Consider the following 57,671-nt stretch of genomic DNA (forward strand, 5'->3'; position numbering starts at 1 on the left):
GCTCAGTGCCGACACATCCAGTGCCACAATGTCCTGGCCTTTCAGGTCCTCGAGAGCCGTTACGGCAATATCTTTTATCTCTGTCATAACACCTTAAATCTGGCCGGCACTACCGCCGGCTCCTGTATAGAGTTGCTTATCCTCAATGTACTGTAAGACCGCCGCCGGGAGCAGGAAGCGCGGTGAGCGCCCGTCCCTTACCAGCTGGCGGATCCGCGTCGCCGAAATCGGCAACATTGTCTGCTCGCGCACCACCAGGCGCCCGCCTGGTTCACTGAGCAGGTCATGTATGTCGCCGGCGTGACGTTCGAGCAGCCCTGCCACTTCCTCGCTTCCGGGCCCGGAGTGCCGGTGCGGCAGCTGCCAGCCGGGGCGCGTCACCACCACCAGGTGGGCCAGCTCCAGCAACCGCTCCCAACGGTGCCAGGACGGCAGGGTGAGCAGTGAATCCAGCCCCATACAGAAGCTCAGGGACACTCGCGGCCCCATCTCAGCCCGCAGCTCCTCCAGCGTATCCACGGTAAAGGTGTCGCCACCCCGCCGGAGTTCGCGCTCATCGAGCTGCAGTTCGCGGCACCCCTGCAGGGCGATGGCAAGCATTTCGCGCCGGTGCGCCCCGGAGACCCCGGGCGTTTCGCGATGTGCCGGGCGATGGCTCGGTAACATGCGCATTTCGTCGACCCCCAGCACCTCTTTCAGTTCCAGCGCCATGCGCAGGTGGCCGAAATGCACCGGGTCAAAGGTGCCTCCGAAAAGTGCGACAGCGTGCAATTTCCGCTTACCCTCCATGCCTGGTTCCCCGGTCACTGCCCGGCGGCTCCACCTGTGTGCTGGATCACTGGCGAACCTGCCCGTCGCCCAGCACGATCCATTTCTGCGAGGTCAGGCCCTCCAGCCCCACCGGGCCGCGGGCATGAATCTTATCCGTACTGATACCGATTTCAGCCCCCAGGCCGTATTCAAAGCCATCGGCGAACCGGGTCGAGGCATTCACGATCACGGAACTCGCATCCACCTCGGCGAGGAACCGCCGGGCGCGACTGTAGTCTTCGGTGACAATGGCCTCGGTATGGCCGGAACCGTAGCGGGCGATATGCTCCATGGCATCGTCCAGGTCCGCCACCACGCGGATCGCCAGCACCGGCGCCAGGTATTCCTCGTTCCAGTCGGAATCCCTTGCCTCGGCACAGTCGCCCAGCACCTGCCGGGTACGCGGGCAGCCGCGCAGCTCCACCCCCTTATCGCGATAGGCCGCCGCCAGCCGCGGCAGGACCTCGTCCGCTACGGCGTCGGCCACCAGCAGGGTCTCCATGGCGTTGCACACACCGTAACGGTGTGTCTTGGCATTGAGGGCGATATTGAATGCCTTGTCCCGGTCAGCCCGATCGTCGATGTACACGTGGCAGACCCCGTGCAGGTGCTTGATCACCGGCACCCGGGCATCCCGGCTGACACGTTCGATCAGGCCCTGGCCACCGCGGGGAACGATCACGTCCACGTATTCGGGCATGCTGATCAGCGCGCCCACCGCAGCGCGGTCCGCGGTATCCACCACCTGTACCGCAGTCTCCGGCAGGCCCGCCTCACTGAGGCCGGCTGCGATGCAGGCGGCGATGGCGCCATTGGAATGCAGGGCCTCACTGCCGCCCCGCAGGATGGTGGCATTACCGGACTTGAGGCACAGGCTGGCCGCGTCGATCGTCACATTGGGACGCGATTCATAGATGATGCCCACAACCCCGAGCGGCACCCGCATCTTCCCCACCTGGATACCGCTGGGGCGGTAGGACATGTCCTGGATTTCCCCCACCGGGTCCGGCAGCTCGGCAATCTGCTGCAGGCCGCGAATCATCGCATCGATGCGCTCGTCATTCAGCTCCAGCCGGTCGAGCAGTGCGGCGTCCAACCCGCTGTCGCGGCCGGCCTGCATATCCCGTGCATTGGCCTCCATGATCGCCTCTCGCTCACGATCCAGCCGGGCTGCAATGGCATGCAGGGCGCGATCCTTGGTGGCGGTGCCCGCCCGGGCCATCAAGCGGGACGCCGCACGGGCGGCGCGCCCCATCACGGCGATGCGTTCCTCGGCTGATTGCTGCCCGGTGGCTGGCGTACTGACACTGTTCACTGTGGTTCTCCGTGCTTATCGCTTCGTGACCGCTGATAAATAGGGCCGCGCAGTATAACGCACCGGCGGCAGAATGCGGCCAATCGGGGCGCGGGAGTTAAAACACGGCAGGCCCGGGGCTACTCCCGGGTCCAGCGATCCAGGTTGGAGGCGATGGTGGCAAGGCGCTCGAGGGGATCTTCTGTGGACAGTAACTCTATCCGGACGCTGTCCTCCAGTGGCAGCAATTGCGCAAGCTGCCAGGAAAGGGCATCGGCGGAGTCTACCGGGGAGAATTTCAACGACAGCATGGCGGCGTGCTCCTTCAGCTCCTCCAGCATCGCCAGCAGGCCATCGCATTCCGGGGGCACCGGCTGCTCCGGCCGATCGGGCAACCACTCCACATCCCCCAGCAGCAATTCATCCTCGTCGCGGCGGGTATCCAGCACCCGGAAACGGCGCTCACCGCGCACATCGACGTGCAGCAAGCCCTCATCCCCCTGGCTCCAGTCGACAATCTCCACCTGCACACCGACAGGCCAGATCTGGGCCCGCCCCACCTCGCCACCGGAGCGGATCAGCACAACGCCGAAGCCTCTGTCTGACTTCAGCGACTCAGTCACCAGGCGCAGGTAGCGCTGCTCAAAGATGCGCAGTGGCAGAGTCACGCCAGGGAACAGCGCAACGCGCAGGGGAAACAGGGGGATCTGCTGCAAAACGGGCTCTCACTCCGGTCCGTGGTCTCCTTCAAAGATAACACCTCGCAGACGCCAGCCCATACCTGAAAAAGAATTTTGTGCCACCTGGTCTAGACTCAAGGAAAAGTGGTTGTGGAGAGTCTGCATGCGTTGGCAGAAGGGTCGCAGAAGCAGCAACGTGGAGGATCGCCGCGGTGAATCCAGTGCTGGCAGCCCCGGCGGCCTCGGTAACCTGCTGGCCCTCGCGCCCCTGCTGCTCCGCAGCAAGACCGGCTGGGTGATCCTGGCGGTGCTGGCGTTGCTTTACTTTTTTGGCGGCAACCAGCTGTTCACTGGAGCCCCGCCGGGACAGGACAGCGGCCAGGGACAGTCCGGAGCGCCCGGGGGCACTGACACGGTAGCTGACTTCGTCTCGGTCGTACTCGCCGACACTGAGGATACCTGGGGGCAGCTGTTCCAGGCCGCGGGCTCCCGTTACGCTCCGCCCAAGCTGGTCCTGTACGACGACATGATCCGCTCCGCCTGCGGCACCAGCTCTTCCGCTGTAGGGCCCTTTTACTGCCCCGGCGACGGCAAGGTCTACCTGGATCTCGATTTCCTCGGTGCGCTCCGGCGCATGGGCGCCCCCGGTGATTTCGCCTTTGCCTATGTGATCGCCCACGAGGTGGGACACCATGTCCAGAACCTGCTGGGCACCTCGCAGAAGGTGCAGCAGCTACGTATGCGGGCAGACAACGCCACCGCCAACCGGCTATCCGTGATGCTGGAGTTACAGGCCGACTGCTTTGCCGGAGTGTGGGCCTTCTATGCCCATCGCGACCGCCAGATGCTGGAACCCGGGGATATCGAGGAGGGCCTGGCCGCAGCCGCGGCCGTAGGCGATGACGTGATCCAGCGTCGTTCCGGCCGGGCCGTAACACCGGATGCTTTCACCCACGGCAGTGCCAAACAGCGAATGTACTGGTTCAAGCGCGGCTTCACCTCCGGGGATGTCAACCAGTGCAATACTTTCGCCGCCATGTCCGGTCAGTAGGACAACTCCGCAGGTGATTTTGCAACAGCGGCTGCTAAGCTCCCATCGCGTCGGGTATCATCGTCAACCTTTCAGACCAAAACCGGAGACATACTCATGCCGAAAGCCACAGCGCGCCACATCCTGGTAGAGACGGAAGAAAAATGTGAGGAACTCAAGAAGAAAATCGAAGGAGGTGCCGACTTCGCCAGCATCGCCCAGGAGCAGTCCAAGTGCCCCTCCGGTCGCAATGGCGGTGACCTCGGTGAATTCAGCAAGGGCCAGATGGTGCCGGAATTCGATGAGGCCGTATTCACCGGTGAGCTGAACAAAGTGCTCGGCCCCATCAAGACGCAGTTTGGTTACCACCTGGTAGAGGTCACCAGTCGCACCGACTGATTGGCATTCCTGCCGGGGGCAACTATCCACTTCCCCCCAGGCAGCGAACCGGGACGGCATTGGTACTGGGCCAGTGCCGTCGCAAGCACCTCGCCACGCCCGCCATCTCTAAAGGCCGCTAACATTCCCCTCCGGGTCATCAAGCTGCCCGGAAACCTGCCATAAACACCGTCCCCAGCGTCATAGGACGGCACAGGCCCGGCCTGTGCCGGTGTTACTCGACGACCGCGCGGGCCTCACCTTCCCCCTCAGTCGCCGTTGCCGGCTTTCCCCGCGCCTCCGGCGCCGAGAACGGCTTGATCAGCAACAGCAGCAACGGCAGCAGGGTCAGGGACCCCAGCAGGGCAGCCGACATCGCCAGCGCCGTCAGCAGGCCGAAGTAGATCGAAGGCACGAACTTCGACAGCGCCAGGATAGAGAAACCGGCGATAATCGTGATGGCGGTATAGAACATGGCCCGGCCAATGGTCGCATGGCTGCGGTGCATGGTCGCCACGTAGTCCCCATCCTTGGCGAATTCGGCACGGAACCGGTACAGGTAGTGGATCGCGTGATCCACACCGATGCCCACCGTAATCGCGGCAATGGTGATGGTCATCATGTCCAGCGGGATACCCGCCAGGCCCATACCACCGAGCACCACGGTGGCCGCGAGCATATTCGGGATCAATGCAATGATTGCCAGCCACAGCGAGCGGAACAGCACCAGGAACATCAACAGGATACCGATAAAAACCGCTCCCAGCGTCAGGATCTGGGATTTGAACAGGCTCTGCAGCATGTTGTTATACAGCACCAGCAGGCCGGTCTGGCGGATATTCTCGGGGGCAATACCCAGGTCGTTGTGGGCATAGTCGTAGATGCGCTGGATCAACTCATCCCGGCGCAGGTTCGGGTCCGTCTCCATCACCCGCAGGGTGATCCGCGCCTGGTTATGCTCCAGGGACAGGTAAGGCTCCACCAGGACGTCGCTGATTTCCTCGGGCAGGCTAGTCCGGGCCACCGCCAGCTCGAAATCGTTCAGAGGGCCATTGTTCAGGTCGCGCGCCACCTTGTAGAGGGTCGCCAGTGACTGCACCTTGCCGATTTCGGGCTGGTTCTCCAGGTAATCGTGCAACTTCTCGATCTTGTTCAGACCGGCCACGCTAAACCAGTAGCTGTCCTGTACGCCCTGCCCTTCCGCTGCGAAGGGGTCGTCAGCGGCAAAGGGATCCTCTGTCTCAGCGTAATCATCGCCCCCCTCGACGGCGAAGGGATCTTCCTCCCCCTCAAAGGCGGGCTCTTGCTGCTCAGGCTTGTCGAGGATGATATCCAACGTCACCGTCCCGCCCAGGCGCCGGTCGATCACCAGCATCCCCTGGTAGATTTCGGTGGAACTGTCGAAGTAATCGATAAAGCGGTTCTCCACCCGCAGTTGGGTGACCCCCGCCACGCTGACGACGGCCGCTATTGCGGCAATACCCAGCACGATACCGCGGCGGTGCTCGGCAAAGCGTGAAAACAACAGGGTAAACGCATGGGAGTTATCCTGGCTGACCCCATCGCTGCGCTTGGCCAGCAGCATCAAGGCTGCAGGGATAATCAGGAACGACATCACCAGCGCCAGGGACACGCCAATCACCATCATCCAGCCAAAATCAATCACCGGCCGGATTCCGCTCACCACCAGCGACGCAAAGGCCACGATAGTAGTCAGGGCGGTATACAGGCAGGGCTTGGCCATAAACCGCACCGCCGCCAGCGCCAGCTCCTCCCGGGACCAGTCCGGGTTCTGCGCGACGAGCTCCCGGTAACGCACCGACAGGTGGATGGTGATGGCCAGGGTAATAATCAGCAGCAGCGCGACAAAATTGGCGGAAATCACTGTCAGGCGCCAGTCGAGCCAGCTGAGCAGGCCCAGCATGATCACAGCGGTGGTGATACAGGTTGCCAGGGGCAACAGCACCCAGCGCACCTGGCGGAATATGATCAATAGGGTAACGATGATGAACAGCAGGATACCCACCCCGAACACCACCAGGTCGCTTTTGATAAAGGCGATCATATCGGCAGTGATCATGGAAACACCGCCGAGGAACAGCTCCGCGTCTCCCCGGTAACCATCCAGGATCCCGCGAACCTCTTCCACCCGCTCCCGGGACTCCAGGTCTTCTTGGGTGCGGTGTTGCAGGTAGGTCTCGCTCACTTCCTCCAGCCGTGCCGCCTCGGCCTCGGTCAGGCCCTCCTCATTGCGCTTGCGCCGCAGGGCGTCCCGCTCGCGCACCAGTTCAATGCCGCGCTGGTCCAGTTCAAGGTTGACCAGCAATGCTGTGGTCTGGCCATCGGGGCTCAGGATAAGGTCGCGGTAAATCGGGCTCGACAGGAATTCCTCTCGCGCCTTGTCCTTATCGGTACCCGGCATGGACAGGGTGCGGATGCCATCGGAGAGCTCGGAGATGGCGGGCTTGGGGCTGTAGAGCAACGGAACGTCGAGAATGGTCTGCACACTCTCGACACCACTGACCTGTGCCAGCTCGTCACGCAGGCTGCGCAGGGTCGCCAGGGACTCATCCTGGAACAGGTCGCCGTGGCGATACTTGTATGTGACCACCAGGAAATCACCGGTGGCGTACCGCTTTGAGATCTTGCGGTAATAATCCAGCGCATCATCGGTTTCCAGGGTCAGGGAATCCGCCGAGGCATCGATTTTGAAGCGCGGCAGGCCCGCCGCCGCGGCCAGCGTCAGCAATACCACAAGCGCGAGCACCGTTTTTGGGCGCCCGGTTACCAGCTTCTCGTAAAAGGTCTTGAAAGCAGACAGCATAAGTTTTCGCTATGTAATCGTAGTAACAGGTTCCCACCCGCTGATATCAGTACGGAAACCGCCGGGCTGTGCACCACCTAGCGGTCCACGTGCCCCAGGTCCCGGCCCGGGAACAACAGATCCCGAACCCGACGTTTAAGTTCCTTTGGGGAGGGGAATCCCCCGTCCCGGACACGCTCCCAGATGGGCTGGCCTTCCACGGAAATCTCAAACACACCCCCGCTGCCCGGCTGCAGGGCTACCTGCTGCAGGTCGTCGGAGAAGGTATATAACAGCTCCTGCGCCATCCAGGTGGCACGCAACATCCAGTTACACTGGACGCAGTAATGAATGGTCACCGAGGGTTTCACTGCCCGCCTTCCTCGCCCCAGCGCGGCAGCAGGGCCTGATCCAGCCCCAGCTGGTCCAGCAGGCGCGCCACCACGAAATCAACAAGGTCCTCCACCGTAGCCGGCCGCTGGTAAAAGCCCGGGCTGGCGGGCAGGACCGTGGCGCCCATACGTGTCAGCTTGAGCATATTCTCCAGGTGGATTTCAGAGTACGGCGCCTCTCTGGGCACCAGCACCAGTTGGCGCCGCTCTTTCAGCGCGACATCCGCAGCCCGCTCGATCAGGTTATTGGACGCCCCACAGGCGATGGCCGACAGGGTGCCACCGCTCGCCGGGCAGATCACCATGCTGGCCGGGGCACCGGTTCCCGAGGCCACCGGTGAGAACCAGTCCCGCTTGCCGAACAGCTTCAGCTGGCCCTCCCGCGCACCGTAACGAGCGGCCAGGAAGGCTTCCACCTCGGCTTCGCCGCCTCCCGGCAGCTGGCAATCGGTCTCGGTATCGATGACCACCCGCGCCGCATCGGAAAGCAGCAGCCACACCCGGCAGTCCGCGGCCAGCAGGCACTGCAGCAGCCGCAGCCCGTATTGCGCCCCGGAGGCACCGGTCATCGCCAGGGTGACGGTTTTGCTGAACTGGTCCTGGGACAAAGCGGATTCCCTCAAGTTGCTGCGCCGCCGTGTTTCTGCTCCAGCGCCGCGAGCAGCCGCTGGTGTATGCCACCGAAGCCGCCATTACTCATGATCACGATGTGACTGCCCGGTTCGGCCAGATTTACGGCGGATTCTACCCCAGCCTCTATGTTGTCGAAAATCTTGGCTGGCACAGGGGAGTGGTGCACAACATCACCCAATGACCAGTCCATACCCTCGGGCTCGTACCAGAGCACCAGGTCGGCACCGGCACAGGCCTTGGCGAGCCTGCCCTGGTGGATTCCCATACGCATGGTGTTGGAGCGCGGTTCAATCAGGGCAATGATGCGGTCACTGCCCACTTTGGCCCGCAAGCCGTTTAGCGTGGTCTCGATCGCGCTGGGGTGGTGGGCAAAGTCATCGTAGACGCTGATATTACCGATACGTCCCAGGCACTCCATGCGCCGCTTGACCCCCTCGAACCGCTGCAATGCCTCCGCTGCGACGGCCGGGTCGACGCCCACATGGCGTGCCGCCGCCATCGCCGCCAGGCCATTGCGGACATTGTGCAGGCCGGTATAGGGCCACTCGACCCGGGCCACCTCGGCCCCGCGGAACTGTACCGCAAAGGCAGTTCCGTCAGCCGAGATATCCACTGCGCACCAGTCCCCCAGGCGCACACCATCCTCTCCCTCGCAGGTGAAACGCTGCACCTCGGTCCAGCAGCCCTGCTCCAGGACCTGTTCGACCGCCTCGTCCGGCGCCGACACGATCAGGCCATTGCCGGGCACAGTGCGGACCAGGTGGTGGAACTGGCGCTGGATGGCCGCCAGGTCGTCAAAGATGTCCGCGTGGTCGAACTCCAGGTTGTTGATCACCAGGGTCCGCGGCCGGTAATGGACAAACTTCGAGCGCTTGTCGAAGAAAGCCGTATCGTATTCATCCGCTTCCACCACGAAGAAGGAACTCTCGCCGAGGCGCGCAGACACATCAAAGTTGCGCGGCACTCCGCCGATCAGGAAGCCAGGCTTCATACCCGCGTGTTCCAGCACCCACGCCAGCATGCTGGCGGTGGTGGTCTTGCCGTGGGTGCCGGATACCGCCAGCACCCAGCGCCCGCCCAGGAAGTGGTCGCAGAGCCACTGCGCCCCGGAGGTATAAGGAAGGCCACGGTCCAGTACTGCCTCCACCGCCGGGTTACCCCGGGAGAGCGCATTGCCAATGATGACCAGGTCGGGCGCCGGCTCCAGCTGGGCCGGATCATAACCCTCGGTCAGGTGGATCCCCGCCCGCTCCAGCTGGGTGCTCATGGGCGGGTAGACGTTGGCATCGCTGCCGGTCACTTTGTGTCCCTCTGCCACCGCCAGCTGGGCCAGGCTGCCCATGAAGGTGCCGCAGATGCCTAGAATGTGAATATGCATACTGTAAAAGATGACTCGTGCTGGTCGCGAAAGCGGGCAAGCTTACCACGCCGTCCTGCGCCCGTGATTGTCAAATCCCCCGGATTCCTGTGCAAATGCAACCCCGTTCCAGTAGAATCCGCCCCGCAATTTGCCCGTCTCAGCCCGTTTGTAGGATGACCATGCCCAAGAAGAACGCTTTTTATGCCCAGTCTGGCGGTGTTACCGCCGTGATCAACGCCTCGGCCTGCGGGGTCATCGAGGCCGCCCGCGAGCACCACGACCAGATCGGCAAGGTTTACGCGGGCCTTAACGGTATTTTAGGCGCCCTGCGCGAGGAGCTGATCGACGTGAGCCTGGAGAGCGTGGATTCCATCACCGCCCTGCGCCACACGCCGTCCGGCGCCTTTGGCTCCTGCCGCTACAAGCTGAAGAGCCTGGAAGACAACCGGGCCGAATACGAGCGCCTGATCGAGGTATTCAGGGCCCACGACATCGGCTACTTCTTCTACAACGGCGGCGGCGACTCCGCGGATACCTGCCTGAAAATTTCCCAGCTGTCCGAGACCATGGGCTACCCCATCCAGGCCATCCATATTCCCAAGACCGTCGACAACGACCTGCCCCACACCGACAACTGCCCGGGCTTCGGCTCAGTGGCCAAGTACGTGGCGGTATCGACCAAGGAGGCGGCCCTGGACGTGGCCTCCATGTGTGACACCTCCACCAAGGTATTTATCCTCGAGGTGATGGGCCGCCACGCCGGCTGGATCGCCGCCGCCGGCGCCCTGGCCCAGGAACATGAGGGCGACGCCCCGCACATCATCCTGCTGCCGGAAGTGGCCTTCGACCGGGAGAAGTTCCTGACCAAGGTACAGCAGACCGTGGACGAGAAGGGCTTCTGCGTGGTGGTGGCCTCCGAGGGCGCCCAGTATGCCGATGGCACCTTCCTCGCCGATGCCGGCACCACTGACGCCTTCGGCCACAAGCAGCTGGGCGGCGTGGCGCCGACCCTTGCCACCATGATCAAGGACGAGCTGGGCCTGAAATACCACTGGGCCCTGGCCGACTACCTGCAGCGCGCTGCGCGCCACATCGCCTCCGCCACCGATGTGGCCCAGGCCTACGCCGTGGGCCACGCCGCAGTGGAGATGGCACTGAACGGCAAGAACGCCATTATGCCCTGTATCCTCCGCGACAGCGGCCCGGAATATGGCTGGTCCATCGGCGAGGCGCCGCTATCAGAGGTGGCCAACGTCGAGAAGATGATGCCCAGGGAGTACATCAGCGAGGACGGCTTCGGCATCACCCAGGCCGGGCGCGACTACCTGCTGCCGCTGATCCAGGGCGAGGACTACCCACCCTACAAGGACGGCGTGCCCCAGTATGCGCGCCTGAAGAAGCAACTGGTCGAGAAGAAGCTGGAAGAGACCTTCAAAGGCTGACGCCAGGGCTCTTTCGGCCCCTGGTAGAGAAAACCCCGCAACAGCGGGGTTTTTCCGTTTTGGGGTCTTCCTATGCCGGCGGGCGCACCCGCTCCGCCAGCAGCTCCCCGGCAATACGGAAAGACTCCAACCTCGCCTCATGGTCGTACATGGCCCCGGTGACGATCAGCTCATCCACCCCTGTACGCTCGAGGAAGCGGTCGATAAAGGCGGCCACGCCTTCCCGGCTCCCCACCGCGGTCTCCGCCAGTGCCTGCGCCACCTGGCGCCGCTCCGCCGCCGGGGCGATGGATTCCGGGTCTTCCACCGGCGGCTGCAGTGGCCCCGGCGTGCCACGGCGCAGGGCAATAAACTGTTGCTCAACCGACGTCATCAGCCGGCGCGCCTGCGCCCGGGAATCCGCCACGAACACGTTAACGGCCGCCGCGGCGTAGGGGGCATCCAGGTACGCCGACGGCTCGAACTGCTCCCGGTACAGGTGCAGCGCCCGGTCCAGCATGGCCGGGGCGAAATGGGAGGCGAAGGCAAACGGCAAACCCAGCGCCGCCGCCAGCTGCGCGCTGTACAGGCTGGAACCCAGCAGCCAGACCGGCACCCGCAGCCCGGCCCCGGGTACGGCCCGTACCTTCTGCCCCGGCTGCTCCGGTTCGAAATAGTGCAGCAGCTCCTGCACGTCCTCGGGAAAATGGTCAGCGGCAGTGCTCGGGTCGCGCCGTAGCGCCATCATGGTGGCGCCGTCGGTTCCCGGCGCCCGCCCCAGCCCCAGCTCCACCCGCTCAGGGTAGAGGGCAGCCAGGGTACCGAATTGCTCGGCGATCACCAGCGGCGCGTGGTTGGGCAGCATCACCCCGCCGGCGGCCACGCGGATCTTCTCTGTGCCCGCCGCCACATAACCCAGTGCCACCGCGGTGGCCGCACTGGCCACCCCGGGCATATTGTGGTGCTCGGCCATCCAGAAACGCCGGTAGCCCCACGCCTCCGCGTGTCGCGCCAGGTCGCGGGAATTGCGCAGCGCCCGGCCGGCGTCGCCGCCTGTGGTGATCGGGGACAGGTCGAGCAGGGAATAGGCTTGCACGGAGACTCCTGATAAACGAAAGGATAACGGTAGTCGCACAGAATAACGCCCCCGGCAGCCCCGGCTCAAAGCCAGTGCCCCGGGCGCTGCACACGCGTCAGGAACAGAACCAGCGACCGCTATGCCAGCAGCCTGCGATCCCCAGCCCTCTGGCCATGTAGCAACTCCGGCTCAGGTAAGGCCAGCCCTACCCGCACCCCAGGAGTAACAGGCCAGTTCAGCAGGTGACGCAGCCAGCCCCGCGCCGAGGGCATCGGCAGAGGGAAGCAGGAAAAAGAAAGACGTGGCCATCCGGCAGACAGCCACCAAGGCCTCACTTCACCCTCAGGAAACCGATGGCAAAACAGATAGCACCGCCGACCATACCCACCCAGGCTTCCGCGGGAGAATCGCCGGTGATCGCCCGGGTAAGCTCGGAACTGGCCGAATCGTAAATGTTGTACCCCCATATGACCGCCGCGACACCTACGACCATCAGTACGACACCGAGATATTTCTTGTTCATACAGCTCCCAAATTTATAAATGGCAAATGTGCTGGCAGGACTCTGGCAGAACTGTCACACACTACTCAAATCGGTCAGGTTACAGCCATAACGGCCATTAGGACGCTATGGGCCGCAACTTTGCCAGGCCGAAGCCTCACTATACAGGGTGTCTACTAAATGTGGGTAAGTCTTGCACCTAACACTCAGAACAGTGGCGAGCGTAGCGAGTCCCGTGGCCAAAGGCCACGACCTGCTTGTCCTTGTTATGCGCAAATAGGTGAGGTATAGCCAACCCGCTTCCAGCTCCATGCATACCACACGATAAACAAAAGAGTTGTAACTTCAACTAACACGAAAAATATATAGAATATCGCTGGATCTCCAACTAAGACCGATGCCAGTAAGCCAAGGGCATGTAATGTAGCTATTACAACATTTGCCCAACGATTTATTCCATGTTTTAAAACGCGCGAAAGAATCACCATAACCATCGCCAATTCAAGGAAAATGGCAGCACCAAGCAGCATTTCAGGAGAAGTTAAACTGTTAATCAACTCCGCGTCTTCGCCGCCTGTGCTCGCTTCGCCTCCCATCAGGTTTAATACATCAGCATAAATAATATTTAAAATATAAAACACCCACAAAGTGGACAAAATAACCCTTCTGTCAACCGAGCTGTTTTCACTTTCCATTTTTCTCACTCCGGTTTTTGTAATTTTATGAATTCCTCGTCGTCGAAAACATCAACTTCTGATCTACTCTGAGTTACTTTTTTACGCATGACGCCCACAGATCAGCAGTTTACTGCGTCCCTTACCTAAACTTGTTAGGGGCGGCTAGCCAGAACGCTAAAGCGCCCACAAGGCCGCACACCCCGAGAAAAAGAACACCCTGCGTGAACTGAAGCCAGCCAGCTAGCGTGGGTACACCATCCATCATTGTTTGCACGCCATTTACAGACGCGCTTGTTTTAAGCTCTGAATACTTTAGAGGCCAAGTCAAGACTGCCATTGGCATTGCGGCCAAACAAAAACCAGCACCCAAAGTCGACCACCAGCGAACCAACCGAAACTTGCGCAATACAAAATAGGCAGGCAAACCAAGCAACAACACAAATCCACCGGACACAAAAAAGCAAATCACAGCGAAATTTTTTGTGCGAACCCATATATATGGATCATCGGCCTCAAATATTTGAAATTGACCGTACAGATAACATACGACCATCAGCAAAGCTGGAAATGCTGCTGCTGATATGAACGCGAGCAATACTCTCATAGGCTACCTAACAGTTTATTCAATGGCGTGATCATACCTGCCCATATGCCTATATCTGGGCATGCGTGTCTATATCTAACCATTGGTGTCCATATCTAGCCATAAGTCAGTCCGACAGTCACTTTTATCGCTCTCCTGAGCGATTACACGCGATTACACCCTTATCTGACCCACTGCAAAAAAAACCCACAAACCCAGGTGCTCCATTGCCGGGCAATAAAAAGGACCCCGGAGGGCCCCTTTGTTATTCTGTTCTCTCTGAGATGCAATGGAATACTGGCTACCACCCCATATGGGGAATGGTGACCGGCCGGCTGGCCGAGAACTCGCGGCCGGTGTCGTCGGTGGCGACCAGGGTAATCCGGTAGCTGCCGCCCTGGCCATAGCGATGCCAGCCGCCGGTGCCTTGCTTTACAGTGCCGTCACCGAAATTCCACCTGTAGCCCCGCCCATGCGCCCCCTTAGTCCGGGCGCTGACCCACACCCAGCTCAGGAACCGGTGTAACCGGAAGGCCAGCGGTTGCGTGTCTTTGCCATCCGGCGCATCTACCTTACGGACAATGGTTGTGCTGGCACCGAGATTATCTTCCACCAGCAGGGTTACGGTGTATTCCCCAGGTACCGTGTAGCGGTGCCTGGGGTTCTGCTCGCTGCTGCTTGCACCGTCGCCGAACATCCACTGCCAGCGGACGATTTCACCATCCACGTCTGTGCTGCGGTCTGTGAACTGGACATGGCGCTTGCTGGTATCGAATGCGAAATCGGCCTGCGGCGCGCTGTTGGCGCGGGGCAGGTCCAGTTCCACGATTACCGGGTCGTGGTCGGAGGCGCGGTAGGGGTCGGCGCGATAGAAAGTGTTTATCTGCTCCGCACTTTTATGCTCGGTGTTGTAGTCCAGCGCCCGCGGTTCGTCGGCATTGACAGGCCATATGGTGGCCGCGGTAACCGATGACGCCAGGGCGGCGTTGGCAAGGGCGTGATCCAGGTAACCCGCCTGGCCGGCGAAGACATAGGAATAGGCCTCGCCGCCACCAGAACCGGCCAACAGATCGGTATAGCCCGCATCTTCCAGGGTGGTGATGGGGTTCTCCCTGGCGTAGCTGTTCAGGTCACCAATGACCAGCACGCCTTCCGTGCCCGTGCCCGAGGGATCTGCGGCAAGCCAGCTTGCCAGTGCATCGGCAGCCTGGGTGCGGACCAGGTTCCAGCAGCCCTGGCCATCCCCCTGGTCATCATTGAGGCTGCCGTCGTTGGGGCAACTGCCCTTGGACTTGAAGTGGTTGACGGCTACGGCGAGGGTTCCGCCGCTGGATAGCTCCTGAAATGCCTGCAGAAGCGGCTGCCGGTTGCTGTCATCGAACGGGTAGCTGTCCAGGGTAACGGCCGGGCCCAGGGGGTGGACCCGGTTACTGCGGTAGACGATGCCCACCGCAATCTGGTCGCCTCCCAGCTGCGCCGTGGCCGGGTCGACAAATGCATAAGTGTCCGCACCAGTGGCAGCATTCAGCCCGTCGACCAGGTCATGGATGGCGCTCCCGGGCCCGTAGCCATCGTTCTCGATTTCCATCAGGCCGATGATGTCCGCATCCATGGCGTGGATCGCGGCAATGATTTTTTCGCGCTGCCGCTGGAACTCTTCGAGGGTATCGGCACCGCGGTCGGTGGGAAAGCCACCACCCTTGCCGTCGCCATTGAAGTAATTCAGCACATTGAAGCTGGCCACCCGCAGACTGCCCTCCCCCGGCAGCTCAGGCGCCGGGCTTCGCGCATTGGTGTCACTGAACCGTGGCGCCTCTACCGGGTGGACACGATAGGCATCGAAACCGTAGCCGATCACCCCACGCAGGCCGCTCACCATTGTGCCGGCGCGAAGGCTGTTGTCCGCGCCCAGCTGCGGCGCCGGATAGGGAATCACTGCGGGATTCCGCACCGTGGAACCGTCATCCAGCAGGATACGGTTCAGGTCATTGGCGGCCTGCCGGGCAAGGGCGGCCGAACCGGGCTCGACGACATTGGTGGGAATAAACAGGCGGCCGGAGGAAAGCTCCACTTCACCGTAACGGGCCAGGTCGTAATTGCCGGTGACGGTCAGGTCCTGCGGAAACTCCACCAGCATGCCCTCGAAGCGCTCGGGCGCATCGCCGCTGGCGAACGGCAATACCGGCTGTGCAGCGGTGACACTGTGGCCGCTGCTACAGACTTTCACACCGTCGATTCCGGTCAGCTCGGTAAAGCCGTAATACTCGGTAATCACGCCACCGACCCGTACCAGGTCACCCAGTCGCACATCGGTACCAACCCCGTTGTCATAAACGAACAGGCCTTCAGAACTGGTATCGAGTCCGTCCTGGTCAGCGTCCTCTTCCTGCAGGAAAAAGCCACCCAGTGCAGTCGCGGTATTCTGGAACTCCCCAACCACTACAGCCTCTACCTCGATGCGCTCGCCGACGAGCGGGCTGGAGGCACCGGTACCCTGCACGGCGCTGATCAGGGTGGCGGACTCGCCGCACTGGCCCAATGCAATGCCTCCCCCGCCTGACCCCCCGTGCCCACCGAGACCACCAAAGCTGTCCAGCCCGGCGCTGGACCACTCGAGGGCCGGGTCAAAAGCGGTGTCGCCGTCGCTGCGGCCGCTGGCCACCCCTTCGTTGCGTCGCAGTGTCTGGTTCTGGGTACCCACCGCGCTGTCACCCCACTGGCTGCCAGGGTCCACACCAACCTGGCCGATCACGTCCACCGGTTGTCCCAGCCGGCTCAGCACCACGGCGTCGTCGCCATTGAACAGGCCACCGCCGTAGGTATGGTCCGCCTGCGCCAGTATGGCCGCATCCGCATCGCGATGGGCAAACACGAACACCTCCCCGTCGGCGAGGGTGCCGGCCAGCGGCACACTGGCGCCCGGGAGGGCGGAACCGTTGAAGTAGACCTTCACCGCATAGTCCGCCAGATCCACCGGTGAACCGGTGCCATTGAAGATTTCCAGTGCCTTGTTGTCACTGCTGCCCTCGATATATTCGGAAATCAGCAGGTCCGCGGAAGCCACACCGGGAAGGGTACTGGCGAGAAGTAAAGTGGGCAGCCATGCCCGTTTGAACTGTTTCATTAAGGTTATCCCTGTCGTTCTCGTACAGTGGAAGCTGGGCTCGCTGGATCGGGGTTGCCACCCTCACCTTCAGCTTCGAGCATGCAATTGATCGCTTCCCTGAAAGAATGGATTTCCGGAACGACCGTTTCCGGAAACGCGACAGGATGGCAGCAGATTTATAACAACAGATGAGAATAAGATGAAGAATTGCGGTACAGGAGGTTACCGTGCGGAGCAATTCCCACGATATGCGTGACCGGTGACTGACAATGTGAAAAAGCCCGCGGTATTGCGGGCTCTCCATCAACAAATCCAGGTTAACGGTCAGGACGCTTCCCACACCTCTTCCAGCCGCTGGTCACGTCCACAGCGGTAGCGATAAAACTTGTAGCGCACCGGGTTGCGCTGGTAATAGTTCTGGTGATACTCCTCGGCCGGGTAGAAGGTGGCCGCAGGAACGATCTCCGTAACAATTTTCTTGCCGAGTTTTTCCTCCAGAGCCTGCTTGCTTTCCTCCGCCTGGCGTTTCTCGCGCTCGTTGGCATAGAAAATGGCACTGCGGTACTGGTTGCCGCGATCACAGAACTGGCCACCGGCATCAAAGGGGTCCACGTTGCGCCAGAATACTGCCAGCAACTGTGGATAGCTGACCTTGCTCGCATCATATTTCACCTGCACCACCTCGGCGTGGCCGGTGCGACCGCTGGATACCTGCTCATAGGTTGGGTTTTCCACCTTGCCGCCGCTATAGCCGGAGGTGGTCTCCAGCACACCCTCGAGCTTGTCGTATGGAGGCTCCATACACCAGAAGCAGCCGCCGGCGAAGACCGCGGTGCGGATACTCTTGGTGTCGTCCTGGGCAAGCGGGGCAGCCGCGGTCACAAGCAGTAGCACAACCATTAACCAGCGCATTTTCACTTTTCCTTCTTCGTAAACTCTGTTGAGGGGATACGCATAAAAGCAGACCCCGGATTCCGATGCCACTATTGCTCAGACCAGGCCCCGCAAGGCCTGTCCCAATATTGCACTGTAACCTGCCGCATCGAGCGCCACCGGGTTCCCGGCCGATGCCGCATCGGCCACTGCCATCTGGCCCACCTGCTCCGCCTGCTCGCTACCAATCCCGATTTCCTCCAGGCTGTGAGGGATACCGATTTCAGCGCGCAGGGCCAGTATCCAGTTGAGCACCCCGGCAAAGCCTGGCTGGGGCAAGTCGAGGTAGCGGGCCAGGCGGATCATGCGCTCCTCCAGCGCGGCGCGATTCGCCTGGAGCACATAGGGCATCAGGACCGCATTCAGTAGACCGTGGTGGGCATCGTAAAGCGCCCCCAGTGGATGGGACAGCGCATGCATGGCCCCCAGTCCCCGCTGGAAGGCCGTGGCTCCCATGCTGGATGCCACCAGCATCTGCTGGCGGGCCTCGAGATCACGCCCATCCGCCACCGCACGGGGCAGGTACTCCTGGACCAGCCGCATCCCCTCCAGTGCGATGCCCTCCGCCATGGGGTGATAACCCCGGGCACAGAAAGCCTCCAGGTTGTGCGAGAGCGCATCCATGCCAGTGGCGGCGGTAATACTGTGGGGCAGCCCGACTGTCAGTTCCGGGTCCAGGATTACGGTTGCCGGCAGCATCTTCGGATGGAAAATGATGCGCTTAACCCGGGCCACCTCATCGGTGATTACGGATGAGCGCCCCACTTCCGAACCGGTGCCGGCAGTGGTGGGCACGGCAACCACCGGCACCATGCCGGCCTCGTCCACGCGGCGAAAATTATCGCCGACGTCCTCGAAATCCCACAGTGGCCGCCGCTGCCCCGCCATCAGTGCGATAGCCTTGGCCGCGTCCATGGCCGAACCGCCACCGAACGCTATCACCCCGTCGTGCCAGCCGGCGCGCAAAGCTGCCACACCGCTGTCCACGTTTGCGCCGTTGGGGTTGCTTTTCACATCGGCAAACACTGCGACATTGAGGCCTTCGTTGCGACAGATTCGCAGCGCGCTCTCCACCATGGGCAGGTCCGCCAGTCCCGGGTCCGTGACCATCATGGGGGAATGGATACCCAGCTCGAGGCAGGCACCGGGCAATTCCACCACGCGCCCGGGGCCGACACGCATGGCGGTGGGGTAGTTCCAGTCGACGGAGAGAGGGGGGGTTGTCATGGGACACCTCGGTGCTCAGGGCTGTCGCTTCAGGTGGAAGGATTTGGGACGGGTCAGGTGCTCATAGCCGATACCGGACAGGGTGCAGCCGCGACCGGAGTTCTTGACGCCGGTCCACGCCAGTGCCGGGTCGAGATAGTCGCAGCGGTTCATGAACACCGTTCCGCACTCCAGCCGCTCTCCCAGCGCCAGCGCCGCCTGTTCGTCCGTGGTGAATATCGCGGCGGTGAGCCCAAAATCACTGTCGTTCATCAATGCCAGCGCCTCGGCGTCGTCCCGTACCGGCATCACCCCCACGACCGGGCCGAAGGATTCCTCGCGCATGACACGCATCCCGTGGTCGACCCCGGTGAGCAGCTGCGGCGCCAGGTATGCGGTGCCGCGCCGGTCCTCGGCAAAGGAAGCGGGATTGACATGGGCGGTGGCGCCACCGGCGATGGCTTCATCCACCTGGGCGCGGACAAAGTCCGCTGCCTCGGCACGCACCAGCGGGCCCAGGGTGGTTTCGGGATCATCGGGCCGGCCCAGCCGGTAGGCACGCACTGTGGCCACGGCACGTTCGACAAAGGCGTCGTGCAGGGACTCGTGAACGTAAATGCGCTCGATGCCACAACAGGACTGGCCCGAATTGAAAAAAGCACCGTCTACGGCGGCCGCTACAGCGTGGTCCAGGTCTGCATCGGCGCGGACATAGGCCGGGTCCTTGCCGCCCAGTTCCAGGCCGAGCTGGATAAAGCGACCTGCAGCAGCATGCTCTACCACCCGGCCACCGGCTACCGAACCGGTAAAGGCTACATGGTCCACTTCCGGGGCGCGCACCAGGCTCTCGGTATCGGCGTGGGACAGGTGGAGGTACTGGAATACCCCCTGTGGCAATCCCGCTTCAGCAAACACTTCCACCATATGCTCTGCGCACAGCGGCGTTTGCGCGGAGTGCTTGAGAAGTACCGCGTTACCGGCCAGCAGCGCCGGCACCACCGCATTCACCGCTGTCAGGTAGGGATAGTTCCAGGGCGCCACCACCAGCGAGATGCCCAGGGGTTCGCGCCGGATCAGCCGCGTGAATCCGGGCTTCTCCGGCAGGCGGATTTCAGCCAGCCCAAGTTCCGCGATTCCCGCCATGTAGTTGGCCCGCTCTGCAAAGCCGAGGAGTTCGCCACTGGCAAAGCGGATGGGCCGCCCCATCATCCAGCACAGCTCCTCCCCAAGTTGCTCCCGGCGATCCTCCGTCAACATTACCGCCTGGCGCACAATGGCCACCCGCTCGGCCAGCGGCGTGCGGGCCCAGGCCGGTTGCGCCCCGCTGGCCAGCTCCAGCGCCGCGCCGATTTCCTGCGCCGCCGCCAGTGGGCGCTCGACATAAACGGCATTATCGACAGGGGATATACATTGCAGTTTTTGCATGGATTCCAGGGTCCGATCACTCTCAGGGACGGTCGGCAACGGCTTCAGTGCCCGGCCCGGTTCAGATAATTTCGAAGTAGCGCTCCAGCTCCCAGTCAGTCACGTGGCGCCGGTACTCCCGCTCCTCCCACTCACGGCTGGCGGCGAAATGGTCCACAAAGCTGTTGCCGAACAACTCCCGGGCGGCGGCGGACGCTCGCAGCCGCTGCGCGGATTCCCACAGGGTACGCGGCAGCGCCAGTTCGTCCGGCTGTTCGAGCGCGTAGGCGTTACCGGCCACGGGGTCACCGGGCTCCCAGCCCTGCAGGATGCCGTACAACCCGGACCCCAGCGCCGCCGCCAGTGCCAGGTAGGGATTGGCATCGGCGGCACCGAGGCGGTATTCCTGCCGCTGGGACTTGTCACTGCCGGGTATCACACGCAGGGCGGCAGTGCGATTTTCCACGCCCCAGGTGGCGCCGGTGGGCGCCCAGAAGCCGGGCACCAGCCGGCGGTAGCTGTTGACCGTGGGGGCCATCAGGGCGAGCAGCTCCGGCATCAGCCGCTGCTGCCCGGCGAGGAACTGCCGCTGCACGATGCTCATGCCCTGTGGCTTCTCCGGGTCAAAAAAAGCCGACTTGCCCGTGTCCCGCTCCCGTAACGACAGGTGGATGTGCCCGCTCTGGCCGGGGTAGTCACCGGACCAGCGGGCCATAAATGTCGCCATCAGGCTGTTGCGCTGGGCCAGCACTTTGAGGAAGGTCTTGAACAGTGCCGCCTTGTCCCCGGCAGCCTCCACCTCATCCACGGCGATCGCCGCCTCCAGCACCCCCGGCCCGGTCTCGGTGTGCAGGCCCTCGATGGGGAAATCCATTCGCTCGCCCAGCTCCAGTATCTGCCGGTGCAGTTCCGAATGGACTGAGTTGCGGATGACCGAATAGCCAAACCAGTCCGGGGTAAACGGCTTCAGGTTGCGGAAGCCCTTCTCGCGGGCTGAATTCGGAGTCTCGTCGAACAGGAAAAATTCGTACTCCAGCGCCCCGAACGGTTCAAAACCCGCCTCGCGACAACGCTCCACCACCCGGCGCAGAATGCCCCGGGGACAGACGGCCTCTGCCTGCCGGTCGAACTCCGCCAGGAACAGCAGCATACCGTCCTCGAAAGGAATCTCCCTGCAGGTGTGCGGGAGGATACGCACCGGGGCATCCGGGTAGCCCGTATGCCAGCCGGTATAACTGGCGTTGTCGTACAGCTGGTCCTTGACGTCCCAGCCCAGCACCACGTCGCAGAAGGCGAAGCCGTGTTCCAGGGCGGAGAAAAATTTGTCGCGACTCATATACTTGCCGCGCATCACCCCGTCGTTGTCGAACAACCCCACCTTGACGTGGGTCAGCTGGCGCTCTTCGACAATTTTCCGGGCCTGGGCGGCAGTCCGTACTTCTCGCGGCGAAAATCCGGGGGTCTGGCTCGGGTCGAGCATCGGGGGCCTCGCTATTGTTGTTATCCACCAGCGGGTATCTCGCTAACAGCATAGTCAATGCGGAGCCGTCCTGTGACTGCCGGGCCAGGTACGTCCCGGTGGCGCCGTGGCGCTTTCAGCGATGCCGCGCAGGGTTTATAATCCGCCCTCCCAATTTTTCGTCCACTTTTTAATCAGGAACAGCAATGAGCTTCGACAAGGTTTCCGCAGGTAAGGACCTGCCCAACGATATCAACGTCATCATCGAGATCCCGGCCAACCACGACCCGATCAAGTACGAAGTGGACAAGGATGCAGACGCGGTGTTCGTGGACCGTTTCGTAGCCACCCCGATGTTCTACCCGGCCAACTACGGCTACGTGCCGCAGACCCTGTCCGAGGACGGCGATCCCCTGGACGTGCTGGTTGTGGCACCCTACCCGGTAATGGTGGGTTCCGTGATCCGCTCCCGCGTGATTGGCGTGCTGAAGATGACCGACGAGTCCGGCGTCGACGCCAAGCTGCTGGCGGTGCCACACACCAAGCTGACCAAGCTGTACGATCACGTACAGGAAATCGGCGACCTGCCGGAACTGCTGCTTAAGCAGATCGAGCACTACTTCGAGAACTACAAGGCGCTGGAAGCCGGCAAGTGGGTGAAGGTAGACGGTTGGGACAACGCCGACGCCGCCCGCGCCGAGGTCATGTCCTCCCGCGAGCGCTACCTGAAAGAGGAAGGCTGAACACGCCACTCCGCCCAGGTATAAAAAAAACCGGCCAATCGGCCGGTTTTTTCGTTACTGGGGGCACCCGCGGAACAGTTCTATTTCAGCTGCCAGTCCGGCACGCTGACTCGCGTGGCGGGCGCGCGCCGGTGCTCGCCCTCTTCTACCAGGTTGCCCTGCTGGGGTTTGAGGCTCAGGTGCCCGGTTTCGACGGCGACTTCTTCGCTGCGCTGGCGCTCGCTGTCCCGTACCAGGTTGCCCTCCATCGGCGCGATACTGAGACTCCCCTGTCGCGCGGACGGCGCAGCGGACCGGGGCTGCGGTTCTTGTGCCGCGCCGGCACCCGGGGCCACACGGGACGTGGCGCTGGCAGCTTCCGGCTGGCCCTCGGCCTTCAGCGAGGCTTGTGCACCGGCCTTCTCCAGCGCCGCCAGCATCTGCCGGGCCTGGGTCTCGGACAGGTTCTTCTTGATCGCCAGCGGTCGGCCGCTGAACAGCTTCTCCACGGTTTCCGGTCCCGCCTTGAACAGGCGCGCCAGGTTGGCCCTGACGTCGGCGGCGGTAAAACCGGGCACCAGGTCGCCGCGGAATATCAAACTGTAGCGAGATTCTGACATGGCTTGCTAATCCCCTATGGTGCAGTGTTGCTTGTTCTTGTCGCTATTATCCCGGCCCGGGCGCAGTATTCTGGTGCTCAGTCGTCAGAATCCAGCGTCTGGTCCATGGTGTAGGCCGGATCGGCAGCAGACCTGCCCCCCACCTGGCGCGCTGGCACGCCCGCCACTGTGGAGTGGGCCGGCACATCGGCCAGGACCAGGCTCCCGGCGGCAATTTTTACCCCCTCCCCGACATGCACCGGGCCCAGCACCTTGGCGCCGGCACCGATCATGACCCCGCGGCCGATCTTGGGGTGGCGATCACCGCCACCACTGCCGCTCCCGCCCAGGGTCACCGAGTGGAGGATGGATACATCATCCCCGACTACCGAGGTCTCCCCCACCACCAGCCCGGTGGCATGGTCGATCATGATGCCGCGGCCAAACTGCGCCGCCGGATGGATATCTACCGCGAACTGTTCCGATACCCGGCTCTGGAAATAGAGCGCCAGCGTGCGGCGGTCCTGCTGCCAGAGCCAGTGCGACACCCGGTGCGATTGCAGGGCATGGAACCCCTTGAAATAGAGGAAGGGCGTGAGGTAGTGCTCGCAGGCCGGATCACGGTCGTACCAGGCACAGATATCCTCCTGCATGGCGCGGGATATCTGTTTGTCGTTCGCCAGGGCGCTGGCGATCACCTCCTGCAGCGCCGTGGCGGTCAGAGCGTTATGGTCGAGCACTGAGGCGAGCTGGTAGGCCAGGGCGTCATCCAGCGACTTGTGTCGCAATACGGTATTGTGGAAATAACTCGCCAGTACCGGCTCTCCCGCTGCCAGCTCCTGCGCCTCAGCCCGCATATGGCCCCAGACGTCACGCGCCTCCTCATCCTGCCTACCTGTTCCCTTGATAACGTTGCCCTCTCCCATATTTCTCTCACCCGGCGTCCGGATAGCAGTCCGGCGGTACACGGATAAACCGTCGGTAAATCTCATCGAGCTCCGCGCAAACAGTGTCGCACAGCTCAAGCTCAAGCTCATTTTGTTCCCACAGGCGTCGCAGGGCATCCGGTGTCAGCAGGTCATCCAGTTCGCGGGACCTGGGCGCGTAACTGAGGTGCCACCGCTCCGGGGCAATCCCCCCACGATCCTCGGCATAGGGCCGGAACAGGCCGTGGGCTTCCCCCTCCGCGATGCGCTCATCCAGCCACCGGTGGAAGGGCCCGAAAACGCCCCGGTCATCCACCTCGTCGGGTGTGAGCTGCGGGCGGTAGTCGTCCGGCACCGCCGCGGCATCAATCACATCAAAGTCGGTGCCCCAGTGGTGCCGCGAGGCTCCCGGTAGCGCCGACCAGCGCAGGATGGCGTAAACCCGCTCCCGCGGCGAGAGCGCGGCCGCGTCCAGCGGCTCCCCCCGACTGTCGAGCAGGGGGCGCAGGCCACCGGCCTTGCCGTTCCAGATGGTGCGCTGGCGCTCGAAATCGCGGAATCCGGATACCACCCGCGGTTCAAAGCCCGCCGCACGGGCATCTTCACGCAGGCGATCGAACGCCACCAGGGCCTCAGGGTGCAGCAGCTGCCCTGAGACCGGTTCAAGAATGACATGTTCGTCGGACAGCCCGAACAACATCCGCTCAATCGCGGCATCTAACATCACCTGCTCCGCGTTTATGGCCTGAATCCCGCTGAAATCCAGCTAAATTTACTACATTTCCAGCGGTCAACTGTATCAAAAGTCAGTAGAGGTCCAGAGGACAAGTTACGTGTTTCAAAAATGACACGTAATTGAAAAAAGTTGCTTACTCCTTTTACTGATTAACTTTCGGCTGTTTATCCACTTATGCTATTTTGCGTAACCCGGTTCAAGGAATGAGCCAATCCGTGCTTTACCGGTGCAGCAGTCCGGGCACCGCAATTAAAGTGGCGCATCTACTAGGGAAGATCAACATGCACCCGAGTCAGTCAGAGCTCCTCAAACTCAAGAACCTCGGACTCGCGTCAGTCAACATCCTTCATTCCATCGGTATCCGCACCTGTGATGACCTGCGCCGGGTCGGCCCAGTGGAGGCATTTACCAGTATTCGCGGCCGCGGCATCAATGCCTCCCGCGTACTCCTCTATGCACTGCAGGGAGCACTGCTGGACGTGCACTGGAACGACCTGGATCCCGACCTGAAACGGCGCCTGGCCGAAGAGGCGGATCGCGCCCTCTCCGCGCAGGGCCAGAACTGACCCCCGGTGCTTTAAACCGGGCGGTGGGCACGCTCCGGCACGGGTGAATCTTGCAATCACGTGCAGCGCCCCAATCTACACTGTTCCCAAGGATTACTACTGGAGCGTGAGCCGATGTTACGCATTGGTTTGTTTTTACTGACTAACCTGGCCGTGCTGATTCTGGCCGGGATCATTTTCAACCTGTTTGGCTTCCAGGGCATTCTCGCCGCCAACGGCGTCGACCTGAACCTGTCCGGCCTCCTCACCCTGTGCGCCGTATTCGGTTTCGGCGGCGCCCTGGTGTCCCTGCTGCTGTCCAAGACCATCGCGCGGATGAGCACCCGGACCCAGGTCATTACCCAGCCACAGACGGCAGACGAGCAGTGGCTGGTGGAAACCGTGCGGGAGCTGTCCGGGAAGGCCGGTATCGGCATGCCCGATGTGGGCATCTTCCCCATGCAGCAGGCCAACGCATTCGCCACCGGCTGGAACCGTAACAGCGCGCTGGTGGCGGTCAGCGCGGGGCTTATGCAGCGTTTCAGCCGTGACGAGGCCCGGGCTGTCATCGGGCATGAAATCGGCCATGTCGCCAACGGTGACATGGTGACCCTGGCCCTGATCCAGGGTGTGGTGAATACCTTCGTGATGTTCTTCGCCCGCCTGGTGGGCTTCTTTGTCGACCGTGTAGTGCTGAAAAACGAGCAGGGCCTGGGTATTGGTTACTTCGTGACATCCATCATCATGGATATCCTGTTCGGGTTCCTCGCCATGATGGTGGTGGCCTGGTTCAGCCGCCGCCGCGAATACCGCGCCGATGCCGCCGGTGCCAACCTGACCACGCGCGAGTCCATGGCTGCCGCCCTGATGCGCATCAAGTCCGAGTCAGAGTCAGGGCGAGAGCAACCGCTGCCCAGCAACATGAAGGCTTTTGGCATCTACGGCAATATGGGCGCCCTGATGGCCAGCCACCCGCCGCTTGAGGATCGAATCCTCGCCCTGCAAAATCGGTAACAATCCGGGCGGCACTATGCCGCCCTGGTAACAGCCGCCGCGGCGCAGGGGCGGTCTTTCCCGCGAATGCGCCGTATTCCGCTACCGGTCGCCGGGCGACCGGAACCACAGCAGATTGACAGTGATAGCCTGACCATGAAAAGACTGGTTGCCCTGTTCCTGGCCATTCCCCTGCTCGCCCTGCCCACCTTCGCAGGGGCGAAGACTGACCTGCCGCCCTTCTCCACCGATGATGAAAAAAACACCATGCAGGTGTTCAATTTCGCCAGTCCGTCGGTGGTCTACGTCACCAACGAGACCCTGGTGCGGGATCGCTGGAGCCTGCGCCTGCATACCGTGCCCAAAGGAGCGGGCAGCGGGTTCATCTGGGACCTGCAGGGCCACATTGTCACCAACTTCCACGTTATCGAAGGTGCCCGCAAGGTGACCATCACCCTGCAGGACCGCACCGAATGGCCAGCGGAACTGGTGGGCTCCGCGCCGGAAAAGGACCTGGCCGTACTCAGGATCAAAGCGCCTCCGGAACAGCTGGCACCACTGGTACCAGGTACTTCCAGTCACCTGTCGGTGGGTCGCAAGGTGCTGGCCATCGGCAATCCCTTCGGGCTCGACACCACGCTCACCACCGGCGTGGTCAGCGCACTGGGCCGCGAGATCCGCGCGGCCAACGACCGCACCATCCGCAACGTGATCCAGACAGATGCGGCGATCAACCCGGGGAATTCCGGCGGACCGCTGCTGAACTCCCGCGGTGAGTTGATCGGGGTAAATACCGCCATCTACAGCCCCAGCGGCACGAGTGTGGGAATCGGATTTGCCATCCCGGTGGACACGGTGAAGAAGATCGTCCCCGAGCTGATCGCCCACGGCCGCCTGGTGCGGCCGGTACTGGGCATCGAATCGGCCCCGGACCAGTGGGCCAGCCGTCTGGGTTTCGAGGGCGTGGCTGTCCTGCGTACCGCGCCCGGGATGCCGGCGGAACAGGCCGGGCTGCGCGGGGTATTCCGCACCGAGGGCGGCGGCTGGCAGCTGGGTGATGTCATCACCGGAATCGGTGACGAGCCGGTGCGCAATTACGATGACCTGCTGAATGCCCTGGAAAAGCACCGGGCCGGCGACCGTGTGCGCCTGGATTTCCTCCGCGACGGACAGGAGCGCCGGACTTCGATTACACTGGTGGCGCCTGAATAAGCCGGCACCAGCGGCTACTAGATAAAACCAGTGAACGGGTTATTGTGAAGAAATACTTTCTCTGTCGTTACGATGAACTGGGCGAGGGGCAGTCGAAGGGTTTTTCCCTGGGAGACACTGCCGCCGGCACCGACAATGTCTTTGCGGTGATGAAAGACGGCGAGGTCTACGCCTACAAAAATACCTGCCCCCACCAGGGCATTAATCTGGACTGGCAACCGGACCAGTTCCTGGACCCGGACGGCGCGCTGATCCAGTGCGCCTCCCACGGCGCTCTGTTCCTGATCGAGTCAGGCGAATGCATCGCTGGCCCATGCGCCGGGGATGCGCTGACGCCGGTGCCGATAGAGCACAGCCCTGAGGGGCTGTACGTTATCCTGGCGGACTGATCCCGCGGCCCCGTCGCCATCTTCTCACCCTGGCGAATTCAGCCCGGCAATGCCGGGCTCACATGCCTTTTAACTTTCCGTCGAAAAGGGAACCGGTTCAGCCAGGGCGATCTCTCCCGCTCCCAGGCATGCGCGATAGGCGACAACCTCGACCCCAGCGGTGATCGCCGCGTCCAGCGCCTCTGCGTAGGCCGGGTCTATTGCCCGCGCCGGGGCCACGCTCTCGATACCCGAGTGCTGGACGCAGTAGAAAAGCACCGCACGCGTACCATCCTCAACCAGCTTCTGCAGCTCCCGCAGGTGCTTTGTGCCCCTGGCACTGACTGCGTCAGGGAAAAACCCGCGGTTTCCCTCCGCCAGGGTGACGTTTTTTACCTCGACATAGCAGTCTCCCGGCTCGCCGGACAGCAGGATATCGATGCGGCTGTTCTCCGCGCCATAGCGTACCTCCCGCCGCACCTCCCGGTAGCCCTGCAATTCGGTGACGATCCCGGCGGCAATCGCCTCCTCGACCAGCCCGTTGGCGCGTCCGGTATTGACCCCCGCCAGGGCCTGCTCGGGCGTGGTGGTAATCTCAAGGGTGTGCCGGTACTTGCGCTTGGGATTACCCGAGTCGGAATACCAGCAGGGGCTGTTTTCCACCCAGCAATTCTTCATTGAGCCGGTGTTGGGACAGTGAATGGTCAAAAAATCACCAGACTCTGTTTCAATATCGGCGAGAAAACGCTTGTAGCGACGCAGCAGCGTGCCCCGTTCCAGTGGCGGATTAAACTTCACAGCAGGACCTTTGCGGATAATTCTTGCGCCACAAAATACCAGACAACATTTTGTGGCGCGAACTGCAGAGATTTGGTAGTTTCCTCGCTCTCGGTCGCCCGGGGTATGGCACCGAGACAGGAGCAGCCTGCCGCTCACCGGTCCGATGCACCTCCACGGATGGTTACCAAACCGCCAGCAAGGTCAAAAATGCATCAACCCGGTGAAATCCGGTCTAGGCTAGTGTCCAGCCTCACGCGAATTGCAGGCGCGGGACGGGACATATTGAATTTGGTGGTACAGCCCTCATATCAGGGGGCCCGTATAGAAAGAGAGGCAACGACTATGCCCAAAACTGCTGCGAGCACCGAATCTCTGCACGGCTTTGAGCCCTACAAGGAGAAAAAGGGCGAAGAGTACATGAACGAGAAGCAGCAGGAGCACTTCCGCAACTTGCTGCTGGCGTGGAAAGCCGAGCTGATGGCGGAAGTGGACCGCACCGTTTCCCACATGAAGGACGAGGCAGCCAATTTCCCGGACCCGGCGGACCGCGCCAGCCAGGAAGAGGAATTCAGCCTGGAACTACGTACCCGCGACCGCGAGCGCAAGCTGATCAAGAAAATCGACGCCACCCTGGAGCTGATTGACCAGGACGATTATGGCTTCTGCGAGGCCTGTGGCGTGGAAATCGGGATCCGTCGCCTCGAGGCGCGCCCAACCGCCACCCTCTGCGTCGATTGCAAGACCCTGGCGGAAATCAAGGAACGGCAGATCTCCGGCTGAGGCGTGCCGCCCAGCCCCTGAGGGCGATCCCGGTGATCGCCCCGTTGCCCGCGCCGGCGCTCCCGGCAACCGGCGCCGGCACCCCCTATCCTCTCCATGACGATTCCAACACGCCACATTGGCCGTTTCGCGCCCTCACCCACGGGACCACTGCACCTGGGATCACTGGTCTCCGCAGTGGGCAGCTACCTGGATGCCATCGCCCATGGCGGACACTGGCTGGTGCGGATGGAGGACCTGGACCCGCCCCGGGAAGAGCCCGGTGCCGCCGACCGGATCCTCAGGTCACTCGATGCCCACGGCCTGCACTGGCACGGTACCGTTACCTGGCAGAGCCGCCGCCACTCACGCTATGACGAGCGACTGGCGGAACTGGCCGGCCGGGGACTCACCTATGCCTGCCACTGCTCCAGGTCGCAGATCCGTCGCCGTGGCGGCCACGACAATACTGGCTGCCGTGCCTCTCGCGAGGAACAGGGCCCTGCCGCCGTGCGCCTCAAGTGCGCGGGCGGGGAGGAACGGTTCGAGGACCTCTGGCACGGCGTGCAGCACCAGGCGATTATCGATGACACCATCCTGCGCCGCCGCGACGGACTCTATGCCTACCAGCTGGCCGTGGTAGTGGATGATATCGACCAGGGTATCACCCATATCGTGCGCGGCGCCGACCTGCTGGAAACCACCGGTGCCCAGCAACGGCTGTTCCGCATACTGGGCGCGGCTGTGCCGCAATTTGGCCACCTGCCGCTGGTCATGAATCCGGGTGGGCAGAAACTCAGCAAACAGAATCACGCGCCAGCACTGGATGACCGTCGCCCATCGGCCAATCTGGTCCAGGCCCTTGGGTTTCTGGGCTTCCATGTGCCCCCGGACCTGCAGACTGAAACGCCTGTGGCCATCCTGCACTGGGCCTCCGCCCGCTGGCAGCGACACCAGGTGGACCGGCGCAACCGGGAACCGGCGCCGATTGCACAGACGGACACCGGCAATTAACATTCTGCCGCCAACTTCCACCGGATCCACCGCTGCCCGGGCGCAACCATGAGTAATCGCACACTGCTAATCCTGCTGGTACTGGTGGGCTACGTTTTCTCCCCCACGGTGTTCACCTGGATGATCAACCCTTCAGGGGCATGGTACCGCCCTTTCATCCTCTGGTTCGTACTGATCCTGCTGGCCCTGTTTATCCAGCTCAGGCGCGGCTCCAATGACATTTGAAATCGTCCACATCGCGCTGATCGGGGTGGCGTATATTGCCACCTTGTTTTTTGTCGCCTTCGCCACCTCCAAAGGCTGGCTGCCGACGCGCTGGGTCCGCCGGCCGCTGGTCTATGTGCTCTCACTGGGAGTCTCACTGAGCGCCTGGACCTTCTATGGGGTGGTGGATCTGGCCTGGCAGCACGGCTATGGGGTACTCGCCTACTACCTGGGGACTGGCGCTATGTTCCTGTTTGCGCCAGTGGCCCTGGAGCCCCTGGCCCGGCTGGCGCAGCGCTACCAGCTCACTTCGCCCGCCGACCTGTTGGTATTTCGCTATCACAGTCGCGGCGCCGGTACCCTGGCCACGCTCTTTATGTTGCTGGGCCTTCTTCCGCTGATCGCCCTGCAGATCCAGGCGGTGGCCGAAACCCTTGCGCTACTCTCCAGTGACAGCGTCGCTGCGCTGGCGCTGCCGGGCGCCGGCATCAGCGCCAAGAACCTGATCGCCTTTTTCTACTGTGTGCTGCTGGCGGTGTTCACCGCGCTCTATGGTGCCAACCGGGAACGTCGCACCGGCCTCGTGGCGGCAATGGCGGTCGAATCAACGGTAAAGCTGCTGGCATTGCTGGCGGTGGGCCTGTATGCCGTGTTCGGGGTGTTCGGCGGCATGGCTGGCTTGGACCAGTGGCTGGTGGAAAACAGCGACATGCAGCAGCTCCTTTACAGCCCGATCGAGCAGGGCTCGTCCCACACCCTGCTGCTGGTGTTCATTGCCACCGCGGTGGCCATGCCACACATCTTCTACCTGAGTATCGCCGAGCGCTCAGCGGAGAAAACCCTGCGCATCGCCAGCTGGGGATTCCCCCTGTTCCTGCTGCTGATGGCCCTGCCGATCTTCCCCATCATGTGGGCGGGTTTTGCGCTGGACGTCACCGAGCCGGTGCAATACTTCGCCCTGGCCGTGCCCCGGGCCAGCGGCTCGGCCCTCCTGACGGTGGCGGCATTCGTCGGTGGGCTCTCGGCCGCCACCGGCGCCCTGATCATGATTACCCTGGCCCTGTCCACCATGGTGATGAACCACTGGCTGCTGCCCGGCACGCGCTGGCATTCCGAGGACAATATGTACCGCCAGCTGGTATGGCTGCGCCGGGCGCTGGTAGGCGCACTGTTCCTGGCCGGCTTCGCGTTTTACCTGCTGCTGGATAACCGGCTCTCCCTCTCAGACCTGGCCCTGATGGCCTTCATCGCCTCCCTGCAGTTCCTGCCCGGCATATTCGCGGTAATGCACTGGCCGCGGGGCAATCGCCGCGGGTTTATTGCCGGCATGCTGGCCGGCATGCTGGTCTGGGGGGGCGGGCTGCTACTGCCGTCTATCTTCGGTATCGATGGATTCACCCTGCCGGGGACCGACCTGCAGCTGCCACTGGGGATGGCCATCTGGACCCAGGTAACCACCCTGTCGCTGGCGATCAATGTGCTGTTGTTTGTCGTACTCTCGCTGCTCGCTCCCGCAACCAACATGGAGCAGTACGCCGCCGACCTGTGCAGTGACGACACCCTGAGCCAGGCGCTGAGACTGGAACTGGACGTGCAGTCCGCCGCCGATTTCCGGCTGCGCCTGGCGGAGAGCCTCGGTTCCGCCACCGCGAACCACGAAGTCAACAAGGCCCTGCGACAGTTGCGCCTGCCCGCAGATGAGCGCCGCCCCTATGCCCTGCGCCGGCTGCGCAACAAGCTCGAGGCCAACCTGTCCGGGCTGCTGGGGCGAGTACTGGCCGGCCAGATCATCGACCGGCATATTCCGTTCAAGAACAGCGACCAGCCCGCCACCAGGGATATTCACCTGATCGAATCGCGCCTGGGTCGGTACAAGAACCAGCTCACCGGCCTCGCGGCCGAGCTGAACAACCTGCGCCTGTATCACCGGCAGATGCTGGAGGAACTACCGCTGGCAGCGTGCACACTGGGCAGTGACGGGGAAGTCCTATTGTGGAACTTCGCCATGCAGGATGTCACCGGGATCGCCGCCGGCGATGTTTTGGGCGCCAAACTGGACTACCTGCCGGAGCCCTGGCACAGCCTGCTGCGCGACTTTGCCGCCTCCGACGAGGGCAGCCGGTTCAAGCAACTGGTGGAAATTGACGGTAACAGCCACTGGCTGAACCTACACAAAACCCGCCTGCGGAGCAGCGCCAGCCCCCGCGGGCGCCGGGAGCGCAGTGACGCCCAGATGCTGCTGGTTGAGGACATTACCGAGACCCAGGTTCTGGAACAGGAGCTGATCCACAGCGAGCGCCTGGCCTCGGTCGGTCGCCTGGCAGCAGGCGTCGCCCACGAAGTGGGTAACCCCGTCACCGGTATCGCCTGCCTGGCGCAGAACCTGCAGTTCGAGTCTGACAACGACGAGGTCAGGGATACTGCTGACCAGATACTCAGCCAGACCCAGCGCATCAGCCGGATCGTTCAGTCCCTGGTCAACTTCTCCCACAGTGGCAAGCAGGAGAGTGAGCGCGCCCCGGTGGATCTCTATGCCACCGTACAGGAAGCCGTGCAGCTGCTGTCACTACAGCGGGACAAGACCCAGGTGACGTTCACCAACACAGTACCGGAAGACCTGGTGGCCCCGGGCGACAACCAGCGGCTGATCCAGGTCTTTATCAACCTGCTCAGCAATGCCCGCGACGCCAGCCCGGATGGTGGCAATGTTCGCATCCAGGGGTATATCGAACGCGGCTACGCCTGTGTATCGGTTACCGACGACGGGCCGGGAATCCCGCCGCGCCATCGCGAGCGTATCCTGGAGCCGTTTTTCACCACCAAGGAACCCGGCGAGGGGACGGGGCTGGGTCTGGCCATGGTCTACAGCATTGTCGAGGAGCACGAGGGGCAGATGGAACTGGTGAGCCCCGCCGACCCGGAGTCCGGTCGCGGAGCAAAGTTCATCGTCCAGTTGCCGCTGGCAAGATAAATGTCGCCGGGGCATGAATCTGGGCAAAATTCGTGCAAACTTGGTCCAAACAGCCCCATTTGAGTTGCATCGAAACGCTTCGCGGGTAAAACTAGGCCTTTACCTGAGCACTTTGTAACCAGGCGTAACAAATGAGCCACATCCTGATCGTCGAAGACGAAGCCATCATCCGGACCGCGCTGCGCAAGCTGCTGGAGCGCCACAAGTACCGGGTGAGTGAAGCGGGCTCCGTGCGTGAGGCGACCAGCAAGTACCGCCTCGGGGAAGTCGACCTGATCATCTCCGACCTGCGCCTGCCCGGCGCCCCCGGAACCGACCTGCTCAAGCTGGCGGGTGATGTCCCGGTACTGATCATGACGAGCTATGCCAGCCTGCGCTCGGCCGTGGACTCGATGCGCATGGGTGCCGCGGACTATATCGCCAAACCCTTCGATCATGACGAGATGATCGCCACTGTCCGCCGCGTCATCGGCAAGGCAGAGCAGAGCCGCGCAGTCGGTAACGGCCAGCAGGCCCCCAGCAGGACCATCTCGGGCATGATCGGCACCAGTCCGGTCATGCGCGAGCTCTATGCCCGCATCCACAAAGTGGCCCCAACCGATGCCACGGTACTGGTCCACGGTGAGACCGGTACCGGCAAGGAACTGGTGGCCCGCGCTATCCACGAGGAGAGCCGCCGGGCGGACAAAGCCCTGATCTCGGTCAACTGTGCTGCAATCCCCGACACCCTGATCGAGGCGGAGCTGTTCGGCCACGAAAAAGGGGCCTTTACCGGTGCCCAGACCGCCCGCGAGGGGCTGGTGGCCGCCGCTGACGGTGGCACACTGTTCCTCGACGAGATCGGTGAGCTGCCACTGGAAGCCCAGGCACGCCTGTTGCGCGTACTGCAGGAGGGCGAGGTACGCCCGATCGGTGCCATCGAATCGCGCAAGGTGGATGTCCGCCTGGTGGCGGCAACCCACCGCAACCTGCGCCAGCTCGCCACCGAGCGCAAATTCCGCGAGGACCTCTACTACCGCATCAATGTTGTGCAGATGACCCTCGCGCCGCTGCGGGAGCGCGGCAAGGACGTCCTGGCCATCGCAGAGCACCTGCTGCAGAAGTTCTGCACCAAGGTGGGGCGGGCAACCCTGAAGCTCTCCCCGGAGGCGGTGCAGGCGGTAACCACCTATACCTGGCCGGGCAACGTCCGGGAACTGGAGAACGCGATCCAGCGCGCCGTGATCCTCACCGAGGACAACAGCACCGAGATCGACCACAAGACCCTGGATATCGACCTGGACCTGGTCCCGGTGGACGAGGCAGACCCGGAGCGCCGGCCCCGCAGCCTGCACTCCGATCCCCGCGAGGACCTGTCACTGGAGGATTACTTCGCCCGCTTCGTCCTTGAGCACCAGGACACCATGAGCGAGACCGAGCTGGCCAAGAAGCTGGGCGTCAGTCGCAAATGCCTGTGGGAGCGCCGGCAGAAACTGGGCATCCCGCGCAAGAAGACCCGCCGCGCGGCCGCCGAAGCCTGACGAGCCACCTCGCCGCCCCCGCTTTACGGGCCGCAGCAGCGGCCCTGCCCCCGCCGCACAGACCAGGCAGTCTGCGCACCGCCAATCCTGACTTTCCTGCCACCCCGCATGCCCTGGCGTCGCCGCCGAAGATCACTCCCTGGCCGGAAAGTTCCCACCGGCAGCACGAAAAGTGTTACCGCGTTCTCACCCTCCGTAACAACTACGGCGACTTACGTAACGTTGCCCACGGCCTTTCTGACGTACCATTCAACCACAAAAAACATAAGTTATTGATATTAAAGGGTTTTTAAAAGTTGGCACGCTAAATGCTTTATTGCTAGTACAACAATGAAGAACAGCCAAGAATAAAAATAAATGACTGTTTAAGCCCTAAGAACAACTGACAATAAGTGGGCGAAACACAATAAGAATAAAGGGGCGGTCGACAATAAAAGCAAAGAGTGACCAAAACCTGAACAACAATAACAACAAACAATAAAAATAACGAAAGCAGAACAAAAATAACCACAAGCGCGTTACAAACTGACTGATTGTACCTGGGAGAGGGTGTTTGCTAGATAGCAAATTGATAGCGCAAGGAAGCCGCTGCCTTCATAGCCATAACAATAAATCCCTTTACTCCTTTCTCACTTGGAAAAGAGTTGCCTGTAAGGGGGCGGTTGCACCCAGCACCGCCACCACCCTGTATCCTCACTGATACCCCCTGCTTAAGTTAGCTCCGGGCCGGTCTGCGGCTGTGGTAGAATTCGCGCGTCAATCCAGACGGGATCTATCGCCAACCAGTTGGCAGCAGTCAAGACAGACAGCCGTATGCTCAATTCCCTGATCAGCAGTATCAAGCGCTGGCGTAAGCCGGCCAGCAACAACACCCTGCGCATTATCCAGCGCAGCGACCATAATCTGTCCCGGCGCGATATCAGCCGCGCAGCCCTGACAGTGCTGAAGCGCCTGCAGGATGCGGGCTTTGAAGCCTATATCGTTGGCGGCGGCGTGCGCGACCTGCTGCTAGGCGGCCACCCCAAGGATTTTGATGTGGCCACCGATGCGACACCGGAGGAAGCGAAAAAGCTCTTCCGCGGCTCCCGAATCGTCGGCCGCCGGTTCCGTATCCTGCATGCCCGGATCGGTCGCGAGATCATCGAGGTAACCACTTTCCGCGGCCACCACAGTGAGGGCGAGGATCACGAGGCACAGCAATCCGAACACGGCATGCTGCTGCGGGACAACGTCTACGGTGACCTGAAGAGCGACGCCGTGCGGCGTGACTTCACCGTAAACGCCCTCTACTACACCACCAACGGGTTCGAGATCCACGATTACACAGGCGGGGTCCGCGATATCGAGGACCGCCTGATCCGGATGATCGGTGACCCGGAAACCCGCTACAAGGAAGATCCGGTGCGGATGTTGCGGGCTATCCGCTTCGCCGCCAAACTGGGTTTCCAGATCGAGCCCGATACCGCTGCCCCGCTCCGCGAACTGGCCCCGCTGCTGCGCAATATTGCACCTGCGCGACTGTTCGACGAAGTACTCAAGCTGCTGATGAGCGGCCACGGGGAGCAGACATTTGAGCTGTTGCGTGACTATGGCCTGTGGCAGCACCTGTTCCCGGAGAACGACATCATGCTCGGGGATGCTACAGCCCTGGAGCTGACCCGCATCGCCTTGCGCAACACCGATGACCGTATTCGCGCCGACAAGCGCGTTACCCCTGCCTTCCTATACGCAGCCCTGCTCTGGCCCGCAGTCAATCGGGAGCAGCAACGCCTGGTCGACAAGGGAACACCGCCGGTCCCCGCGCTGGCCGGTGCCGCACAGAAGGTGATCGGTGCCCAGCTTGCGCATACAGCCATTCCCAAGCGGTTCTCCCTGCCGATGCGGGAGATCTGGGAGATGCAATCACGCCTGCCCCGTCGGAACGGCGCCCGCGCGCAGCGACTGAGCGAACATCCACGCTTCCGTGCCGCGTACGATTTCCTTCTGCTGCGGGAGGAGTCCGGAGAGATCCCTCCGGGACTGGGCCAGTGGTGGACCGATTTCCAGCAGGCCGATGCTGAAGGGCGCGAACAGATGGTGCGCAAGGTGCAGCGCCCCGGAGGTGGTCGCAAAAGCCGTGGTGGGCGTCGCCGCCGGAAGCCACGCTCTTCCGAGCCACGCCAGGACTGAATACGATGCCGCGTTGTTATATCGGGCTCGGCAGCAACCTGTCAGATCCGCAGCGGCAGCTAAATGCCGCCCTTACCGCTATCGATAGCATATCTGGCACGCGCCTGCTGCGTTGCTCCAGTTTTTATTGCAGCGCACCGGTCGGGCCGGGAGAGCAGCCGGATTACATCAATGCGGTCGCGGAGATCGAAACCGTCCTGCCACCGCACGGCTTACTCGACCAGTTGCAGGCAATCGAGGCAGGACAGGGGCGGGAGCGCGAAATACGCTGGGGGGCACGCACGCTCGACCTGGATATCCTGCTGTTTGGCGAGAAGATACTTGATACCGAGCGCCTGCACGTGCCACATCCGCGTATGGCCGAAAGGAATTTTGTACTGTTGCCGCTGGCAGAGCTGGCCCCGGCACTGGTATTGCCTACAGGTGAATCACTGGCCGCACTGTTGCAACGGTGCCCGCCAAACCGCCTGGAAAAACTCTGAAGGCGCAACCCGGCCGGACCCGGTTGCGCTGACGAGGACGGAATAACAGAAAAAGGAGTAGAGCACGGTGTCTACTGAAACTGAGACCCCGCCACCGATGGAACCCGATATCTCCGGCACCGCCCCGCCCCGCTTTATCGCTGTCGAGGGCAATATCGGCGTGGGCAAGACCACCCTGGCGAAAAAACTCGCCGCCACCTTCAATTACGATACATTGCTGGAACTGCCCGAGGAAAACCCGTTCCTGGAACGCTTTTACCGGGATCCTAAGAGTGCCGCGCTGCCCACCCAGCTGCATTTCCTGCTGCAGCGTTCGCAGCAGATCCAGTCCCTGCGCCAGGACGATATCTTCAATCCGGTGCGCGTCTCCGACTTCCTGATCGAGAAAGACCAGCTGTTTGCCGAGGTCACCCTGGATGCCGATGAACTGGAGATCTACCAACAGGTCTACCGGCACCTGACCCTGCAGGCCCCCAAACCGGACCTGGTTATCTACCTGCAGGCACCCCTCAACGTTCTGCAGGAACGCATCCGCACCCGCGGTGTGGCCGCCGAAAAGTCCATCAGTAATGAATACCTGGCCACCCTCAATGAGGCCTACACCCAGTTCTTCCACTACTACGACGAGGCGCCGTTGCTGATCGTCAACAGCGAGGATATCGACATCGTCAGTCGGCAGGATGACTACTGCCGGCTTGTGGAATACATGCTGAATATCACCAGTGGCCGTCACTACTACAACCCGGGGAACTGATCACATGCCTTACGGACTCTCAGAGCTGGCCAAGCCGGTTACGGTTCAGACACTGCGCCGGATGAAAACAGAACGCGAGAAATTCATCACGGTAGCCCTCTACGACGCGCCCATGGCGGCCATGGCCCAGAAAACCGGGGTCGAGGTGTTACTGGTTGGCGACTCCCTCGGCATGACCGTACTGGGCTACGACAGCACCATCCCGGTGACAATGGACCATATGATCTATCACGTGGAAGCGGTGGCCCGCGGCAACAAAAAATCGCTGATCATGGGGGATATGCCCTTCATGACCTATGCGACCCCGGAACAGGCACTCACCAATGCCACCCGTATCATGCAGGCCGGCGCCCATATGGTGAAAATCGAGGGAGGTGCCTGGCTGGCGGAGACCGTGCGCATGCTGACAGACCGCGGCATTCCCGTCTGCGCCCACCTCGGCCTGACACCCCAGTCAGTGCACAAGCTGGGCGGATTCCGGGTACAGGGCCGAGATGAGGACACGGCCGGCACCATGCTCAGTGATGCCGCGCTGCTGGACGAAGCCGGTGCCGACCTGCTGGTACTGGAATGCGTGCCCTCCGCGCTGGCTCGGCGCATTACTGACGCCGTCTCGATGCCCACCATCGGTATTGGCGCGGGCCGGGATACCGATGCGCAGGTGCTGGTGATCAACGATATCCTTGGCCTGACAGAGAAGCCGCCCAAGTTCTCGAAGAACTTCCTGGTGGAAGCGGGGGATATTCCTGGCGCACTGCACAAGTATGCCGAGGACGTGAAGGCGGGTACCTTTCCCGATGACAGCCACACCTTTGGTTAAACGGATGTAAAGCCGATGGAATTCGATGTATTGATGTCCCAGTGTCGCGAAGCCGGCACCACAGCGGAAATCCCCGCGGGCTGGGCCCAGGGACGCGCCACTTTTGGTGGCCTGGTGGCAGCCATGTTGTACGAGCAGATGGCCGCTCAGGTCGATGCCGACAGTACGCTGCGCTCGATCACCTTTTCCTTCGTCGCGCCTGTGGCCGCGGGCCCGGTTTCAATGAAGGGCGAAATACTGCGCGCCGGGCGATCGGTCAGCCAGGTGGAAGCGAGAATGGAGCAGGACGGCGCCGTGGTACTGGCGGCATTTGCCAGCTTTGGCAGCGGCCGCGATTCCAGCATCCATGTGCCCGCAGACACGGCCCCGCATTTTGTCGCCCCCGACGAGCTCCAGTCCCTGCCGTATATCGAGGGCCTGGTTCCGGAATTCACGCAAAAATTCGACTACCGGATTTCCGCAGGGGATATGCCCTTCAGCGGCAGCGCGAGCAACCGGTTTGGCGGCTGGGTCCGCTTCCGCGGGGAAGAGGCAACCAACCAAAAGGTCGACATCGGGCACCTCCTTGCCCTGATCGACGCCTGGCCACCGGCCATCCTGCCCATGCTCAAGCAGCCGGCCCCGGCCAGCTCACTGACCTGGACACTGGAATTTATGGAGCCACTGCCGGCAGCCACCTGCGGAGGGTGGTGGCAATACCTGGCCGATGTGGAGCAGGCCGCTGACGGCTATGGCGTCGCCCAGGCTCGCCTCTGGAGCCCGGATGGCAAGCCCGTCGCCTTCTCTCGGCAGACTGTCACAGTGTTCGGCTGACCGATTTCAGCCCCGGGGACGTAGTTCAGCAGCTCAATCGCCCCTTCGTTTTACAGCCATTTTTTCCAGCGAAAAATGACAAGCTGGACGATTACTGCCACGACCAGCAGGCCGCTGAACAGGTAAAATGCCGACGGGTTTTCCACTCCGGGAACACCGCCCACGTTCACCCCCAGCAGCCCGGTCAGGAACCCCAGCGGCAGGAAGATGGCGGCAACGACGGAAAGTACGTACATACGGCTGTTGAGCTGCTCAGAGATCCGGCTCATCAACTCTTCCTGTGTGACCGCGGCGCGCTCGCGCACAGCATCGATATCCTCGATATGCCGGAGCAGGCGGTCACTCACCTCGCGCAGTTGCAGCCGGCAGCTCTCCCGCATCCATGGGGCTTTCTCCTGAACCAACCTGGCGAGCGCTTCCCGCTGTGGTGACAGGTAACGACGCAGGGTGATGGTCTGCTTGCGCAGCTGGGCCAGGTCCACCCGCAGGGCCGCACTGCTGTCACTGAGCACCCGGTCCTCAAGGCTGTCGATGGTATCCTCGAAGGATTCCACCGTCGCACCCATGCGCCATACCAGCAGGTCCGCCAGTTCTACCAACAGGCCGGCGCTGTCGCGGGGACCCCGCCCACTGTGGAGCTGCTCCTGCAGCTCGGTTACCGACAGCAGGCGCCTCCTGCGGGTACTGACCACCCGGTGCTCTTCCACCCACAGGCGAATTGATACCATGTCCTCCGGCTGTGACTCCGGATTGAGGTTCACCCCGCGCAATGCCACCATCAATCCATTATCGATTGAAGTGGTGCGCGGGCGGGTCTCCTCGGTCAACAGGGCCTCGGCCACCAGCGAAGGCACATCGTCCCGGGAGCGCAACCATCCGGCTGCGCCCCGGTCGGTGTAGTCCAGGTGCAGCCACAGGCAGCCCTGGTCCGGGGTCCACTGCTCGACTTCAGCCCAATCCAGGGCACGGCCGCCGCCGCGCCCGTCCAGTAACAGGGCGTGCAGCAACCCCGCCTGCTCCCGTTCTTCAGCCCTTGCAGTCGCAGTAACCATTTACTCGCGCTCCAGTTCCAGCCATGCGGTACGACGCTCGCCGATGCCCAGCTGCCAGCTGTTGGCAAAGGCATTACCGTGCTCCACGCACACGAATTGCGCGTAGTGCTCACCCACGTCTGCAAGCGTGGCCGCCAGCCCGGCGCCGGGGTTCCAGGCAATAACAGACCGACATTCGCCACTGTGCGCCTGAATGGGCGCGCGCGCCTCAATCCGCTGGGTATCGCCTGCATGTTCATAGACCCGGTCGACCTCGCCGGGAAAGCCGACGGCGCCTTCCTGCCTGGCCCGCTGCAGCCCGCGGGTATTATCCAGGTAATCTGTTTCTTCGAGCCCGAGCACCCGGATATCGTGCACGTTGTCGACCGGAAAATAGCTATGCCAGGCCCAGCTGAACCTGGCCGCCTCATCGGCGGTATTCTCCAGCTCCAGGACCAATCTCAGCTTCTTGCCCAACTCCATGGTGACACTGCACAGGAAGGGAGTGAAATCGGCATCGCCGTCATGGCGGTAGGTAAACACCAACTCCCGCGTGCCATCTGGCCGCTCTCTGGAAGCCTCCAGCCTCCACGGCCTGGTACGCACCAGTCCATGCTTGGGCCTGGCGGGTTCCGGGTGAACGCCAAACCACGGCAGGCACAGGGGAATCCCACCCCGCACCGCCTTGCCCGGCTCAAACACCGCCGCGGGGCTCAGCCACAACAGCGGTTCGTGCCCCAGTGCCTGGAATTCCAGTAGCTGTGCTCCCTGCACGGCAATCACCGCGCGGCAGCGATCGGTTTCCACCAGCACAAGATCCAGGCCCGGCTTGCCATAGAGGGCAGCGCTGTCGGTATAGGTGATACCACCGGTTTGTACCTGCTCACTCACTGCGCACTCACCTCCTCTCTATCCTCGCGGGACACAGGAACTGTCCCGGTTAATCTGTCCGGCCGGTTATCTCAGTCCCTGCTGAGATGTGCCAGGGCGCCGGCGTTTCGCTCCCAGTTCCGGCCATCAAACGGCTCCACCTTTACGCCCTCGGGCTGTTTATCCAGGCAGCGCAGGTTGATGCTGTAACCGTCGGGATTGGATCGCGGAATATAGAACGACTTCACCCCGCAGTGGCGGCAGAAATAGTGTCTGGCCACACCGGAATTGAATATGTAACAGGTGAGGTCGCCCTCTCCCTGCAGCAGCTCGAACGCCGCAGCGGGCACGATCAGGTGCTGGAAACCCACCATTTCACACATGGAGCAATTACATGCGTGGGCGACCAGCACCTCCCCCGGACGGCGCGGTATTCGCGCTTGGAACCTGACAGCACCGCAGTGACACCCTCCTTCCAGTTCCCAGTGTGCTTTATCCATTACCAAGCCTCCTTTCCTCGAACAGTGGCCGTGCGCAGAGCAGCGTCAGCGCTGCCAGCGCCAGCAACAGGTGGAACCAGTTGAGCCGGGGCATTCCCAGCAGTTTTACATGACTGGTACCCACCAGCTGGCTTGCCATCACCACCAGCAGCGGGCCACAGGCCAGCAGGCACAATGGCAGTTTCTGTAGCCGCCCGTGCCGACGAACAATCAGTGTTGCGGCCAACCAGGCCACCAGCCCCAGCAGGCTCAACAGACGGCGGGCGGGAGCGGCTTCGGTCATCAGCAATACTGCGATCGCTGTCGCCAGGGTAAGCACGGCATAGGCTGGTGGCCGGCTCCGGTAGCCGAGATCAGGCTTCAGGGCGACCCACAGCAGCGCCAGCCCGCACAGCAGGAAAGTCAGTTGCCCGGAAAGCCCGGACAAGACCCGGTGCAACCCGGTGACACCGGGATCTATGCTGTAGCGATAGGCGCCAACCAGCGCCGCCATCGCCAGCAGGGACATTCCCGCCACCACCAGCAGGGACGGCGACTGGCAACGATCGCGCGCGATATACCAGTACTGGCTGGCAACCAGCAGTGCTGCCAGCGCCAGAAGGACTTCCAGCAGCCAGAAACTCACCAAGGGCTGATTCTCCCGTTATTGTTTACCGGAATTCTAACGGACTGGAGCCGGGATTGCTCTGGGACAAACGAAAATGCCCCGGCGAGCCGGGGCATTGGGTTCAAGCATTCCCGCTCAAAGCGGAAAACTGGGGCTTAGAAATCCATTCCAAGCGATAACTGCAGGCGGCGCGGGTCATAGTAGCTACGCGGCTCGCCAAACGCGAAGTAGCCCACCTCGGGATCAATGTTGTAACCGGTCTGGCGGTTGAACACGTTGAACAGGTCTGCACGGAATTTCAGGGTGTAATCAGCGAACACATTGAAATTCTGGGTGTAGTTCAGGTCCATTTGCCAGTGGCTGTCAGTGCGGCGACTACCCGCCGGTTCGGCGTAACGGTTTGTGGAGCTGGAATACCCATAGACGCTACCATCCCAGGCCTCCCAGGGCTCACCAGACTGATACACAAAGTAGGCACCGACATTAGCCTTCCAATCCAGGGTGTACTGGCCAAAGAACTTCAGCAGGTTTGGCTTGTCACCACGGAGTGTACCGTCTTTGTTATCCCAGATCTGACGACCAGCACCATCCGCAAGGTACGAGGAGCCAATAAAGGTATTGGCATCGTTGGTCCAGGTAGTGTTGTCCTGGTCGAAGTTGCCACGATAACGGCTGCGGGTGTAGGAGGCGTTCAGGTAAGTACGTTCCCCCATCCAGGAGGCTTCAAGACTGAACTCCAGGTACTTGGTATAAGCATCATCCAGCTCGGCGATCACGTAACTTGAACCACTGCCGATCTGCTCGAGCTTCTCATCCAGGTCAGGGATGTAGAAACCTTTTGCGGCAATGTCATCCGGCACACAGGTCTGGTTGCCTTCGGGACCGTAGCAACCATAGGTACGCGAGCCATTCCATGTATCCTCCCAGAAGTGTGAGCCCTCGCGGTAGCGCACATGTGAACGCAGGCTGATGCCATTGTCGAACTCTTTGGTTGTACCGATGGTCAGCTCGTCAACCCTGCGGGGATCCAGGTCATCTGCAAACAGCTTGCCGGATGAACCTGCACGGGGGGTGGAGCTGATGTAATTGCCGCTCTCATCCCAGTAAACCTCCACTGTCGCGCGGCTGTTGCGATCCCATGAAGCTGCACGGGCAAGGGAGGAGGCCGCCGGGTTGTACTGGGCGAAACTGGCGAACACAGTATCGACACCATTGTAGGCCCAGGTAACACCCAGTCGCGGCTGGATCATATCCTTCCAATCAACCTTGTACATTTCGTACTTGTTACCCGGCGCGGCCTCGTAACCTGAAATGGTATTCGCCTCGCGCAGTCCCTGACCATACAGGGTGTCCTGGCTGATCAGGAAACCTACGTCGAAGGTGAAATCCCCCCAGGCAATCGAGTCGTTAACCTCGAAGTTCTGGGTCTCTGTGAAGGAGTCGATGGGTGGCACTCTTCCACCGTCCTCACCGATAAAGCTCATTTGCTCGGTATAAGCACGGAAACGCGCATTGTCCGGGGCATTAACATCCTCTGTTCCATCTATCACGCTGATCGAACCCCAGCCATTAGACAGGCGGGCCAGCTCCTCGTGCCCTTCTGCCCACTGGTACCCAACATGGATCTCGTGAGAGGTGGAGCCAATCTCAAGGGTATGGTCCAGTGCGATTTCAAAGCTTTCACGATAGAAGTTCTGCACGTTGGACTGGTAGTAAGCACCAACACCGCCACCACCAACACGCATACCGCTCTCCTCATAACCATATTGGTTGATATAAGGTGCTACGGCGGCGTTCCAGCCAGAGTCGCTATCACGAAAATCAGGCACATTGAAATAGCCCGACTGGTCCAGGCTGGCAATATCAAGCATCTGCCCAATCGCGGGCTGTAAACCCAGGCGGGTATCGGGAACTCCAGCAGTTTCAAGCGCGTAATCACTGTACTGGAAGCTTACCGTGGTCGCGTCGTTGATAATCCAGGAGCCATCAAGGGAAAGGATATCCTGGCCGGATTCCTCACCTACCGATACCGAATCCGCTTCATCGAATGAGATAGAGGCGCCTTCATTGACGCGGTCTGAAGTCCGGTAAGCCGCGTTAAGCAATACATCCTCAATCGGCGCCCATGTCAGCTTACCGTAATACTCATCACGCTCACTGGAGTAGTCTTTGGTCGGTCCGTAGGCGGTTTCTTTATTGTCACGGGATTCGCGCGGGCCATAATACGAACCATAGAAAAACAGCTGGTCTTCGATAATGGGTCCGCCCACGTTCGCAGTCATCCAGCTGTAGTCGGTCTCGGCCTTGGTGCCCTCCTCCGTCTTTTCGCGCATATCGGCGGTCTGGAACTTGTATTCCACACTGCCTTTGTATTCGTTAGTACCGGACTTGGTCTTGGTGTTGACAGTGATACCACCTGAGCGGTTAAAACCTATCGCTCGCGCACCACCCCGCTCAACGGACAGTTGCTCCACATCCTGGCTGGAGGGCTCCGCCGACAGGGTGCCGAACATGGGCAATGTCACGTTCACACCGTCAAAATTGTAGACATTGTCCTGACCACTGCCCCCGGCGCTGGGACCGCGAACAGAGTTCTGGGTGTACTGTACACCGGGGGCCAGCTTGATCAGGTCTCTCAGGTCCTGGCCGACGGGCAGGCCCTTGATGACATCCGCCCCAATGGCATCTGACAGCGAGGAGTTACCACCGACAGTAATTGCCTCACCGGTGACCACCACCTGTTCGAGGTCCCCTTCTACCTGGGGCGTCAGGCTCATGTCTACCATCGTCATCTGGTCAAGCAATACCTCCGCTTGCACAGTGCGCGTTGTCCCGTCTGCAGAAGTGAAGGTCAGCTGGTAAATACCGGGAATCAGCATAGGCAGCCGGAACTCACCATCCTCGTCAGTGGTCGCTGTCCGGCCGCGCGGCATTACACTACTGGTGGCCTTGACGGTAACCCCTTCGGCCTCAACGCCTTCATCGAGGAAAACCTGGCCCTCGATGCTGCCGACCTGCTGCGCCATCGCAGTAGCGGAAAACATAACCCCCGCAGTGATGGCAGCGGCACGCGCGAGATTGGAGGCACCTTTCAGCGACTCCAGGCTGCTACTGAGCTTTTTCTTGTGGAACATGAGTGAGTCTCCCAGACTGTCTTATCTTTATTTCCTGGAACGGTCTTCCGCCCTGATCATTCGCACCGCCTCCCCGGGCTATCCTTCCCGGATCACAACCAGTGCGATCACCCCGCCTGCGTACCACAACCCCACTCGCAGTGTCGGGGACAACCAAATACTTTATGTACGCTCAATTAAAACTGAGGAATATCTTATTCCTCGATGCATTCTGCGGATTTTTTTAAGAGATCGCGACAGAAAAATGATAAAAAATTCGGAAAAATATTCTATTTGATTCGAAATGGCAGGTTAGACAGGCAATTATTCCCGGTTTATTCCTGCCAGCGGGCCCGCAGAGCCAGACCGGATCTTTCTTTTTGATACGTACGATCGTACAAGACTTCAAGGGAGAGACTTTGTTGATCGGGGACATCATAGACAAGGCGTGTCCCGGATCCACAATCAGGCAGACGCTGAAAATCGACAGGCATTAAAAAACCCCGACCATGGCCTGGCCGGGGTTTCGCTCGACGGTGGCGGCCGGGGCCGCACCGCTCAATGCTCAGGGCTGGGCATCAGCCCTCTTCTGAAGCAGAACCTTCCGCTTCGGCACGATCCGCATTTGCTTCCTTGATGGACAGCTTGATACGGCCGCGCTGGTCCACGTCCAGTACCTTGACGAATACCTTCTGGCCTTCGCTCAGGTAGTCGGTGACCGCGTTGACGCGCTCTTCAGCGATCTGGGAGATATGCACCAGACCGTCCTTACCCGGCAGGAAGTTGACGAAAGCGCCGAAGTCCACGATCCGTACCACGGTACCTTCGTAGATAGCACCGATCTCGGCTTCCGCGGTGATTTCCTCGATGCGGGTCACCGCCGCTTCCAGGCTCTCGCCATCTTCACCGAACACCTTCACGGAACCGTCGTCCTCGATATCGATGGAGGCACCGGTTTCCTCGGTGATGGAGCGGATGGTGGCACCGCCCTTGCCGATCACGTCACGGATCTTGTCCGGGTGGATCTTCAGGGTCGCGTAGCGCGGCGCATTCTCGTTCACGGTTGCACGGGATTCGCCAATCACCTTGTTCATTTCCGCGAGGATGTGCAGGCGCGCGTGCAGAGCCTGTTCCAGGGCGGTCTCCATGATCTCTTCGGTAATGCCCTCGATCTTGATGTCCATCTGGAGGGCAGTCACGCCGGAAGCGGTACCGGCCACCTTGAAGTCCATGTCACCGAGGTGGTCCTCGTCACCGAGGATATCGGTCAGTACCGCGTAGCCCTCGTCTTCCTTCACCAGGCCCATGGCGATACCGGCCACCGGTGCCTTCAGCGGTACACCGGCGTCCATCAGTGCCAGGCTGGAGCCACATACGGAAGCCATGGAGCTGGAGCCGTTGGATTCGGTGATCTCGGAAACCACACGCAGGGTGTAGGGGAACTCTTCCGGGTTCGGCAGTACTGCGGCAATACCGCGGCGCGCCAGTCGGCCATGGCCGATCTCGCGGCGACCGGTAGCGCCGACACGACCCGCCTCACCTACGGAATAGGGCGGGAAGTTGTAATGCAGCATGAAGTAGTCTTTGCGCTCACCTTCCAGCGCGTCGATGATCTGCGCATCGCGGGTCGCACCGAGGGTGGAGACCACCAGGGCCTGGGTTTCACCGCGGGTGAACAGGGCCGAGCCATGGCCCTTGGGCAGGACGCCCACCTCGACGCTGATCGGGCGCACAGTCTTGGTGTCACGGCCGTCGATCCGGGGCTCGCCACGTACCACGGCACCGCGGACAGTCTTTTTCTCAAGCTTGCCGAAGTAGCTCTTCACCGTGCCCTCGTCCACCTCTTCGGTAGCCAGGGTTTCGGCGGCTTCGTTGCGCAGCTCGCCCAGGCGGGTGGTACGGGCCTGCTTGTCGGTAATGCGGTAGGCCTCGGCCACTTTTTCGCCAAACTGGCTTTCCAGGGCGGCTTTCAGCTCGGTGTTCTCCGGCTCGGGCTGCCAGTCCCACTCGGGCTTGCCGGCCTCGGCCTTCAGCTCCTCGCAGACCTTGATGATGGCCTGCATCTCCTGGTGAGCAAAGAGCACTGCGCCCAGCATGATGTCTTCCGGAAGCTCTTTCGCCTCGGACTCGACCATCAGCACGGCGTCCTTGGTACCGGCAACTACCATATCCAGCTCTGAAGCGGCCAGGGCCTTATAGCCCGGGTTCAGCAGGTAACCGTCTTCCTGGGTATAACCCACGCGCGCGGCACCAATCGGGCCACCGAAGGGGATGCCTGATACGGACAGTGCCGCAGAGGTACCAATCATACCGGCGATATCCGGATCCACGTCCTTCTCGGCGGACAGGACGGTGATCATCACCTGGACTTCGTTCATGAAGCCGTTCGGGAACAGCGGACGGATCGGGCGGTCGATCAGGCGGGATGTGAGGGTCTCTTTTTCGGACGGGCGGCCTTCACGCTTGAAGAAGCCACCGGGAATCTTGCCGGCCGCATAGGCCTTTTCCTGGTAGTGCACGGACAGCGGGAAGAAAGCCTGGTCCGGCTTGGCTTCCTTGGCACCTACCACGGTACACAGCACCACGGTCTCACCCATGGTGACCAGCGCCGCACCGGTAGCCTGGCGCGCAACGCGGCCGGTCTCGATGGTGACCTGGTGTTGTCCGTACTGGAATGTCTTGCTTACTGGATTCACGTTTTTTTCCTATTTCCTGTCGGTTACTGGCCCATTCCAGTAACCCCTACATGTGGCTCGAATATTGCCATCGAGCCTCGGACACTGCGGCACAGCTTGCGCCGCGCTACCGGCCTGGGGCCGGTAAAACGCTGAAAAGCCCAGCCAGTCATTCTTGCAGGCCAGGCTTCCCAACGCGACTGTTGAAAGGTGACAAAAATGTCTCCCTCCAGCAAGAGGGTAAAAAAAGAATGCCCGCCAGGTGGCGGGCATTCCAGGGTCTTAGCGACGCAGGCCGAGCTTGGCGATCAGCTGTGCGTAACGGCTCAGATCCTTCTTCTTCAGGTAGTCCAGCAGCTTGCGGCGCTGGTTTACCATGCGGATCAGGCCACGACGGGAGTGGTGATCCTGCTTGTGCTCAGAAAAATGAGACTGAAGCTTGTTGATGTTGGCGGTCAGCAGGGCCACCTGGACTTCCGGGGAACCGGTATCGCCTTCGGATTGGCCGTGCTCTTTCAGGATTGCGGTTTTTTCTTCGGCTGACAGTGCCATAACGAAATACCTCGTCGTAATATGCTTTGATGATTCGGCTGGCCCGTGCATATTTACAGACCAGCTAGTCGGTTTTGTGGCTACTTGCCACTTACCAGTCGACGCGGTGCCACGCACCCGTCGTCGGTAATCTCTCCAACGCCCAGAAATTCGCCAGTTTCCAGGAAGAGGCGCACCATATCACCTTCTTGGCCGATACGGTAGACCTGCAGGTCCATGACAGGTTGTCCCTGGCGCACATAGTAGCCGGTGTTCTCCGGCAGCGTGAGACTGGGTAGCCCGGAAGCGGGCGCATCAACCGGCAGCAGGTGGTGGTCGAGCTCTTCGGCGCGGCCTTCACCGCGCTCTTCGGCCAGCTCATCCAGGGTCAGGGCATCGGCCTCATCGAAGGGGCCGGCGGCGCTGCGATGCAGCTTCTCCACGTAAGCACCCACGTCCAGGGCCTCTCCCAGATCCTCCGCCAGGCTGCGGACATAGGTGCCCTTGGAGCAGTGGATTTCCACTTCGGCCCGGGGTTGCGGACCGGGAGTGAACGCGAGCAACTCATACTCGAAGATCTCCACCTCTCGCGGTTCACGCTCCACTTCCACGCCCTGGCGGGCGAGCTTGTAGAGGGGCTGCCCCTTGTGCTTCAAGGCAGAGTACATCGAGGGCACCTGCTGGATACGGCCGCGGAACGACACCATTGCCTCGCGCACATCGGCCTCTGTAAGTCCTGAGGCGTCTGCCGTGGCAATCACTTCGCCGTCAGCATCACCGCTGGCGGTACGCATCCCGAAAACAAAGGTGCTCCGGTAGCGCTTATCGGCATCGAGCAGGTACTGGGAAAACTTGGTAGCTTCACCAAAGCATACTGGCAGCACGCCGGTGGCGAGCGGGTCCAGCGCACCGGTATGCCCGGCACGATTGGCAAAAAACAGTCGCTTGGCTTTCTGGAGAGCGTCGTTGGCGGTGATTCCGGCAGGCTTGTTCAGCAGCAGGACGCCGTTAACCGCACGGCCCCATTTTGGTCTGCGGCCCATGATTACTCTTTGCCGTCCCCTTCGTCATCGCCACCGTCATCGGCGTGATGGCTGCGGTCGGATTTTACCGCCTTCTCGATCAATGCCGACAACTCCTGGCCGCGGACGGAAGTCTCGTCATAGCGGAACTGCAGCCGCGGGATTGTCCGCATCTGGATTTCGCGGGCCAGCTGGCTGCGCAGGAAACCCGCGGCCTTGTTCAGCACCTGCATGGAGGTGTTGATCTTGCTCCTGTCGTCCTCACCGACAAAGGTGACAAAGACCTTGGCCGACGCCAGGTCACGGCTTACCTCTACATCGTTGACATTTACCATGCCCAGGCGCGGGTCGCGCACTTCACGCTGGATCAGCTGCGCCAGCTCGCGACGCATGGCGTCAGCGACTCGATCGGCGCGGTGGAATTCTCTTGCCATTGGTTACCTGTAAAAATGGCTGGCATAAAACGTCATCCCGGCAGCAGCCGGGATGACAGGGTGGAGTCGTATCGGTGCTGCCGGCCGGCGAAAGGCGGGTAGCAGCCCGACTGCCACGGCATTAGAGCTCGCGGGCAACCTTGACGATATCGTAGACCTCGATCTGGTCGCCGGCCTTGACGTCATTGTAGTCTTTCACGCCAATACCACACTCCATACCGTTGCGGACTTCCTGAACGTCGTCCTTGAAGCGGCGTAGTGATTCCAGCTCGCCCTGGTAGATCACGACGTTATCCCGCAGGACACGGATCGGCTTGTTGCGGTAAACCGTACCCTCGGTGACCATGCAACCGGCAATAGCACCGAACTTGGGCGAACGGAAGACATCGCGCACCTGGGCAATGCCAACGATCTCTTCGCGTACTTCCGGCTCCAGCATCCCCGACAGGGCCTGCTTGACCTCGTCCAGCAGATTGTAGATCACGCTGTAGTAACGGATCTCCACATTCTCGGTCTCCGCCACTTTGCGGGCCGCAACGTCGGCACGGGTGTTAAAGCCGATAATGATCGCACCAGAGGTGAGCGCCAGGTTGACGTCGTTTTCGGCAATACCGCCGACGCCGCTGGATACCACGTTGACCGAAACTTCCTCGTTACCGATTTCCGCCAGTGCGGACAGGATCGCTTCCAGAGAGCCGCGCACGTCAGCCTTGATGACCACCGGCAGGACTTTTTTCTCCCCCGCTTCCATGTCGGCAAACATGTTTTCAAGCTTGGCTGCCTGCTGGCGCTGCATACGCTCGCGGCGCTCTTTCTCTGCACGCTGCTCGGCCACTTCGCGGGCCTTGCGCTCGTCTGCAACAACCATGAACTCGTCACCGGCATTGGGTGTACTGTCGAGACCCAGCAGCTCCACCGGGGTGGAGGGGCCCGCCTCTTTCACGCTCTTGCCCAGCTCGTTGGTCATGGCGCGTACCCGGCCGTAGCTCTGGCCGGCGAGGACAATGTCACCGCGCTTCAGCTCGCCGCTCTGTACCAGCAGGGTAGCGACGACACCACGCCCCTTCTCCAGGCGCGACTCGATCACCACGCCGCGGGCGGGCACACCTACCTCGGCCTTGAGTTCCAGCATCTCTGCCTGCAGGGAAACTGCCTCCAGGAGGTCGTCGATGCCCTGGCCGGTATGCGCGGACACCTCGATAAACTGGGTATCACCACCCCAGTCCTCGGGAATCACATCCTTGGCCGCCAGTTCATTCTTGACCCGGTCGGGGTCGGCCCCCTCCTTGTCACACTTGTTGATGGCAACCACAAGCGGAACACCCGCCGCCTTGGCGTGCTGGATGGCCTCCTCGGTCTGCGGCATGACGCCGTCGTCCGCTGCAACCACCAGGATCACCACGTCAGTGGCCTGGGCGCCGCGGGCTCGCATCGCGGTAAATGCGGCGTGACCCGGGGTATCCAGGAAGGCGACCTCGCCCTGGCTGGTTTGCACCCGGTAGGCACCGATATGCTGGGTAATACCACCGGCCTCGCCGGAGGCCACCTTGGTCTTACGGATATAGTCCAGCAAGGAAGTCTTGCCGTGGTCGACGTGGCCCATCACGGTCACCACTGGCGCACGGGAGACTTCCTCACCCTTCACCTGCTCGACCTGGGCCACCAGGCTCTCCTCGAGCTCGTTCTCGGAGCGCAGTACCACCTTGTGGCCAAGCTCCTCAACAATCAGTGTGGCGGTCTCGCGGTCCAGCGCCTGGTTGATCGTAACCATCTCACCCATCTTCATCAGGCGCTTGATAAGTTCACCGGCCTTCATGTTCAACTGCTTGGCCAGCTCGCCGACGGTGATGGTTTCGCCTAACTGTACTTCGTACACCTGTTTTCCCGTGGGCTTCTTGAACCCATGTGTGTTCTTGATCTTGAGCGTCGGGCGGGACAGGGAGCGCGTGCTGCGCTTCTCGCTTTCCGAATCCTCAAACGCTTCCAGTGCCTGCTCGTAGAGCGCGGTCTTGCTGGACTTCTTCGGGCCACCCTTGGCACCGCGACGACCGCGGCGCTTGCGCGGCTCGTCTTCCTCTTTCTCGGTGACGGTGGGGGTCGCCTCCAGCTTGCGACGCAGGGACGGCTTGACCGTTTCGGTCTTGGCCTTGCGCTCGCGCTCCTGCTTTTCCTGCTCGGCGCGCTGGCGCTCCTCCTCGACGCGTGCCTTCTTCTCTTCAAGCTCCTCGGCTTCCCGCGCGGCCTGCTCCTTGCGACGCTCCATCGCGGCAATACGCATCGCCTCGATATCATCAACGTACGTCGAGCGGGCCGGGGCCGGCTTGGCTTCCTCTGCTGGCTGGGGCTTTTCCTCGGCGGGCTCCGCGGCCTGCTCGGGCTCAGCTTCGGCCTCGGCGGCAGGAGCCTCGGCCTCGGCCGCCTCCTGCTCGGCCGCTGCAGCTGCAGCCGCCTCCTCGGCTTCGATGCGGGCCTTCTCGGCTTCGGCCTCCGCCTGCTCGGCGCGCGCACGTTCCTGCTCCGCCTGCTCCGCCAGTGCCTTCTCCAGCTCTGCCCGCTGGGCTTCACGTTCCGCCTCAGCGGCCTGCTCGGCCTCCGGGCGTTTCACATAAGTACGCTTCTTGCGCACCTCCACATTCACGGTCTTGCGGCCGGTGCCAGAGCCGGTTTTGAGCGTGGTGGTGGTCTTGCGCTTCAGGGTAATCTTGCGTGGTGCAGAAGCCTTCTGCTCCCCGTGACTGCTTTTCAGGAAGTTGAGCAGGACCTGCTTTTCCTCATCCGACACCACGGCGTCGGCAGAGGTCTGGGGCAAACCCGCGTCCTTCATCTGCTTCAGCAGACGGTCCTCGGTGGCACCAACCGATTTCGCGAGTTCGCTAACTGTTACTTCGGCCATTCTCTCTCCTAAAATTCGCTTGGTCGGAGGGGTTCTATCTGAATTACCCGCAATTGTTACATGACAGCATTCCATAGGGCCCGCCAAACGGACCCGGCTATTCTACTACCGTCTGGCGCTGTTACGCCTGCTCGCCGCTGTCGTCGGCAAACCAGGGCTCACGCGCCTTCATGATCAGCGCAGCAGCGCGCTCCTGGTCGACACCCTCGAAGTCAAGGAGGTCGTCCACTGCCTGCTCGGCCAGGTCTTCCATGCTGGCGATGCCACGGCTCGCCAACTGGTAAGCCAGCTGGCGGTCCATACCATCCATGTTCAGCAGGTCTTCCTGCGGCTCGGCCGCGTCCAGCTGCTCTTCGGAGGCCAGGGCCTGGGTCAGCAATGCGTCCTTGGCACGGGCGCGCAGCTCCTCGGCGATTTCCTCGTCGAAGCCTTCAATGCCCAGCATCTCCTCGATGGGCACGTAGGCCACCTCTTCCAGGGTGGTGAAACCTTCTTCCACCAGCACGCCGGCGACATCTTCATCGATATCCAGGCGTTCCATAAAGGTTTCCATGATACTGCCGGACTCGGCTTCCTGCTTGGCCTGCCACTCCTCAACGCTCATCACGTTGATCTGCCACTCGGTCAGGTCCGAGGCCAGGCGTACATTCTGGCCACTGCGGCCAATGGCCATGGCCAGGTTTTCCTCTGCCACCGCCACGTCCATGGAGCCGGCATCCTCGTCCACCACAATGGACTCGATCTCGGCAGGGGCCATGGCATTGATCACAAACTGGGCCGGATTCTCGTCCCAGAGGACAATATCCACACGCTCACCGGAAAGCTCGTTGGAAACCGCCTGTACACGCGCACCGCGCATGCCGACACAGGCACCCACGGGGTCGATACGGCCATCATTGGTATTGACCGCAATCTTGGCGCGCAGACCGGGATCCCGGGCTGCACCCTTGATTTCAATCACCTCTTCAGCGATCTCCGGGACCTCGATGCGGAACAGCTCGATCAGCATCTCCGGGCAGGAACGGCTCAGCATCAGCTGCGGGCCGCGGGCTTCCGGCTGGATTTCCAGCAGGATCGCACGCACCCGATCACCGAGGCGGAAAATCTCGCGCCCCACCAACTGGTCGCGCGGCAGGCGGGCCTCGGCATTACTGCCCAGGTCCACAGCGATAAAGTCGCGGGTGACTTTCTTGACCGTGCCGCTGACCAGCTCGCCTACCCGGTCGCGGTACTCTTCCACAACCTTGGCGCGCTCAGCTTCACGGACCTTCTGCACAATCACCTGCTTGGCGGTCTGCGCGGCAATCCGGCCGAACTCCACGTTTTCCACCTGCTCGCGGTACACATCCCCGGCCTTGAGCTCCGGGTCCTTTTCGTGTGCTTCCTCCAGCGTGAACTGGGTTCCAAGCTCTGCCAGGGTATCGTCATCCACGACTTCCCAGCTGCGGTAAGTCTCATAGTCGCCAGTTCTGCGATCGATGATCACCTCAATGGTGGAATCCTCGTCGTACCGTTTTTTGGTAGCGGTTGCCAGGGCCACCTCAATCGCCTGGAAAATAATATCCCGGTCGACGCCCTTTTCGTTGGAAACCGCCTCGGCTACCAGCAAGATCTCTTTGTTCATGCAGCTGTGCCCCTAACATCGCCTGCGCTCAGGCGCCTACTAAAAATGACTGAAAAGTTACTTGGTAAACTGGGGAATGATGTTGGCCCGCTCGATGCTGTCAATCGGCAACAGGTATTCGTTCTCGCCGTCGACACGCAGCACAACTTCCTCACCCTCTACGCCCGCGAGCAGTCCGCGCCATTTGCGCTGCCCTTCCAGCGGCATGCGCAGGCGCACCTCAATCTGGGCGCCGACAAAACGCTCGTACTGGTCCAGGCGGTAAAGCGGGCGATCCATTCCCGGTGAGGACACCTCCAGGGTGTACTTGCCAGTGATGGGATCTTCCACATCCATCACGGCACTGACCTGGCGGCTGACCTTTTCGCAGTCTTCCACCGCGATCCCATCCTCGGAATCGATATAAATCCGCAACAACGCATTGCGGCCGTGGGTCTGGTATTCGATACCCCAGAGCTCACAGCCCAGCGAGGCCACTACCGGACCCAGAAGTTCTTCCAGCTGTTCGCGCTTGGTCGCCATTCTAATCACCACACTCTTCGGCGGGCCGCCGGGTGCTGCTTTCCAGCCCGGCCCGGGGGCCGCCACTAAGGTGGAGCACACCGACGTACCCCACAAACAAAAAATGGGCTGGGAAGCCCGCACCACGGTCCGAATGACAAACCGCGGCGCCTACTTCCGGCCCATTCGGAAACCGTATCTTGCAGATACGAAAAAGCCCCTGACCGGGGCTTCAAACGCGAAACGCCGGGCCTAGACCCAACGTTTCAAATTTGGTAGCGGGGGCAGGATTTGAACCTACGACCTTCGGGTTATGAGCCCGACGAGCTACCAGGCTGCTCCACCCCGCATCAACTCTCAGGAAACCGGCTCTGGTACTTCCGGCTTCCCTGCGGTGGGTTGCCCCAACCGCTCAAGAGGCTGCGCATTCTAGGGAACGGACCCGGTTGCGTCAACCCTTGTCTGGCATTTATTTTCACATTGCCTTGTGCGCCCCGGTTCCTATTATAGAACCAAATCCCCGGAAGCAAATTATCACGCGCCGGACTGCCCGGCCGGAGCTCAGCCAGCGGTGGTTCCATGCCGCCGCAGATCCGGGCTACTGGCGGCGGACTCTTTGCCACATTCCGCGCAGCGCTGCTTTCCCAGTCCCAGGCTGCGCCATTCAAGGCGCTCCGCCTCGAAAACCTGCAGGGTATCCAGGCTGCCGAGCGGCAGTCCGACCAGCAGCTTGATGGCCTCGAGCGCCTGTACACTGCCGACTACACCGAGCGCGGGCCCGATCACACCGCTGGTCTGGCAATTGCCCGCGGGCTCGCGCTCCGCCTCCGGGAAAACGCATGCATAGCAAGGTGATCCCGCCCGGCGGAAATCGAAGCTCACCAGCTGGCCGGAGAAACCCTGCACCGAGGCCATGATCACCGGCACCCCCCGTGCGCGGCAGGTGCGGTTGATCGCGTGGCGTATACTCATGTTGTCGGTGCAGTCCAGCACCAGGTCGAATCCGGCCAGGCGCTCGAGCAGCCAGCCCTCATCGGCCATGGCCATGTGAGTATGGATCCGGATTCCCGGATTGGCGGCCTGCAGCTGCTGGGCGGCGACCTGTACTTTCGGTTTGTGCAGGTGATTGGTCTTGTACAGCACCTGGCGCTGGAGATTGGAAAGCTCCACCTCATCGCCGTCGACCAGGTGCAACTCGCCGATGCCGGCCGCGGCGAGGTACAGCGCAGCCGGGCAACCGAGGCCGCCCATCCCCACCACCATAACCCTGGCGGCGGTGAGCTTTTCCTGGGCCGCCTCACCCATCTGCGGCAGCATGATCTGGCGACTGTAGCGGATACGTTCTTTGTGACTGCGCACGTCGATTCACCATCAGAGTTGTTACCGACACCGGGATTGTTACAGATCGGGTCACTCGACGCTGAGACTGATATCACCGGAGTCGAGCTGGAAAGCCACCTTGCCTGCGGGCCTGTGACCGCCCGTCACCCTCTCCGCATACAGGGGGCTCACCGAAGGGCAAAGGACAGGTCGCGCCAGTGCGCAACGAGTCCTCCGTGCGTCCTGCCAGGAGGTTCCGGCATCAATCACCGGCCCGGCACAGGCAGGGCTCGCCACCGGTCAAGCACAGCTGTTCGCGGCCGAGAGAGGCAAAGGCGCGGACCACGATGCCACCTTCCGTCACCGTGGGGTTTTTCAGCGTCGAACGATCGCCCACAGCCACTCCCCGGGCAA

52 protein-coding genes, 1 tRNA gene and 1 pseudogene (1 of these 54 cut by a window edge) are annotated in these 57,671 nt (G+C 61.7%); 18 read left to right on the plus strand and 36 right to left on the minus strand.

The features are described 5' to 3' along the window. The 4 genes from rsfS to LVD11_RS01200 form a co-directional block, all read right to left on the minus strand. On the minus strand, window positions 1–87 hold the start of the coding sequence (gene rsfS, locus LVD11_RS01185; protein WP_237055129.1) for a ribosome silencing factor. Its footprint begins 258 nt before the window's first position; only the first 87 of its 345 coding nucleotides appear in the window; the start codon lies at window positions 85–87; its stop codon lies off the left edge, out of view. 6 nt (window positions 88–93) lie between these two features. After that, window positions 94–789, minus strand: a complete 696-nt coding sequence (gene nadD, locus LVD11_RS01190) for a nicotinate-nucleotide adenylyltransferase (RefSeq protein ID WP_237055131.1) — start codon at window positions 787–789, stop codon at window positions 94–96. A gap of 46 nt (window positions 790–835) precedes the next feature. After that, entirely contained in the window at window positions 836–2,125 is a 1,290-nt protein-coding gene (locus LVD11_RS01195) for a glutamate-5-semialdehyde dehydrogenase (RefSeq protein ID WP_369413297.1), read from the minus strand. Window positions 2,126–2,244: 119 nt separating this feature from the next. Next, on the minus strand, window positions 2,245–2,820 hold the full coding sequence (locus tag LVD11_RS01200; RefSeq protein WP_237055133.1) for an LON peptidase substrate-binding domain-containing protein: 576 nt from the start codon (window positions 2,818–2,820) through the stop codon (window positions 2,245–2,247). A 127-nt stretch (window positions 2,821–2,947) separates the two neighbouring features. Here LVD11_RS01200 and ypfJ point away from each other — a divergent pair, with 127 nt between their 5' ends. Further along, window positions 2,948–3,835, plus strand: a complete 888-nt coding sequence (ypfJ, locus tag LVD11_RS01205) for a KPN_02809 family neutral zinc metallopeptidase (RefSeq protein WP_237055135.1) — start codon at window positions 2,948–2,950, stop codon at window positions 3,833–3,835. A gap of 87 nt (window positions 3,836–3,922) precedes the next feature. Next, window positions 3,923–4,213: pseudogene (locus tag LVD11_RS01210) on the plus strand (peptidylprolyl isomerase); the annotation flags it as partial. A gap of 214 nt (window positions 4,214–4,427) precedes the next feature. Here the strand turns inward: LVD11_RS01210 and LVD11_RS01215 are convergent. From LVD11_RS01215 to mpl, 4 genes are all read right to left on the minus strand, one after another. After that, a complete protein-coding gene (locus LVD11_RS01215; RefSeq protein WP_237055139.1) occupies window positions 4,428–7,016 on the minus strand; it encodes an efflux RND transporter permease subunit in 2,589 nt (862 codons plus the stop codon). Window positions 7,017–7,093: 77 nt separating this feature from the next. After that, window positions 7,094–7,366, minus strand: a complete 273-nt coding sequence (locus LVD11_RS01220) for an Rdx family protein (RefSeq protein ID WP_369413298.1) — start codon at window positions 7,364–7,366, stop codon at window positions 7,094–7,096. Next, window positions 7,363–7,995 (minus strand): flavin prenyltransferase UbiX, encoded by a 633-nt coding sequence (locus LVD11_RS01225; RefSeq protein ID WP_255775187.1) that lies wholly within the window; start codon window positions 7,993–7,995, stop codon window positions 7,363–7,365. The genes LVD11_RS01220 and LVD11_RS01225 overlap by 4 nt, the downstream gene beginning before the upstream one ends. A gap of 11 nt (window positions 7,996–8,006) precedes the next feature. Further along, window positions 8,007–9,398: a UDP-N-acetylmuramate:L-alanyl-gamma-D-glutamyl-meso-diaminopimelate ligase gene (gene mpl / locus LVD11_RS01230; protein WP_237055141.1), complete on the minus strand. Its 1,392-nt coding sequence runs from the start codon at window positions 9,396–9,398 to the stop codon at window positions 8,007–8,009. 161 nt (window positions 9,399–9,559) lie between these two features. Between mpl and LVD11_RS01235 the strand changes: the two genes are divergently transcribed. Then, window positions 9,560–10,822, plus strand: coding sequence for a 6-phosphofructokinase (locus LVD11_RS01235; RefSeq protein ID WP_237055144.1), 1,263 nt, complete (start codon window positions 9,560–9,562; stop codon window positions 10,820–10,822). Between the two features lie 70 nt (window positions 10,823–10,892). Here the strand turns inward: LVD11_RS01235 and LVD11_RS01240 are convergent, their stop codons facing one another. The 9 genes from LVD11_RS01240 to LVD11_RS01280 all read right to left on the minus strand — a co-directional run bounded on the left by LVD11_RS01240 (window position 10,893) and on the right by LVD11_RS01280 (window position 21,770). Further along, the gene (locus LVD11_RS01240; RefSeq protein WP_369413299.1) at window positions 10,893–11,897 is read right to left on the minus strand and encodes an LLM class flavin-dependent oxidoreductase; all 1,005 of its coding nucleotides are present in this window, start codon (window positions 11,895–11,897) and stop codon (window positions 10,893–10,895) included. Window positions 11,898–12,210: 313 nt separating this feature from the next. Next, window positions 12,211–12,402, minus strand: coding sequence for a DUF3185 family protein (locus LVD11_RS01245; protein WP_237055148.1), 192 nt, complete (start codon window positions 12,400–12,402; stop codon window positions 12,211–12,213). A 245-nt stretch (window positions 12,403–12,647) separates the two neighbouring features. After that, window positions 12,648–13,076 carry a DUF6326 family protein gene (locus LVD11_RS01250; RefSeq protein ID WP_237055150.1) on the minus strand — a complete coding sequence of 143 codons (429 nt, stop codon included), beginning with the start codon at window positions 13,074–13,076 and terminating at the stop codon, window positions 12,648–12,650. Window positions 13,077–13,197: 121 nt separating this feature from the next. Then, window positions 13,198–13,662 (minus strand): hypothetical protein, encoded by a 465-nt coding sequence (locus LVD11_RS01255; protein ID WP_237055153.1) that lies wholly within the window; start codon window positions 13,660–13,662, stop codon window positions 13,198–13,200. Window positions 13,663–13,942: 280 nt separating this feature from the next. Further along, window positions 13,943–16,765, minus strand: coding sequence for an ExeM/NucH family extracellular endonuclease (locus tag LVD11_RS01260; protein WP_237055155.1), 2,823 nt, complete (start codon window positions 16,763–16,765; stop codon window positions 13,943–13,945). Window positions 16,766–17,071: 306 nt separating this feature from the next. Continuing rightward, window positions 17,072–17,659 carry a peptide-methionine (S)-S-oxide reductase MsrA gene (gene msrA / locus LVD11_RS01265; protein ID WP_237055157.1) on the minus strand — a complete coding sequence of 196 codons (588 nt, stop codon included), beginning with the start codon at window positions 17,657–17,659 and terminating at the stop codon, window positions 17,072–17,074. Between the two features lie 78 nt (window positions 17,660–17,737). Then, complete coding sequence (locus tag LVD11_RS01270) at window positions 17,738–18,907, minus strand: iron-containing alcohol dehydrogenase (protein ID WP_237055159.1); 1,170 nt, start codon at window positions 18,905–18,907, stop codon at window positions 17,738–17,740. Window positions 18,908–18,922: 15 nt separating this feature from the next. Further along, entirely contained in the window at window positions 18,923–20,311 is a 1,389-nt protein-coding gene (locus LVD11_RS01275; RefSeq protein ID WP_237055161.1) for an aldehyde dehydrogenase family protein, read from the minus strand. Between the two features lie 61 nt (window positions 20,312–20,372). Next, complete coding sequence (locus LVD11_RS01280) at window positions 20,373–21,770, minus strand: glutamine synthetase family protein (protein ID WP_237055163.1); 1,398 nt, start codon at window positions 21,768–21,770, stop codon at window positions 20,373–20,375. Window positions 21,771–21,955: 185 nt separating this feature from the next. Between LVD11_RS01280 and ppa the strand changes: the two genes are divergently transcribed. Beyond that, complete coding sequence (gene ppa, locus LVD11_RS01285) at window positions 21,956–22,492, plus strand: inorganic diphosphatase (RefSeq protein WP_233006094.1); 537 nt, start codon at window positions 21,956–21,958, stop codon at window positions 22,490–22,492. An 80-nt stretch (window positions 22,493–22,572) separates the two neighbouring features. Here ppa and LVD11_RS01290 read toward each other — a convergent pair whose 3' ends face one another. The 3 genes from LVD11_RS01290 to LVD11_RS01300 all read right to left on the minus strand — a co-directional run bounded on the left by LVD11_RS01290 (window position 22,573) and on the right by LVD11_RS01300 (window position 24,720). After that, the gene (locus LVD11_RS01290; protein WP_237055166.1) at window positions 22,573–23,091 is read right to left on the minus strand and encodes a hypothetical protein; all 519 of its coding nucleotides are present in this window, start codon (window positions 23,089–23,091) and stop codon (window positions 22,573–22,575) included. A 77-nt stretch (window positions 23,092–23,168) separates the two neighbouring features. Then, window positions 23,169–24,062: a serine O-acetyltransferase gene (cysE, locus tag LVD11_RS01295; protein WP_439651253.1), complete on the minus strand. Its 894-nt coding sequence runs from the start codon at window positions 24,060–24,062 to the stop codon at window positions 23,169–23,171. Continuing rightward, window positions 24,004–24,720 carry a M15 family metallopeptidase gene (locus LVD11_RS01300; protein ID WP_237055168.1) on the minus strand — a complete coding sequence of 239 codons (717 nt, stop codon included), beginning with the start codon at window positions 24,718–24,720 and terminating at the stop codon, window positions 24,004–24,006. Before LVD11_RS01300 ends, cysE begins: the two co-directional genes overlap by 59 nt. A 293-nt stretch (window positions 24,721–25,013) precedes the next feature. Here LVD11_RS01300 and LVD11_RS01305 point away from each other — a divergent pair, with 293 nt between their 5' ends. From LVD11_RS01305 to LVD11_RS01320, 4 genes are all read left to right on the plus strand, one after another. Beyond that, complete coding sequence (locus LVD11_RS01305) at window positions 25,014–25,298, plus strand: TfoX/Sxy family protein (protein WP_237055170.1); 285 nt, start codon at window positions 25,014–25,016, stop codon at window positions 25,296–25,298. Window positions 25,299–25,412: 114 nt separating this feature from the next. Further along, on the plus strand, window positions 25,413–26,291 hold the full coding sequence (gene htpX / locus LVD11_RS01310; protein WP_237055172.1) for a protease HtpX: 879 nt from the start codon (window positions 25,413–25,415) through the stop codon (window positions 26,289–26,291). A gap of 135 nt (window positions 26,292–26,426) precedes the next feature. Beyond that, window positions 26,427–27,482 carry a S1C family serine protease gene (locus LVD11_RS01315; RefSeq protein ID WP_237055175.1) on the plus strand — a complete coding sequence of 352 codons (1,056 nt, stop codon included), beginning with the start codon at window positions 26,427–26,429 and terminating at the stop codon, window positions 27,480–27,482. 44 nt (window positions 27,483–27,526) lie between these two features. Next, the gene (locus LVD11_RS01320; protein ID WP_237055177.1) at window positions 27,527–27,871 is read left to right on the plus strand and encodes a Rieske (2Fe-2S) protein; all 345 of its coding nucleotides are present in this window, start codon (window positions 27,527–27,529) and stop codon (window positions 27,869–27,871) included. Between the two features lie 69 nt (window positions 27,872–27,940). Here the strand turns inward: LVD11_RS01320 and sfsA are convergent, their stop codons facing one another. After that, entirely contained in the window at window positions 27,941–28,648 is a 708-nt protein-coding gene (gene sfsA / locus LVD11_RS01325) for a DNA/RNA nuclease SfsA (RefSeq protein WP_237055179.1), read from the minus strand. Window positions 28,649–28,972: 324 nt separating this feature from the next. On the opposite strand from sfsA, the gene dksA reads away from it, so the two are divergent. The 10 genes from dksA to LVD11_RS01375 all read left to right on the plus strand — a co-directional run bounded on the left by dksA (window position 28,973) and on the right by LVD11_RS01375 (window position 40,136). Beyond that, entirely contained in the window at window positions 28,973–29,410 is a 438-nt protein-coding gene (gene dksA / locus LVD11_RS01330) for an RNA polymerase-binding protein DksA (RefSeq protein WP_091509647.1), read from the plus strand. Window positions 29,411–29,506: 96 nt separating this feature from the next. Next, window positions 29,507–30,403: a tRNA glutamyl-Q(34) synthetase GluQRS gene (gene gluQRS, locus LVD11_RS01335; RefSeq protein WP_237055181.1), complete on the plus strand. Its 897-nt coding sequence runs from the start codon at window positions 29,507–29,509 to the stop codon at window positions 30,401–30,403. 48 nt (window positions 30,404–30,451) lie between these two features. Then, window positions 30,452–30,628, plus strand: a complete 177-nt coding sequence (locus tag LVD11_RS01340) for a hypothetical protein (RefSeq protein WP_233006105.1) — start codon at window positions 30,452–30,454, stop codon at window positions 30,626–30,628. Continuing rightward, window positions 30,618–33,578, plus strand: a complete 2,961-nt coding sequence (locus LVD11_RS01345; RefSeq protein ID WP_237055192.1) for an ATP-binding protein — start codon at window positions 30,618–30,620, stop codon at window positions 33,576–33,578. Before LVD11_RS01340 ends, LVD11_RS01345 begins: the two co-directional genes overlap by 11 nt. Before the next feature lie 131 nt (window positions 33,579–33,709). Next, window positions 33,710–35,098, plus strand: a complete 1,389-nt coding sequence (locus LVD11_RS01350) for a sigma-54-dependent transcriptional regulator (protein ID WP_237055194.1) — start codon at window positions 33,710–33,712, stop codon at window positions 35,096–35,098. Window positions 35,099–35,911: 813 nt separating this feature from the next. Continuing rightward, entirely contained in the window at window positions 35,912–37,267 is a 1,356-nt protein-coding gene (pcnB, locus tag LVD11_RS01355; RefSeq protein ID WP_237055196.1) for a polynucleotide adenylyltransferase PcnB, read from the plus strand. 5 nt (window positions 37,268–37,272) lie between these two features. Further along, a complete protein-coding gene (folK, locus tag LVD11_RS01360; protein WP_237055198.1) occupies window positions 37,273–37,749 on the plus strand; it encodes a 2-amino-4-hydroxy-6-hydroxymethyldihydropteridine diphosphokinase in 477 nt (158 codons plus the stop codon). Window positions 37,750–37,846: 97 nt separating this feature from the next. Continuing rightward, window positions 37,847–38,503, plus strand: a complete 657-nt coding sequence (locus tag LVD11_RS01365) for a deoxynucleoside kinase (protein ID WP_237055781.1) — start codon at window positions 37,847–37,849, stop codon at window positions 38,501–38,503. A 4-nt stretch (window positions 38,504–38,507) separates the two neighbouring features. Beyond that, the gene (gene panB / locus LVD11_RS01370; protein WP_237055200.1) at window positions 38,508–39,323 is read left to right on the plus strand and encodes a 3-methyl-2-oxobutanoate hydroxymethyltransferase; all 816 of its coding nucleotides are present in this window, start codon (window positions 38,508–38,510) and stop codon (window positions 39,321–39,323) included. 15 nt (window positions 39,324–39,338) lie between these two features. Continuing rightward, a complete protein-coding gene (locus LVD11_RS01375; protein ID WP_237055202.1) occupies window positions 39,339–40,136 on the plus strand; it encodes an acyl-CoA thioesterase in 798 nt (265 codons plus the stop codon). Window positions 40,137–40,186: 50 nt separating this feature from the next. Here the strand turns inward: LVD11_RS01375 and zntB are convergent, their stop codons facing one another. The 15 genes from zntB to LVD11_RS16870 all read right to left on the minus strand — a co-directional run bounded on the left by zntB (window position 40,187) and on the right by LVD11_RS16870 (window position 57,654). Continuing rightward, complete coding sequence (gene zntB, locus LVD11_RS01380; RefSeq protein ID WP_237055204.1) at window positions 40,187–41,188, minus strand: zinc transporter ZntB; 1,002 nt, start codon at window positions 41,186–41,188, stop codon at window positions 40,187–40,189. Continuing rightward, window positions 41,189–42,058 (minus strand): D-hexose-6-phosphate mutarotase, encoded by an 870-nt coding sequence (locus LVD11_RS01385; RefSeq protein WP_237055206.1) that lies wholly within the window; start codon window positions 42,056–42,058, stop codon window positions 41,189–41,191. 71 nt (window positions 42,059–42,129) lie between these two features. Further along, complete coding sequence (locus tag LVD11_RS01390; RefSeq protein WP_237055208.1) at window positions 42,130–42,537, minus strand: GFA family protein; 408 nt, start codon at window positions 42,535–42,537, stop codon at window positions 42,130–42,132. Continuing rightward, window positions 42,530–43,162 (minus strand): hypothetical protein, encoded by a 633-nt coding sequence (locus tag LVD11_RS01395; RefSeq protein ID WP_237055210.1) that lies wholly within the window; start codon window positions 43,160–43,162, stop codon window positions 42,530–42,532. Before LVD11_RS01395 ends, LVD11_RS01390 begins: the two co-directional genes overlap by 8 nt. A 137-nt stretch (window positions 43,163–43,299) precedes the next feature. Then, entirely contained in the window at window positions 43,300–46,278 is a 2,979-nt protein-coding gene (locus tag LVD11_RS01400; protein WP_237055212.1) for an outer membrane beta-barrel protein, read from the minus strand. A 557-nt stretch (window positions 46,279–46,835) separates the two neighbouring features. Further along, a complete protein-coding gene (gene pnp / locus LVD11_RS01405; RefSeq protein WP_237055213.1) occupies window positions 46,836–48,953 on the minus strand; it encodes a polyribonucleotide nucleotidyltransferase in 2,118 nt (705 codons plus the stop codon). 261 nt (window positions 48,954–49,214) lie between these two features. After that, window positions 49,215–49,484, minus strand: coding sequence for a 30S ribosomal protein S15 (gene rpsO / locus LVD11_RS01410; protein ID WP_237055215.1), 270 nt, complete (start codon window positions 49,482–49,484; stop codon window positions 49,215–49,217). Between the two features lie 80 nt (window positions 49,485–49,564). Then, the gene (gene truB, locus LVD11_RS01415) at window positions 49,565–50,506 is read right to left on the minus strand and encodes a tRNA pseudouridine(55) synthase TruB (RefSeq protein ID WP_237055217.1); all 942 of its coding nucleotides are present in this window, start codon (window positions 50,504–50,506) and stop codon (window positions 49,565–49,567) included. Between the two features lie 2 nt (window positions 50,507–50,508). Continuing rightward, the gene (rbfA, locus tag LVD11_RS01420; protein WP_237055219.1) at window positions 50,509–50,919 is read right to left on the minus strand and encodes a 30S ribosome-binding factor RbfA; all 411 of its coding nucleotides are present in this window, start codon (window positions 50,917–50,919) and stop codon (window positions 50,509–50,511) included. 121 nt (window positions 50,920–51,040) lie between these two features. Further along, window positions 51,041–53,812: a translation initiation factor IF-2 gene (infB, locus tag LVD11_RS01425; protein WP_237055221.1), complete on the minus strand. Its 2,772-nt coding sequence runs from the start codon at window positions 53,810–53,812 to the stop codon at window positions 51,041–51,043. Window positions 53,813–53,933: 121 nt separating this feature from the next. After that, window positions 53,934–55,436 carry a transcription termination factor NusA gene (gene nusA, locus LVD11_RS01430; RefSeq protein WP_237055222.1) on the minus strand — a complete coding sequence of 501 codons (1,503 nt, stop codon included), beginning with the start codon at window positions 55,434–55,436 and terminating at the stop codon, window positions 53,934–53,936. Window positions 55,437–55,493: 57 nt separating this feature from the next. Further along, a complete protein-coding gene (gene rimP, locus LVD11_RS01435; protein ID WP_237055224.1) occupies window positions 55,494–55,958 on the minus strand; it encodes a ribosome maturation factor RimP in 465 nt (154 codons plus the stop codon). Window positions 55,959–56,210: 252 nt separating this feature from the next. After that, window positions 56,211–56,287: transfer RNA gene (locus tag LVD11_RS01440), tRNA-Met, on the minus strand. Between the two features lie 211 nt (window positions 56,288–56,498). Then, window positions 56,499–57,296 carry a HesA/MoeB/ThiF family protein gene (locus LVD11_RS01445; protein WP_237055226.1) on the minus strand — a complete coding sequence of 266 codons (798 nt, stop codon included), beginning with the start codon at window positions 57,294–57,296 and terminating at the stop codon, window positions 56,499–56,501. A gap of 223 nt (window positions 57,297–57,519) precedes the next feature. Next, a complete protein-coding gene (locus LVD11_RS16870) occupies window positions 57,520–57,654 on the minus strand; it encodes a hypothetical protein (RefSeq protein ID WP_255775192.1) in 135 nt (44 codons plus the stop codon). Window positions 57,655–57,671 lie beyond the last annotated feature (17 nt).

Source organism: Microbulbifer sediminum (genome assembly GCF_021729035.1).
GTDB lineage: Bacteria > Pseudomonadota > Gammaproteobacteria > Pseudomonadales > Cellvibrionaceae > Microbulbifer > Microbulbifer sediminum.

Bases quoted from the DNA above. Each gene is read 5' to 3' on its own strand.
- LVD11_RS01215 (WP_237055139.1), bottom strand. From the start codon at position 7,016: ATGCTGTCTGCTTTCAAGACCTTTTACGAGAAGCTGGTAACCGGGCGC.
- LVD11_RS01390 (WP_237055208.1), bottom strand. From the start codon at position 42,537: ATGGATAAAGCACACTGGGAACTGGAAGGAGGGTGTCACTGCGGTGCT.
- LVD11_RS01365 (WP_237055781.1), top strand. From the start codon at position 37,847: ATGGAACCCGATATCTCCGGCACCGCCCCGCCCCGCTTTATCGCTGTC.
- LVD11_RS01315 (WP_237055175.1), top strand. From the start codon at position 26,427: ATGAAAAGACTGGTTGCCCTGTTCCTGGCCATTCCCCTGCTCGCCCTG.
- LVD11_RS01255 (WP_237055153.1), bottom strand. From the start codon at position 13,662: ATGAGAGTATTGCTCGCGTTCATATCAGCAGCAGCATTTCCAGCTTTG.
- LVD11_RS01275 (WP_237055161.1), bottom strand. From the start codon at position 20,311: ATGCAAAAACTGCAATGTATATCCCCTGTCGATAATGCCGTTTATGTC.
- zntB (WP_237055204.1), bottom strand. From the start codon at position 41,188: ATGGTTACTGCGACTGCAAGGGCTGAAGAACGGGAGCAGGCGGGGTTG.
- rpsO (WP_237055215.1), bottom strand. From the start codon at position 49,484: ATGGCACTGTCAGCCGAAGAAAAAACCGCAATCCTGAAAGAGCACGGC.
- LVD11_RS01290 (WP_237055166.1), bottom strand. From the start codon at position 23,091: ATGTCAGAATCTCGCTACAGTTTGATATTCCGCGGCGACCTGGTGCCC.
- LVD11_RS01280 (WP_237055163.1), bottom strand. From the start codon at position 21,770: ATGCTCGACCCGAGCCAGACCCCCGGATTTTCGCCGCGAGAAGTACGG.
- gluQRS (WP_237055181.1), top strand. From the start codon at position 29,507: ATGACGATTCCAACACGCCACATTGGCCGTTTCGCGCCCTCACCCACG.
- msrA (WP_237055157.1), bottom strand. From the start codon at position 17,659: ATGCGCTGGTTAATGGTTGTGCTACTGCTTGTGACCGCGGCTGCCCCG.
- truB (WP_237055217.1), bottom strand. From the start codon at position 50,506: ATGGGCCGCAGACCAAAATGGGGCCGTGCGGTTAACGGCGTCCTGCTG.
- ypfJ (WP_237055135.1), top strand. From the start codon at position 2,948: ATGCGTTGGCAGAAGGGTCGCAGAAGCAGCAACGTGGAGGATCGCCGC.
- ppa (WP_233006094.1), top strand. From the start codon at position 21,956: ATGAGCTTCGACAAGGTTTCCGCAGGTAAGGACCTGCCCAACGATATC.
- LVD11_RS01245 (WP_237055148.1), bottom strand. From the start codon at position 12,402: ATGAACAAGAAATATCTCGGTGTCGTACTGATGGTCGTAGGTGTCGCG.
- LVD11_RS01300 (WP_237055168.1), bottom strand. From the start codon at position 24,720: ATGTTAGATGCCGCGATTGAGCGGATGTTGTTCGGGCTGTCCGACGAA.
- mpl (WP_237055141.1), bottom strand. From the start codon at position 9,398: ATGCATATTCACATTCTAGGCATCTGCGGCACCTTCATGGGCAGCCTG.
- folK (WP_237055198.1), top strand. From the start codon at position 37,273: ATGCCGCGTTGTTATATCGGGCTCGGCAGCAACCTGTCAGATCCGCAG.
- LVD11_RS01260 (WP_237055155.1), bottom strand. From the start codon at position 16,765: ATGAAACAGTTCAAACGGGCATGGCTGCCCACTTTACTTCTCGCCAGT.
- LVD11_RS01270 (WP_237055159.1), bottom strand. From the start codon at position 18,907: ATGACAACCCCCCCTCTCTCCGTCGACTGGAACTACCCCACCGCCATG.
- LVD11_RS01305 (WP_237055170.1), top strand. From the start codon at position 25,014: ATGCACCCGAGTCAGTCAGAGCTCCTCAAACTCAAGAACCTCGGACTC.
- rbfA (WP_237055219.1), bottom strand. From the start codon at position 50,919: ATGGCAAGAGAATTCCACCGCGCCGATCGAGTCGCTGACGCCATGCGT.
- panB (WP_237055200.1), top strand. From the start codon at position 38,508: ATGCCTTACGGACTCTCAGAGCTGGCCAAGCCGGTTACGGTTCAGACA.
- LVD11_RS01340 (WP_233006105.1), top strand. From the start codon at position 30,452: ATGAGTAATCGCACACTGCTAATCCTGCTGGTACTGGTGGGCTACGTT.
- LVD11_RS01375 (WP_237055202.1), top strand. From the start codon at position 39,339: ATGGAATTCGATGTATTGATGTCCCAGTGTCGCGAAGCCGGCACCACA.
- LVD11_RS01345 (WP_237055192.1), top strand. From the start codon at position 30,618: ATGACATTTGAAATCGTCCACATCGCGCTGATCGGGGTGGCGTATATT.
- htpX (WP_237055172.1), top strand. From the start codon at position 25,413: ATGTTACGCATTGGTTTGTTTTTACTGACTAACCTGGCCGTGCTGATT.
- LVD11_RS01250 (WP_237055150.1), bottom strand. From the start codon at position 13,076: ATGGAAAGTGAAAACAGCTCGGTTGACAGAAGGGTTATTTTGTCCACT.
- rimP (WP_237055224.1), bottom strand. From the start codon at position 55,958: ATGGCGACCAAGCGCGAACAGCTGGAAGAACTTCTGGGTCCGGTAGTG.
- LVD11_RS01400 (WP_237055212.1), bottom strand. From the start codon at position 46,278: ATGTTCCACAAGAAAAAGCTCAGTAGCAGCCTGGAGTCGCTGAAAGGT.
- LVD11_RS01235 (WP_237055144.1), top strand. From the start codon at position 9,560: ATGCCCAAGAAGAACGCTTTTTATGCCCAGTCTGGCGGTGTTACCGCC.
- pcnB (WP_237055196.1), top strand. From the start codon at position 35,912: ATGCTCAATTCCCTGATCAGCAGTATCAAGCGCTGGCGTAAGCCGGCC.
- LVD11_RS01350 (WP_237055194.1), top strand. From the start codon at position 33,710: ATGAGCCACATCCTGATCGTCGAAGACGAAGCCATCATCCGGACCGCG.
- dksA (WP_091509647.1), top strand. From the start codon at position 28,973: ATGCCCAAAACTGCTGCGAGCACCGAATCTCTGCACGGCTTTGAGCCC.
- cysE (WP_439651253.1), bottom strand. From the start codon at position 24,062: ATGAGATTTACCGACGGTTTATCCGTGTACCGCCGGACTGCTATCCGG.
- nusA (WP_237055222.1), bottom strand. From the start codon at position 55,436: ATGAACAAAGAGATCTTGCTGGTAGCCGAGGCGGTTTCCAACGAAAAG.
- nadD (WP_237055131.1), bottom strand. From the start codon at position 789: ATGGAGGGTAAGCGGAAATTGCACGCTGTCGCACTTTTCGGAGGCACC.
- infB (WP_237055221.1), bottom strand. From the start codon at position 53,812: ATGGCCGAAGTAACAGTTAGCGAACTCGCGAAATCGGTTGGTGCCACC.